We start from the raw sequence: 54,886 nt of genomic DNA, 5'->3' as shown, positions 1-54,886 counted from the left end.
CGTGGCCGGCGACCTGGGGAGGTACCCGTGAAGTTCGGCGTGCCGCTCGGGCTGCTGCACCCGGCCGCGTGGAAGGACGTGGCGGTGGCCGCCGACGAGCTGGGGTTCGAGTCGGTGTGGTTGCCCGAGCACCTCGTCTTCACCACCGACCTGTCCCTCGCCCATTACCCGGGGACGTCGAAGCCGGCGATCAAGCCGGAGACGCCGCTGTTCGACGCGCCCGCGTACCTGTGCTGGCTGGCCGCCCTCACCTCCCGCGTCCGGCTCGGCACGGCGGTGCAGCTGCTCGCCCTGCGCCACCCCTTCGTGTCGGCACGCGCCTTCGCCACCCTGGACGTGGTGTCAGGGGGACGGGCCATCTGCGGGGTCGGCGCCGGCTGGTATCGGGGGGAGTGGGAGGCGGCCGGGATCCCCTTCGAGTCGCGGGGGGCTCGCCTGGACGAGGCGATCGAGGTGGTCAGGCGGCTCTGGAGCGAGCCGGTGGTCTCCCATTCCGGGAGGTTCTACTCCTTCCCCGAGGTCGCCTTCGAGCCGAAGCCGGTGCAGCGGCGGCTGCCGGTGCTCGCGGGCGGAGAGTCACCGGCCGCGCTGCGCCGGGCCGCCCGGCTCTGCGACGGGTGGATCAGCATGCCGCACACGCTCGAGTCGATCAAGCCGCAGCTCGACCGGCTGGGGGCGGGCGTGCCCGTGACGGCGCACGCGTACGCGCTGGCCTCGCCCGACGAGGTGCCCGCGTGGGCGACGCTGGGCGTGGAACGGCTGATCGTCCGGCCCTGGGCGCGCAGCCGCGACGCCGTGTCCCGGCTGACCGCCTTCGCCGCCGAGTACGGCGTCGGGAGCGGCGGAGGGTCGTGATCTTGCAGCCCTCCGCCGCGGTGCTTCATCGGCGGCCGGCCCGGGTCCGGCCCGGTGTCTTCCTGTGGTGGAAATCGGGGTCGGAGTCGAAATCGGTGTCGTCGAAAGTGGAGTCGGTGTCCGTGTCATCGGTCACGGTGGAATCCACGTCCTCGTCGTCCGGGTCGAACGCGACCTTGCGCCCCTTGCCGCCGCCGGGGCGCGCCCGGTACGTCGTGGAATAGTCGGACGCGCGGAATGAGCCGTTCATGGCTTTCTTTCCCACTCCGGGAATCTGGCGGGAAAGCAGCAGGTAATACCAGGCGTAGCCGTCGTCCTCGTCGTCGCAGCGGGCGTCCGAGACCCGGAGCCGCGTGCGTTTCTTCACGCAGATCTCGATGAGGTCCTGGTCACGGAGCGTCATGACGGCTTTGCCCTTGCCGCCCTTTCTCGGGGCTCGATAGTCGGCCTCGGAGGGCTCTCGTCGAACGTGCCGGCACGGGCCTTCTTCCCGATGGCGGGGACCTTCGCGGTCATGGGGACGAAGTACCAGGCGTAGCCCTTCACCTCGTCGTCACAGGGCTGGTATTCGGCCCTGACCAGGGTGGTTTTCCTGACGCAGATCTCGACGTATTCGCTTTCGTCGACGTCTTCTTCGTCGCTCGTCGTTCCGGAGTAGTCCAGTGACTGCTGGGACGGGGTCGGCATTTCTTCAGGGGGTGTGGCGGCGCATCCGGTTGCGACGAGGAGTGCCGCCAGGCTGAAGCAGGCGACGCGTAAGACGGTCGGCGACAATGGGGCCCACTTTCCACTTGTGTCGGCATATCGCTGGACGGTCCAACGAGACCAGTGGAATTGGAGTTCCCGATTTTCAGGCCCGGTGACGGCCTTTTCCTCGATCGGTCCTGCTGCCTGCGCCGACCAGTTCGCGATGGCGGCGGCCGCGTAGCGGGACGTCGGTCTGGAAGGCGGAGAAACGTTCCTCTGCGGGGTTTTCGCCGCGGCGACGGCGGCGGCCCCGGTAGGTGCGCGCGCCGGGCTCGGCCGAATCCAGGACGTCGCCGCCGGCGGCGGTGGCACCGGCCGGGGCGAAGGCGTCGAACGTGCTGGTCGCCCCCGGGATGACGACGCGCTGGAAGGGGCCGGTGTCGACGACGAGCGCGCCGGTGGCGTCGGCGGGCTCGAACAGGCCAGGATCGAAGGTGCTCGGCGGCGGGTCGGTGTCGCGGATGCGTTGCATCGGGCCGGTTTCCCAGCACGGCTCGAAGGGGCCGGTGTCGAGCGGGCCCTCGAAGAAGTCCGTGTCGGCGGGGTCGCGATCCCAGGTGTGGTGGTCGTATGCGCGGTCACCGGCGTGGCGGTCCAGCGGGCGGTCGACGCGCGCCCGGCTCGGTGCGGCGTCCGCGAAGGGGTCGAACGGCCTGGTGTCGAGCAGTCGCCGCACCTGGTCGGAGCCCGAGGCGGCGACCGGCTGTTCGGCGCGGAGCCGTCGCCCGCCGAAGCCGGCGGCGATGCCCTCATCGGCGCCGGAGAAGGCACTGCGCCGTCCCCTGCCGACGGGCTCGTCCCCGGCGCGTGCGGTGCCGATGCGGCGGGCGTCCGCGGCGGTGCGGGGCACGGCGTCCGCGGTCCAGTCCGGTCCCGCGGAGGTGGCGAGCTGCGCGCCCGCCGTGGCGACGAGTTCGCTGCCCGTCGTGGCGATGAGCTCGGGGTCCGTCGTGGTGATGAGCTCGGGGTCCGTTGTGGCGATGAGCTCGGCGGGGGCGAGCTCCGTGCCCGTGGTGGCCGTGAGGTCGGCGGCGGTGGTGACGAGCTCCGCGGCGGTGTTCGGGCCGGCGACGTGGCGGCCGGGGGCGGGGGTGAGGGACTCCCGAAGCTGGCGGGTCCACGCGGGCGTGGAGGCGGGCGCGGTGGCGTCGCGGCGCTTGCGGCGGCGCCGGCGGTGGGCCGGGGCGGAGCGGGTGGGAGGCGTGGCCGCGGCGGCCACGCGGAGGCGGTGCTGGCGGGTCTTGGCGACGGCGAGCAGTGCCAGCGCGGCCACCAGGGCCGAGCCGATCAGCGTCGGGGACTCGATGGCGGGCAGCGGGCCCGTGGCGGAGGCGTCGACGTGGGTCGGGAGCGGCTCGGCGGTCGCCGCAGTCGTGTCCGCAGTCGTGGGCTTGGCGTGCTTGCCCTTCTTGAGTCCCTGGCCCGCGGCGGCCGAGGAGGAGGCGGGGGACGGGGCGGCGGCGCCGGCGTGGTCCGTCTTCTCCGCGGTGGTCCGGCTGGGCTCGGGCCGGGCGGCGGACGGGGGCTGGGCGGCGGCCTCTTCGCGCTCGTTCTGGGGGATCAGAGAGGCGAGCGATTCCCGCGGCATCTGCAGCACGCCCACGTCGGTGCCGGGCCCGGGCGGCACCTGGGCCTGCTCCTCGGCCTTCTTCTTGGCCTCCTCGGCCTGCCGGGCCGCCTCCTCGTCCAGGCGGGCCTTGATCTGCTCCGGATAGCCGTACCCGACGACCTTGCTGGTGTCGCGTTCCTTGCGTTTGGCGACGCCGCCGTCGATGTTGCCCTCGATGGTGTGGATCGTGTCGCCCTCGACCCTGGTCACGACGCCCACGTGGTCGATGCGGTCGATGCTGTTGGACCCGCTCCAGTCGTAGTAGACGAAGGCCCCCGGCTTGGGCTTCTTCCCCCAGGCCCCCTGCTCCTTGAACCACTTGGCGTGCGCCACCGTCCACGCGAACTGCCCGATCCACTCCTCGTAGCCGAGCTTGTGCGCGGCCCACGAGAGGTACATCTCGCACCAGGGTGCGGCGGTGTAGTCGGCGTCGAACTCGACGTTCTTGCCGTACCACTCACCGAACTTGGTGTATCCGCTCGCCCTCTCGGCGTAGCCGAGGTGGCTTTCGAGCAGCTCGATGAACTTCTGCATCTCTGGCGTCATGGAAGCGTGGAGCACCTTCCGGGCAAGGCCGGTTTATCCACGCAGCCCTGGGTAGGGAGAGGAACCCGGGGTAGGTGTGACAAATCCGGCGGCTTGTCGTCTACCGTGATGACCGAGGCTACCGTGCCGTATCCGCAGGTAAAGCACGCCCCAAGAGCGGGTCACGCATCCGGCGGCACGGAAAGCCCAGGTCAGGATCCTGCCAGAAATGTCCAAAGTCGGCCGGTTTAACGTAAAAAGATCTACCTTGAGGGTATAGGTCAGTATCCGGCGCCCGTCAGCAGCCCGCCGTCCACGGTGAACTCGCTCCCCGTGCAGTAACTCGCCCGGTCGGAGGCCAGGAACGCCACCACGTGGGACACCTCCACCGGCTTGGCGAAGCGCTTGATGACCATGGACTTCACGAACGCCTCCGCGTCGACCTCCTTCGCCATCTCCGGATCCATGGCCATCGCGGTGTTGATCGCCCCCGGGTGCACCGAGTTGACCCTGATCTTGAACCGGGCCAGCTCGCGGGCGGCCGACTTGGTGACGCCGCGGATCGCGAACTTCGAGGCCGCGTACGCGGACAGCCCCTCCGCGCCGACGAAGCCCTCGATCGAGGAGATGTTGACGATCGCGCCGCGCCCGGCCGCCTTCATGGGCTCGATCACCGACTTGATCCCCAGCCAGGCCCCCTTGAGGTTGACGTCGATCACCCGGTCGAACTCCTCAAGCGACATCTCGGCGATACGGCGAAATTTCAGGATCCCGGCGTTGTTGACCAGCACGTCCAGCTTGCCGTGCATGTCTACGGCGGTCGTCACCGCCCGCTCCCATTCCTGCACGCTCCGCACGTCGTGGTGGACGTACGTGGCGCCGGTCTCCTCCGCCAGCGCCTTGCCCTCCTCGTCCAGCACGTCGCCGAACACCACCCGCGCGCCCTCCTCCAGGAACAAACGCACGTGCGCCGCCCCCATGCCCCGCGCCCCGCCGGTGATCAGCGCGACCTTCCCGTCAAGCAGTCCCATAGCGTCCTCCTGCCGCGACGGCCCCGGCAATGGCTACTGAGGCCGCCTCCATGGTGCGGTAGACGGGGATCCCCGCCGCCGCCGCGATCCGTCTCACCTCGTCCTCGACTCCCGGGGGCGCGCACTCGCCGTTCCTGGTGACGAGCGTGACCCTGGTACGCGGCAACGCCTCCTGGGCCCCGGCGAGCGCCCGCGCATAGGCGTACAGGGGCTCGGCCGCGTCCCCGTACGTGAAGAAGGCCTGGACGTTCACGTGCGCCACCACGTCGCGGAAGGGCCGCCGCCGGACGATCATGTCGATCACCTCGGGCACCAGTCCGGGCTGCCCGCGCGGCCCCACGGGCACCTCCAGGGGGTTGCCGGCCGCGGTCACCCCGAGCCCGCGCAACTCCTCGAGCGCGTCGCCGGGCAGCGGATCGAGCCGGACCCCGGCCAGGTCGAACGCGTCCGCCGCCAGCACGCTCGCGCCCCCGCTCGGCCCCACCACCAGCACCCCGTCCCCGTCCGTGGCGCGGGAGCCGTGCGCCTGGAGGAACGCCAGCACCCCGATCAGGTCGTCCTGGCTGGACACCAGCGTCGCCCCGGCCTGCTCGGCCACCGTCTCCCAGATCCGCCGGTCGCTCACCATGCCGCCGGTGTGCGAGGCGGCCGCCTCCTGGCCCTGTGCGCTGCGCCCGCCCACCAGCAGCACCACCGGCAGGTCCGCCGCCCGCAGCGCGTCGTACAGCTCGCGTCCGTCGCGCGGATCCTCCAGATAGAGCCCGACGACCCGGGTCTCCGGATCGCGGACGAGCCAGCGCAGCAGCTCGGCAGGGGTCACGTCGGCCGCGTTCCCCACGGTGACGACCCGGCTGAACGCCAGCCCGCGCCGCTCCCCGACCTTGATCACCTCACCGGCGAGCCCGCCGCTCTGCGAGATCAGCGCCACAGGCCCCGGCGGCCCCAGCCCGCCGCCCACGAAGGTCTGCCGCCCGCGCGGGCAGTAGACGCCCATGCAGTTGGGCCCGAGCAGCCGCGTGCCGGCCGCCCTGGCCGCCTCGACCAGCTCGGCCTCCAGGTCCGCGCGGCCCGACTCGCCGAAGCCGCCGCTCATCACCTGGACGAACGGCACACCGGCGGCCTGCCGCACCACCTCCGGGCAGCGCGCGGCGGGCACGGCGACCAGCGCGTAGTCGACGTCCGCGGCCGTCAGCGCGGGCACCGCCCGGACCCCGGCCACCTCGCGGGCCTCAGGGTGCACCGCCACGATCGGGATGCCGGCGGCCTTGTAGAAGTCGAGGAACATGTTCCCGAAGTTCGGCCTGCTCGTGGAGGCCCCGACGACGGCCACCGACCTCGGCTCGAAGAGCGGCAGGAAGTCCGCCGTCCGCACCGGCGTTTCTTCGGGGAGGCTTTGCTCGGCGGGCAGGTAGCGGGCGTCGACCGCCGTCACGCCCGCCGGGCCCGCGATGACCGGGTTCAGCTCGAACTCGCCCAGTTCCAGCCGCTCCCACAGCCCGCCGGGCCCGCCGATCGTCATGAGCAGCTTGACCGCGGCGTCCACGTCCACGGGCGGCGTGCCGCGATGGCCGTACAGGAGCCGGGACCCGCGCAGCGAGGCCAGCATGCCGCGCGCGTCCGCCTCCGAGACCGGGCAGAGCCGCAGCGCCGTGTCCCGCAGCGTCTCCGTCCACACGCCGCCCAGCCCGGCCAGCAACACCGGGCCGAACGCGGCGTCGCGCACCACGCCCACGATGAGCTCCACCCCGGCCGCCGCCTGTTCCTCGACGAGGAACCCCGCGACGTCCGGCACCCTGGAACGCATCTCCGCGGCCGCCGCGGGCAGGTCCGCCGCCCGCAGCCCGAGCACCACCGCCCCGGCGTCCGACTTGTGCACCAGTCCGGGACCGAACGCCTTCAGCACCAGCGGCTCGGCCAGTTCCCCGGCCGCCGCGAAGTTCAGGTCACGCACGCTGTCCCCGCGTGACACCGGCACGACGACGCCGCGCGGCACCGGCACGCCCGCCTCGCTCAGAAGCGCCTTGACCTCGTGTTCGTAGACGCTCACGCGAGCAGGTGCCCGTACTGCTCGCGGATCTGCCTGCGCAGCAGCTTGCCGGGCCCGCCCGAGGCGTCCTGGGAGTGCGGCAGCTCGTCGGCCACCACGATGTGGTCAGGACGCTGATGGGCCGGGAGGGCGTCGGCCAGGGCGAGGGCCAGCTTGGACGCGTCCAGCGAGTGCCCGGGCCGCGGCGCGACCGCCAGCAGGATCCGCTGGTCGGAGGCCCCCTCGGGCACCCCCACCGCGCCTGCCTCGGCCACCCCGTCCAGCGCCGACGCGGCCTCCTCGATCGCGACCGGCTGCGTCCACACGCCGCCCTTGAGTATCGAGTCCTCACGCCGGCCGAGTACGCGCAGCACGCCGTCGGGGGAGAGCGTGCCGAGGTCGCCGCCCACGTACCACTCGCCGCGCAGCACCTCCGCCGTCTTGTCCGGAAGGCCGTCGTACCCGGCCATGCGGTGCGGGCCCGCCAGGTTGATCTCGCCGACCTCGTCGATCACCCGGTTGCCCCGCGGGTCCGTGATCTTGACCGCGTTGCCCGTACGGGCCCGCCCGGAGGAGCCCAGCGGCGTCGAGCCGTCGTCGACGCGCCCCATGCACGTGTACGGGGCCTCGGTCTGGCCGTAGTACGAGAACACGCCCGCCTGCGGGAGCCTGGCCTTGATCCGGTCCAGCATGGTCTTGGTCAACGGCTCGCCGCCCAGCATGATCACCTCAATCGACGACAGGTCCACGTCCTCGTGATCCGGCGAGCCCAGCAGGGCCGCGTAGAACGAGGGGATCTGTGACACATGGGTGACCCGCTCGCGGGGGACGACGCGCAGGAAGTTCGCCGGACCCCAGTCCTGCTCCAGCACCAGCCGCATCCCCGCGTACAGCGCGGGCCCGACGATGGCGGGGAACCCGATGCCCCAGATGATCGCGCCGGTGCCGAACACCGAGTCGGGGCCGCGCGGCACGTCCAGCCAGATCTGCGCGGTGGCCAGCGAGGACGCGTGCGTGTGCACGACGGCCTTCGGCAGCCCGGTCGTGCCGGAGGTGTAGTAGAGGGCCAGCGGATCGTCGTGGAAGCCGGCCAGTGGCGGCTCGTCGTCGGACGCCCCCGTCAGCTCACGCGCGTCGATCCACGTCGTGACGCCCGGCAGCGACGCCTTGATCTGCTCGACCGTCTGCTCCACCGTCGCGTCGTACACGAACGCCGTGCACCCCGAGGCCGCCACCACGTCACGCAGCGTCTCCACCGGCCAGTACGGGTTCAGCGCCGCCGTGACCGCCCCGATCTTGGCCTGCGCCAGGTAGACCTCGGCCACCAGCAGCGTCTCATTGAGCAGCGCCGCCACCCGCTGTCCTGGCGCGATGCCCTTGGCAAGGAGGGCGTTCGCACGGCGGTTGACGTTCGCGTTCAGCTCCTCGTAGGTGAAGCTCTGCTCGCCGCAGTACGTCAGCGCCACCCGGTCGGGCGTGCGCATCGCGCCGGCGGTCAGGATCGCGTGGGCGTAGTTGCCGTAGGGTGATCGCGCCATGGGGGGTGCCTCCAGATCAGAGGGGCAGGTCAGAGGGGCGAAAAGAGCACGAAGACGTTTCCTGAGGGATCACGCAGCACGGCCCGCCTCTCGTGCGGCCCGTCCTCGGGCCCGCGCACCACCTCGGCGCCGCGCGCCGACATCTCGCTCACGGTCCGGGCCACGTCCTCCACCTTGTACGACGGCGCCGCCGACGCGGTGACGTGCTCGGCGGGCCCGGCCAGCGCCACGGTCACCCCGCCCCCGTCCAGCGCCGCGAACCTGTCGCCGTCGCGGAACTTCACCGGCAGCCCGTAGAAGGCGATCGCCGCGTCCAGGTCGGCGACGGGGATCAGCACGTTGCCCAGCTTCACGCCGGCCTCCAATGTGGCAGCTCGTCTGCGAACGTCACCCGCACCGGCATGCCGATGCGTACCTCCTCCGGCGCGCACCCCACTACGTGCCCGAACGCGCGGGCGCCCTCCGGCAGGTCCACCCAGGCCATCACGTACGGCTCCCGTCCCCGGTAGCCGGGGGCGAACGAGCGGTGCACGATCGTGAACGTGTGCACCACGCCCTCGCCGGAGACCGGCTCGAACACGAGCTCGTCGCCGCCGCACCACGGGCAGGTCGCATCGGGGAGGTGGACGCGCCGGTCGCAGGCCGTACAGCGCTGGATGACCAGCTCGCCGCGCCCGCAGGCGGCCCAGTAGGCGGAGGTGTCGGCGCTCATCGCTTGCCAAGCTAGCGCACGCTTGGTTCCCCGGCAAGGCCCCGCTCGCCGCCCGACCTGCCGTCCGCGTCCGCCGTCTCAGCCTGCCGTTCGCGTCGTCCCGGGTGGGTGCGGGTGATCATGCGGGCTGCTGTTCGCCCGGCTCGGAGGGGGTCTCGTCGGTCGGGGGTGTGAGAGGTTCGATCGTGGGCTCGTCGGTCGGGCGGGACAGAGGGCCGTCCGTCGGTTCCGTGGTGGGTTGGGTCGGGGTGCCGATGGCGGAGGTGGTGCGGTCCGCGGTCGGCGCCGGCGTCGGCGTCGGCGACGGCGGGGGCGGGGGCGGGGCGGAGCCGGTGGGGGCGGAGGTGGGACAGGCGGGGCCGTCCACGGCGACCTCGCTCACCTGCGGCCCATTTGCCGACGCGGGCTCCGTCATCACCAGGATCCCGAAATAGGCTCTCTTGCCGCACGCCACGTCCCCCGGATCATGCGAGACCGCGCTCGTGTAGACCGTGCTGCCGCGTAAGGTGCGCGTCTCCTGGCGGAGCGTTCTGGCGGGGGCGTCGTCGCCGTCCCGGCGCGTGTACGTGATCCGCAGCCGCACCGGCCCCGTGCCGTTGGCCGAGACCCGGATCGAGCCGCTCGTGCCGCTCCACTGCGCGATGCCGGCGGCCTGCACGGCCGGGCGCGCGGGCTCCGGCGCGCTGGTCCCGCCCTGTCCGGCGGTGGTCGTCGGCGGTGGCGGGGGCGTGCTCGTGGGCGGCGGTGGCGCCTGGGTCGCCGACGGGGGAGCGGCGGTCGTGCGCCGCGGGGCGGCCGGGGTGGTCCTCGTCGAGGCGGGGCTCGTGGCGTCGGCCGGCGAGGAGGCGGGCTCGCTCGTCTCCTCGGGCGGTGGCATCAGGATCGCGCCGGGGCCCGGCGGCAGCCGTCCGCCCGACAGGACGAGCGCGATCGCCACGGCGACGACCGTCGCGCCCGCCACCCACAGATGCGGCGGCAGCTGCGGCATGCTCATGATCCGCTCGCGCAGGGTGACGGGTGCGCTCCCGGACTCGCTCTCCGTCCTGGCCAGGGGGAAACGGAGGGCCAGCAACGTGGCCAGCTCGGCCAGGTGGCGGCGGCCGCGTTTCTCCCAGTCGGGGCCGTATCCGGCGGCCGCGTCCTCCTCCAGTTCGGCGGCGAACTGGCGGGCGGAGGCGTACCTGGCGGCCGGGTCCTTGGCCAGGCCCCGTCTGAGCAGGTCGCGCAGCGCGTCCGGGACCACTTCCAGCGGCACCGGCTCCACCAGGTGCTTGTCCCGGGTCGCGGGGACGTCCAGCTCCGTCTCCTGGCCCTCCTTCACGGCGCGGAACGGCGGCCGGCCCTTGACGGCCTCGAAGAGCAGGCAGGCGGCCGCGTACAGGTCGGCGGGCGGCCCGGCCTTGTGCTGCGTCCACAGCTCGGGCGACATGTACTCGGGGCTGCCCGCGGGCACGCCGGGCTCCTCGGCGTGCACGACGACGCCGAAGTCCGCCAGCTTGCTCGTGCCGTCCGCCTGGACCACGACGTTCTCCGGCTTGACGTCGCGGTGCGGCACGCCTCTCTCGTGCGCCGCGGCCAGGGCCAGCAACGTGCTCTTGAGCACCGCGAGCGCGGCCTCGGGGGTGGTCCTGCGGTGCTCGGTCAGCAACGTCCGCAGCGACACGCCGTCCACCAGTTCCATGACGACGGCCGCCCGGGTCGGGGTCTCGACGTACTCGTAGAAGCGCACCACGTTCGGGTCGTCGATCTCGACCAGGTGATGGGTGTCCGACCGGAAGCGGTCCATGAACTCGGCGTCCCTGCGCAGGGTGGCGTTCAGGTACTTGATCGCCACGTAGGCGCCGGTCGATTGGTAGGTGGCGAGGAACACGCGGCCGGTGTGGCCGGCGCCGAGCTGGCGTACTTCACGGTAACCAGGGACCAAGTGAACCCCCATTGGGCAGCCGTCTTCGATTCGACGGTCTCACCCGGGGTTCCGGTTGTCACGAGTGGACATATTTCGCCCTGCGTTAGGGATGAATGACCGACTGTGGTGGGTGATATGCTCGCCTGACCAAGCAAGCGCTCGGCTAAAAGGGGTGGAGGTGCGCCGGTGGAGGGCGTGGCCGTGCTCGTGATGGAGATGCAGCGGGGCGTCGTCGGTGATCTCACGAAATTTCCGGATCTAGTGGCCGCGTGCGAGCGGCACCATGTCGTCGGCAACACCGCGCGCCTCCTCCACGCCGCCAGGACGGCCGGGATCCCGGTGATCCACTGCACCGCCGCCTTCCGGCCCGACCGCGCGGGCTCCCACACCGCCAACAGTCCGTTCATCGTCTCCCTGCTCAAGGACCCGCTGCACATGCTGGAGGGCACCCCCGCCGTCGAGGTCCTCCCCGAGCTGCGCGATCCAGGAGACCTGGAGAGCCGGCGCCATCACGGCTTCTCCCCGTTCACCGGCACCTCGCTCGACATGACGCTGCGCTCGCTGGGCGTCTCCACGGTGATCGCCGCCGGGGTCTCGCTCAACCTGGGCATCCCGGGGCTGGCGCTGGAGGCGGTCAACCTCGGCTACCGGGTCACGGTGGTCACGGACGCGGTGGCGGGCATCCCCGAGGACTACGCGCAGGCCGTGCTCAAGCACACCATCAGCCTGCTCGCCGCCCGCGCCACCGCCGCTGACCTGATCGAGGCCTGGAAATGATGGACGGGCTGCGCCTGGACGGGCGCGTGGCCGTGGTCACCGGGGGAGCGGGCGCGATCGGCGCGGCCATCGCCGCCGATCTGGCCGCGCTCGGCGCCCGGGTCGTGGTCGCCGACGTCGACCTGCCGAACGCCGAGAAGGTCGCCGCGGGCCTGCCGGGCGCGCGGGCGGCCGGCGTGGACCTGGCCTCGCCGGCGTCCGTGGCGGAGTTCGGCGGCGCGGTGGGTGACGTGGACGTGCTGGTGCACAACGCCGGGGTGGCGGTCGTGGAGCCGTTCACCGAGAGCGACCCGGCGGCCTGGGACCTCATGTGGCAGGTCAACCTGCGCGGGCCGATGCTGCTGACCAAGCTGCTGCTGCCCGGCATGATGGCCAGGCGGTGGGGACGGCTGGTGTTCATCTCCTCCGACGGCGCCAGGGCCGGGTCCGGCGGCGAGGGCGCGTACGCGGCCACCAAGGCAGGGCTGTTCGGGCTGGCCAAGACGCTCGCCCGCGAGGCCGCCAAGTCCCAGGTCACCTCGAACGTGGTCTGTCCCGGCCCGACCGACACGCCCATGCTGCGGCGGGTCTCCGCGGCCGAGCCGGGGCTGGTCGACAAGATCGCGCGGGGCATCCCCCTGCGCCGCCTCGGCACACCCGCCGACGTGGCGGGGCTGGTCACGTACCTGTGCACGGACCGCGCCGCCTACATCACCGGCCAGACGCTGTCGGTGAGCGGCGGCGTCACCATGCAGTGATGATCGTCTCAGAGGGAGTCGTAGACGGCCCGCACCAGGCGCATGCCGCGGAGATTGCCGGACACGGCGTTGGCCATCTTGTTCATGACGTACGCCATCGCCAGACCGCGCTCCTGGTCTCCCAGGCCGATGGAGCCGCCCAGACCCGAGTGGCCGAACGCGCTCCGCGACGGCATCAGGAACGTGATCGACGGCCGCATGTAGCCGAGGCCGAACGCGGTGTCCAGGTAGAGGACGCGGTCGGGGCCGTCGACCCGGGTACGCATGGCGTCCCGCAGCGTGGCGGGGCTGAGGATGTCACCGGCGATCAGCGCGCGGTAGAAGCCCGCCAGGTCCCTGGCCGTGGTGACCATCCCGGCCGCGGGCCAGCCGGCGCGCAGGATCGTCGGGTGGTTCGCGCCGCCTTTGAGCAGGTGCATGCCGGGGTTGCCGAGCGCCCGGTTCATCAGGCTCTGCGGATCGAGCGCCGCCTTGGCCATCTCGGCCAGGAGGTCCCCGGACTGCCCACCGCCCGCCGGCCGTCCTCCGCGCGCCCCTGCCGGCGCCGCCGTCTCACCGTCCGCCGTCACGCCCCCGCTGTCGGAAGTCGCGCTGTCGGGGGTCGCGCTGTGGCCGACCTGCGCTGCCTCGTCGCCCGTGCCCGCAGCCCCTTCCGCCCGGGCGGTCCCGCCGGTCGCCGGGGTACCAGGCGTGGTGGCGGGCCCTGGAACGGGAGCGCTCTGCGCGGCGGCGGTCGTGAGATCGGCCGAGGCCGGTGCGGTGGCAGGGGCCTCGGTGACCGTGAGAGGTTGGGGGCGTTCGCCGGCCTTGAGCCGGGCGGTGCGGGCGATCACGTCGTCCGGCGCCCCCACCCACAGTTCCAGGCCCAGCGGCCCGGCGATCTCAGCGGCCACCAGCTCACCGACCGACTTGCCGGTCACCCGCCTGATCACCTCGCCGAGCAGGAACCCGTACGTCAGCGCGTGATACCCGTGCGCCGCCCCCGGCTCCCAGATCGGCGCCTGCCCGGCGAGCCGGGCCGCGATCGCCGCCTGGTCCTCGAACTCCTCCACCGGCACCGGATCCTCGATCACCGGCAGCCCGCACTGGTGGGTCAGCACCTGCTCCACCGTGATCGCCCCCTTGCCGCGCGCCGCGAACTCCGGCCACACCTCCGCGACCGGCGCCGACACGTCCACCAGCCCGCGCTCGGCCAGCTGCAGCAGGACGGTGGCGGTGATCGCCTTGGTGCAGGAGTAGGCGAAGGCCGGTGTGTCCCGTTCCCAGCGCCGCCCGGTGTGCCGGTCGGCGACCCCGCCCCACAGGTCCACGACCAGCTCGCCGTTCAGGTAGACGGCGAAGGCCGCGCCGAGCTCCTCGCCGTCGGCGAAGTGCCGCTCGAAGACCTCGCGTACGCGGGAGAACCGAGGATCGCAGTGCATCAGACCTCCGCAGTTCCGCAGTGAAACAGTGAAAGGAAGCGCTTACTTGGTTCACGAGCCTAACAACTGGGGACGATTCGGCCCAGACGATCAGCGCGGCACCCTGAACCTCCTCACCCCGGCCGTGGTCCTCGACGCCCTCCGCGCCGCCACCACCGGAGAGGTGCTCAGCCTGGCCATGCCGATCAGGGGCGCCACCTCCTCGCCCGCCCCCACGACCGTGCCGCACCTGCGCGGCCGCCCGCTGCCGCAGCACTTCATGTCCGTGGACGGCGGCGACTACGCGGCCGGCGCCCGGCCCATCGGCGAGGGCCTGTGCGTGGCCGACGACGCGCTGGTCGTCACCCCGCACGGCACCACGACCCACATGGACGCGCTGTGTCACATGTGGTCCGGCGACCAGGTCTACAACGGCCATCCGGCGGCCCGGGTCCGCTCGTACGGGGCCACCAGGTGCGGCATCGAGCAGGTGGGCGGCGTGGTGGCCAGGGGAGTGCTGTTCGACGTGCCGCGCCGGCTCGGCCTCGACCACCTGCCCGCCGGCCACCGCATCTCGGCGGACGAACTGGCGGAGATCGCCACGCCGCGCCCGGGGGACGTGGCGGTGATCCGTACCGGATGGCCGCTGGTGTGGGAGCGGTCGAAGGAGGAGTACTGGTCAGGTCAGCCCGGCCTGTCGGCGCACGCGGGCCGGTGGCTGGCGGAGCGCGACGTGTCCGTGGTGGCCTGTGACAACGCCGCGATCGGCGGGCTCAACGCCCGGGGCCTCGCCGACGAGACGCTCGCCGACGACCTGCACCTCGTCCTCCTGCACCGGCACGGCATCCACCTCATCGAGATGCTCTGGCTGGAGGAGCTGGGGGCGGCAGGGCGTACGGAGTTCGTGTTCGTGGCGGCGCCGCTCAGGATCGAGGGAGGAACGGGAAGCCCGGTCACGCCGCTGGCGATCCTGTGAGATTCGCGCATATTTCGCGACTTGTTCGGCTATTTCATGATCGGGCGTTAACCCCTGACTCCGAAGGTCGCTCCCGGTAAGCCCCCGTGCTAGGAGACCCATGCGCAGCCTCGCCCTCATCGCCGCCACCGCCGCCGTGGCCGCGCTCGCGGCCGTACCCGCCGCCGACGCCGCCACCGCGGCCGGACGCGGAACCCTGCGGATCAACCACGTCCAGACCATGGCCACCCACAACAGCTACCACCGCGAGCTGACCGACGCCGAGAAGGACGTCCAGCGCAGGACCGACGCCAACTGGTGGAACCTGCAGTACTCCTACCCGGCGCTGCCCCACCAGTTCGGCGCCCAGCGCGTACGCGGCATCGAGCTGGACGTCTTCCCCGACCCCAAGGGCGGCCTGTACACCAGCCCGCTGGTCCGCCGCGACGCCGGGCTGCCCCCGCTCGACGACCCGGCGCTCGCCCAGCCCGGCTTCAAGGTGCTGCACTGGGCCGACCACGACTACGGCACCAACTGCTCGACCCTGGTGTCCTGCCTGCGCCAGGTACGCGAGTGGTCCGACGCCCACCCCGGGCACGTGCCGCTGACCGTGCTCACCGAGCTCAAGAGCACCGACCCGAAGAAGGAGGCCTTGGGCGGCGCCAAGAGCCCGGCCTGGGACACGGCCCTCATGGACGCCCTGGACGCGGATATCCGCTCCGTGTTCCCCGACGAGCGGCTCATCACGCCCGACGACGTCCGCAAGCCCGGGCTCACCCTCGAACAGTCGGTGCTCAAGCACGGCTGGCCCGAGCTGAACGCGTCCCGGGGCAAGGTCCTGTTCTTCATGGACAACCAGGCGAGCGCCATCCAGCAGCCCTACCTGGCGGGCCGGCCGAGCCTGGAGGGGCGCGTGCTGTTCACGAACTCCCGTCCCGGCCGGGCCGACGCCGCCTTCGTCGGCTGGAACGAGCCCCAGGGGGCCAACCTGGCGCAGATCCAGGATCTCGTGCGGAAGGGGTACTACGTACGCACCCGGTCGGACGTGCCGTTCACCGAGGCCAGGTCGGGTGACACGGGCCGGCTGAAGGCGGCGCTGGACAGCGGCGCACAGATGATCAGCACCGACTTCCCGGTGATCGGCCTGTCGGCCCGCCACGGCAGCGACTACACCGCCGAGCTGCCAGGGGGCGCGACCGTCCGGTGCAATCCCGTGAACCCGCCGTCCGGGTGCCGCGACCACACGCTGGAGCGGATCAGGACCAGGTGACCGGCAGCCGCTGGACCCCGTAGGCCAAGGCGCCCTCCCTCAGCGGCACCTCCGTCACAGGGACGGCCGGCCGCAGGCCGGGGAAGCGCTCGAACAGTCTGCGGTAGCCGATCCGCAGCTCGAGCCGTGCGAGCTGTTGACCCAGACACTGGTGCACGCCGTGCCCGAAGGCCAGGTGCCGCCTGGCCTCCGGGCGGTCGGGCAGGAGCGCGTCAGGGTCGTCGAACACGGCCGGATCCCGGTTGACCATGGGCAGGGACAGCGCGACCGTCTCGCCCTTCCCGACCAGCACGCCCTCCACCTCCACGTCCTCCAGCGCGGCCCGGCTCGGCGCGCCCAGGTGCACGATCGACAGCCAGCGCAGCAGCTCCTCCTCCAGACCTTCGTCGTACTTCCGTCCGTGCGCGAGCAGCGCGAACACGCCGAGCGCCAGCTGGTTCGCGGTCGTCTCGTGACCCGCGACGAGCAGCGACATCCCGATGGTGGCCAGCTCGTCGTCGGTCAGATCGCCGGTCAGCCCGCTGAGCAGGTCGTCCGCCGGCTCTGCCCGCTTGCGGAGCACCAGCTCGCCCATGTACGCGGCCAGTTCCTGGGCCGCCTGCTCGCCTCCGGCGCCCGGCGTGACGATGCGTGTGCTGCGTTCCTGGAAGAAGTCGTGGTCCTCGTACGGGACGCCGAGCAGTTCGCAGATCACCAGCGAGGGGATCGGCAGCGCGTACGCCGACACGAGGTCGGCGGGCGGGCCCGCCGCCTCCATGGCGTCCAGGTGATCGGCGGTGATCCGCTCGATGCGCGGCTCCAGCAGGCGCATCCCGCGCAGCGTGAATTGGCCGGTCAGCAGGCGGCGGTACCGGGTGTGCTCCGGCGGGTCGGTGGCGACGAAGAAGCCCGGCGGGGCCGGGCTGCCCGAGCCGCCGGGGCGCACCGAGTGATAGGCGATGTGCTTGAGCTCCTGCCGCGCGCTGAACCTCGGGTCGCTCAGCACGGTGCGGGCGGCGGCGTAGGTGGTGGCCAGCCATCCCAGGTGGCCGTCGGCGAACTCCAGGCGCGTCATGGGCGGCAGGCCGCGCAGTGCGGCGGGGGGATCGAAGGGACGTTCCGGCATGCGTTCGGTGGGGAGTTTCATAATTATGAGAGTAGACTCTCAAAATGGAGTCGTCTAGCAAAAGATTGCCCTCTCCTGAAAGTGGACGTGCACCGCCTTCAGCCCGCAGAATGCGTAGGCATGAGCGATCGACCGGCGCAGGGCCTGCGGGAGCGGAAGAAGGCCAAGACCAGGGCGCTGATCCAGAGGGAGGCGCTGCGGCTGTTCCGTGAGCAGGGGTATGCGGCGACGACGGTCGAGCAGATCGCGGAGGCGGCGGAGGTCGCGCCCAGCACCGTCTTCCGCTATTTCCCGACGAAAGAGGATCTGGTGCTGGTCGACCAGTTCCCGCCCTTCGTCGAGGCACTGAGGGCGGCGCCGCGCGAGCTCAACCCCGTGCAGGCCGTACGCGTCACCATGCGACAGGTACTGGACGCGCAGACGCCCGAGGAGCGCGCCGATAGCGTGGAGCGCGAGAAGCTCATGCTCACGGTGCCCGAGCTGTGGGCGGCGAGCCTCGACAACATCCGTGGCGTCATGGCCACCGTGCGGGACGAGCTGGCGGCACGCGAGGGCCGCGACCCCGGCGATCCGGAGATCCGCAACGTCACCGGGGCGATCATGGGCGTGATGTGGGCACTTTGGTTCGACTGGGCGAAGGATCCGTCGATGGAGGTCGTCGAAGCGTTCGACCAGGCCCTCGCCCACCTGGACGCGGGTCTGCCGATCAGCCGGGGCGATCAGAGCCCGGGGTAGTTGCCGCCGCCGTGGGCGGCGTCCAGGGCGTCATAGTCGGGCGTGAAACCGCGTTTGGGGATCGCGTCCACGAACGCGACCTCCCTGGGCTTCTTGTACGACGCCACCTGCGTCTTGACGTGCTCGATCAGCTCGTCGGCCGTGGCGACGGCGTCCGGCTTGAGCGCCACCACGGCCTTGACCGCCTGGTGCCAGGTCGGGTCCGGCACACCGATCACCGCGGCGTCGGCCACGGCGGGGTGGGACTTGAGCGCGCGCTCGACCTCGGCCGGGTAGACGTTCTCGGCGCCGGACTTGATCATGCGAAGCTTGGGGCCGATGAACGTGATCGTGCCGTCGGGCTCGCGGCGGCCGAGGTCGCCGGTGTGATGCCAGCCATTCCGCGACTTCGCCGCATTTAAGTCGGGCCGGGCGAAATATCCGGAAAAGAGGGATTTGCCTCGTGCGCAGATCTCGCCCACCTCGCCCGGCGGCAGCTCGGCGTCGTCGGGGCCGAGGATGCGTACCTGCACCAGCGGCGACGGCCGCCCCGCGAACCCGGCCCCGCCCTCGGCGAGCCCCAGGAACGTGAGCATGCCGCCCACCTCCGTCTGCCCGTACCCGCCCATCTTCGACCGGCACCACGGCGAGTCGTCCACCGTGATCATCTCGTCCCACTCGGCCGAGTGGGAGACGAACCTGAGCGAGGACAGGTCGTACTTGCCGCCCGCGTTCGCCTTCACCACCGCGTCGATCATCTGGCCGAACAGGAACGCCTGTGTCACCCGCTCGGCGTCGATCAGCCGGCACACCTCCTCCGCGTCGAAGGCGGGGGTGAAGACGTTGGTGCCGCCGATCTGGAGGGTGGCCAGGCAGAACATCATCGTGCCGACGTGGAACAGCGGCCCGTTGTTGAGGAAGGTGAAGCCCGGCTCCATCTGCCGGACGACGAGCAGCGACGTGCTGTGGGCGATGAGCGCGGCGCTGCTGAGCAGTGCCGCGTTGGGGCGGCCCTCGAAGGCGGCGGTGTAGAGGGCGAGGGTCGGCTCGGTGTCGGCGACCTGCGGGAACTCCCTGACCGAACCGCCGGCCACCAACTGCTCGTAGTCGTCACCCGCCCGCACCCAGACCGCCGCCGTCGTCTCCTTCGACCCCGCCTGGAGGGAGGTGGTGGTGTCGGAGGGCTCCCAGACGACCACGGCGGGGGTCAGGTCGGACAGCACGAAGCGCAGCTCGTCCTCCGACTGCCGCCAGTTGGCCGGGCAGAAGATCGCCCCCAGGCGGGAGCAGGCCAGCAGCAGCTCCAGCACCGCGTACGCGTTCTGGCCGAGCCACAGCACCCGGTCACCGGCTCCGACGCCCTGTCCGGCGAGCGCGTCGGCGAGCCGGGACACGCGGGCGTCCAGCTCCAGATACGTGAACCGCACCTCCCCGTCCACGACGGCCGTCACCTGGGGGCGGCTGCGGGCGTGCTCGGCGAGGACGTCTGAGAGGGACAGGCTGTGGATCATCTTCACCCTCCAGAGGGATCGTCAGCGAGGTCGTCGGCGGGATTGTGGGCGGGGCGGTCAGCGGGGCCGTCAGCTGGGCGGTCAGCTGGGCGGTCAGCGGGGCGGTCAGCGGAAAGCCGGCATGACTTCTGTCGCGAAGAAGCGCATGACCTGCTTCATGTCCTCCAGCGGCATCGGCCGAGTGCTGCCGAAATCGCACAGGAGGTTCGTGAAGCCGGCGTCCCGGAGCAGCGAGATCTGCTCGACGACGCGGGCCGGGTCCCCGATGACCTCCAGTTGCTCCCACCGGAAGTCGGCCGACACCGTGCCGCCCTTGAGGTAGCGGTCCTGGTAGTACTCGAAGCCCTGGGCGGCCTTGCCGGTCTTGGGATCGATGGGGGCGCTCTTCTCGTTGAAGATGCGCGAGCGGTCGAACGACGCCTCGAACCTCGCCTGGTCCTCGCGGGCCTGCTCAAGGGTCGGGGCCACGTACACGCTACGCGCCACCACCAGCTCGGCCCCCGGTGGGTGCCCGGCCTGCGCGGACGTCTCCCGCCAGGTCTCGGCCGCCTTGACGACCTTGCGGAACGTGGCCGCCGGGTCGGCCAGGATGGGCAGGCCACGCTCGGCGTACATGGTCACGGTCTCGGGGGAGACGGCCGCCACGTGCAGCGGCGGGTACGGGCTCTGCAGCGGCCTGGGCACGAGCGAGACCTCGGTGCCGGTCTTGTAGAACTTCCCCTCGTGCTGGTACGCCTCCTGCGTCCAGAGCCCGACGATCACCTCCAGCGCCTCGTTGAAGCGGTCACGCGCCTCGGCCAGATCGATCCCGAACCCCTCGAACTCGAAACTCTGGTATCCCCGCCCGATCCCGAGATCCAGCCGCCCACCGGACAGCACGTCGACCTGGGCGGCCTCCTCGGCCACGTGAATGGGATTGTGCAGGGGGAGCACGACGATGCCGGTGCCGAGCCTGATGCGGGAGGTGCGGGCGGCGGCGTGGGCGAGCATGGTGAACAGGTTCGGAACGACGCCGTAGTCGCGGAAGTGGTGCTCGGCCAGCCGTACCCCGTCGAACCCCAGCTCCTCGGCCAGCTCGATGAGCTCCAGGTGGTAGTCGTAGACGTCCTTGAAGCTCTGGCCGTCGAAACGGTGGTAGAGGTGGAAGGTCGAGAACTTCATGCGGCGGCCCCTCAGAGGTAAACCAAGCGCTCGCTTGGGAGCGTACCACGCCCACGGGGCGAGCCCCCACCCCAAATGCAAGGCCTTCCACGATGGACGCTACGCGCAACGGGATTCCAGACAGCGCCCCCCAAGGGGGCAAGCCCCCTTTCGAACCCCCGAAAACCCCGCTCGCTCCGCTCGCGAGCCCGCCCCAATCCCGATTACCGGGTGGGCTGGCGGGAGCCCACCCTGAGGCGCCCTCGCTGACGCTCGGGCTTGTGTGGATGGGGGCTTCGCCCTCATCCTCGGCGAGGTGGCCTGCCGGCCCTCTCGAACTTCCCCCGGCCATGGCCGCGCTGTGCAGCGATGTGTCGTTGGCCGTGGGTCAAAGGCCCAGTCGCTAAGTGCCTACCCGCCCGCCAACCTGGGCAAGGACCCGTTGGCAGACCATCCGGCCAACGCTTGACGCATCCGCCGGGACCGCTCTGGGCTGCTGCGTCTACTGTGGCCGGGCAGGCAACTCCGCATACACGCCGACCCGAGGCAGTCGCGCGAGAATCGCGGTGTTGCTGCGCCCGAAAACTTCCATCAGGTCTTGGACGTTCGCTCCGGGCGCGGCGGCCAACTCTCGTAGCAGCTGGTCGTCTTCGGGCCGTCCGTGGCTGGTGGGAGTTCCGGTGCTTGGCGCGTCTCTGCTCCAGCATGGGAGAGACCGGCCCGTCCGCAGTCTTCAACATCGTGGCGGCCGTGGCCAGCCGCCGTCAGATCAGCCTCAGGTCTGCCCCCGGCAGCGAGCCCTCCAGTTCGCCGATTTGCTCACCGTTGGCATTGACGCCGATCACCTCCACCTGGAGGTTGCCATCCTCGCCGACAGCCGCCGTCAGGTCGTAGTAGCGATCACCGCTGGTCATCTGCAGTTGTAGTCGGGGCATCGCCAAGAAACCTCCTTGATCCAGGCGGCGGAGTGTCGCCTGCATCCTGCACCCGATCGGTGACATTTTCATCACTCTTCGTGCCGACCGGAGCAGCAGCGCAAGCCCAACGTCTCGGTCTTCAGCACCCTATTTCGTTACATGTGAGCGGCCTCGCTGGTGCCGGCGCGTCCATCGGGTTGGACTTCGCCCTCATCCCCGGCGAGGCGGCCAGCCGACCCTCTCCCGCTCCCTGGCTCCTCGCCGTGGCGAATGGATGTCGCGTTGACCTACAGTCGAGGTTTGTCGCTTGGCGAAGCACCACCGGCCGGCGCGGCATCCACGGTGACGATCGACAGGTCGTATGGGCGTGGCTCGCGGAGTGCTCACTATTCGCCGACGACCTGATCATACGAGAGCTCGTAGAGGTGGCCGCCTTTTATGAGAATCGAAACCTCTACCGGCCGCTGAAAGTCGCTGTAGACCACACGGAATTGTCTGAATACCGGTACGTCGGCCGGCAGGTCCAAGCCCTCCACCTCTTTCGTGGTGGGTTGCCGGACGGAGACGCGGTCTTCGAAACGCCGCTCCGGGAACCCGAGCTGGGCCAGCACTTGCGGTGCACCGCCGCGGATCTTCTTGCGACCGGCCAAAGGGCTTCCGGCGGCGATGGCCAGCGGATAGTACGACCAGGACAGCTCTACCGGGTCGCCGTCGTGCAACAGCAATCGATGACGCATGACCACGCGGTCACCGTCAGAGAGGGCGAGCGCAGTGGCAACGTCATTTGGCGGCTTCACCTCGGCTACGTCGAGCAATTCGTAACCATAGCCGCGCGGGCCCGGGGCCTTGTAGGTGGCGGCCTGGACGACAAATTGCCGCTTCTCGCGTACGAACACGCCTTTACCCGCGTGACCACGGAGGAAGGCTTCATCCTTCAGGGATTGGAGAGCTCGTTGGATCGTCGCGTTGGCTGCGTCGAATCGTGCAACCAGATGTGGTGTCGAAGGAAGTTGCTCGCCTGGCCTCAGCGCGCCAGACATGATCTCCGCCCGCAGTTGCGCGGCGATCTGCTGATGACGAGGACGTGGGTCCGGCCGCCTTGCCAAAATCGTCAGGTCTCGTGCACGTGTCAGGGGCCGAGGACAGGAAGGCCGATGACCGCGGAGGTACACGGCCCGGTTCAGGCGGCCGGTCAGAACGTGCGACAGGTCGTCGCAATGGCGGTGATCCAGCAGGGCTTGGCGGGCCGTCAGCTGTCGACGCTGCGCAACACCTACCCGGCGTGGGACATCGACCGAGAGCAGGATGCGTCCGGTCAGGTGTGGTGGATCGCCAGGCTGTGTCGGCCGGTCACCGCCGACATGGCGGCGGCCGGAGTCCAGCCGACCGTCCGGCAGCCGGACGCCATTGCGCTCGCCGCGACGCTGGCGTTCCAGTCAGCCCTGCTGTACAACGCGCGGTCCCGTACAGGGCCGCTATGAGCCCCCTGGGCTCCACGTGGTGCCCGTGACCCGCAGTGGGTCTGGGATCCAAGCCCCCAGGCGCCCAGGTCCTGCCTGGGAATCCGGCCCTGCGACCCCAGGGCACCGAACGAGAGGAGATCCATGAGAGACCTGTACGGCCAGCCGCTCGGCGACCTGCCGTTCACGCGCATGTGCGGCGGCAACCAACAGGAGCAGGACATGGAGTCCTGCGTGGAGATCGCCCCGATCCCAGGTGTCGAGGACGCTTATGCGCTGCGTGACTCGAAGAACCCGGACGCCGGGACACTCCGGTTCACCGGTGCCGAGCTACGCGCGGTCGGCATGACCACCATCTAGCACGACCAAGGACAGCGGCCCCTGCCTGATCGAAGCAAGCAGGGGCCGCCCCCAGCACTCTACGGGGAGCGATCTGACCATGCACTGGCACGCCTACCAGTGGATCGGCGCCGGAGAAGACCGTGGCAAGGAGGCCGAGCGGCGGCCGGGCTCTCCCGACTTCGCGACGTCGGCGTTGCCGCCGATGCGGACCGGTGACTGGCTGGTCAAGCCCGCCTCCCGGATGGCGGCCACGTTCGCTGAGGTAGAGGGGGCCGTGGAGTGGCTCGCGGCTGAGTACGGCGAGGTTCGTGGCACTCTCCTCCTGCCGGAGCGCATCCTCCCCGAGGACTACGCGCGTGACGCGCTGTCGCACGGGGTGGATTGCAGTGGGGCGAATGGCTCAAGGGCGGCCGGTTCGTCACCATCGGCCTGATCTGTTGCCCGAACAAGCACGTTGACCACCTCTGCCCACTGGGTCGGCGCGCGGAGGCAAGGGTGCCATGAGCAGGCGCGGCGGCGACTCCACGGTCAGTGCCTGCCGCCGCGACGCCACGATGCTCGGTGCCTCCCCGGCCACGCGAGGTTGTGGCCCGCCTCCCGGCGCCGCCGCCCCGCCACGGAAGTGACCTGTCATGCACCGCTGGCATTCCTACAACCCACGGAGTCCGCGTCTGCGGGTACAGGCACGTCGTGTTGCGGCGCGTTCGAGCTGGCTGCCGAGGGCGGTCAGTACTTCGTCCTGCGCCCAACCGGCGACGGCGGATACGAGGAGACGGCCAGAGGGTTGTACGCGCACGCCGCAGCGGTGTTCGCCGACCTGGCCTTGCGGCACCGGTGCACCAGACGGACGTCGTGACCGCCGCCGGCTATCTGCTCACCGCCCTCGTCCGGCTCGGCGGGAGTCATCGAGGCGGGCTGCCGTGAAGGCATTCCAACGACGGGGCGTTACGCGTGACCGGACTCCAGACAGCGGCGGATGGAGCGGCGGGCGGGTTCGGGCAGCTTGGGTTGTTCGCCCTTGAGCTTGCCGTTCTTCTTGGCCAGCGCCATGCCCTCGCGGGTGCGCTGGTGGCCGATGTTGGCCTCGAACTCGCCGGCCGGACAGGTCGGTGAGGAGGTCGTTGGCCTCAGCCATGTTGCGGGCGAACCGGTCGAACTTGGTGACGGTGAAGACCGTGCCGTCCCAGACGGCGGCCAGGGCCTGGTCGAGGCCGGCGCGGTTGCGGCGGGTGCTGCCGGAGAAGCCGCGGTCGATGTAGATGCGGTTATCGGGGGACGCCGGGTGCGAGGAGCTGCTCGGTCTGGATCACGACGTCTTGTTCATCGGCGCTGCAGCGCGCGTAACCGACCCTGGTCCCGTTCACGCGCTCAAGTGTTCCGGATAGGGGCCCTTCGTGGCCGGTCCACTTGGCGTGCCGGCGATCTGGGTGACGAGGAAGTCGAGCCGCTCCGTTTGGCCGTTCGGGGGATGCGACCCTGCCCGACAGGGCGGCTATACGTGCAACGCGCTCCGGGTGACTTCGGCGAACAGTTCGCGTCGCAGGTCGCCGCCGTGTGGAACGACTGACCGTACGTGGCTGGGTCAGCGGGTGGCGCTGAACTGGTCGAGCAGCAGCCTCAGGCGGGCCTCGCGGCCCGAGGCGGGCAGTCGGCCGCCGCGGGACAGGACGATCAGCCCGTGCAGGGCGCTCCAGACGACCTCCGTCAGGATCGCCGGGTCGCGGCCGTCGGCGAACTGCGCGACTCCGGACAAAAGCGCCTGGAAGCCGTCCCGGAGCGGCTCCGGGGTGTCGTCCTGGCCGAACGGCAGGTCCACGGCCATCGTGAACATGGCGTCGTACAGCGCGGGGTTCTCCTCGGCGAACGCCATGTAGGCCCTGGCCAGGCCCTCCAGCGCGGTCCGCGGCTCGCCCGTCCGGGTCGCGGCGCGCAGGCGTACGGCCAGTTCCGTGAAGCCCTCCAGCGCCACCGCCGCGACGATGGCGTCCTTGCCGGCGAAGTGGCTGTACAGGACCGGCTGGCTGTATTCGATCTCGTCGGCCAGGCGGCGGGTGGTCACGGCGTCCCAGCCCTCGGACTCGGCCAGTTTGCGGGCGGTCTTGACGATCAGGTCGTGGCGCTGGGCGCGTTCGCGTTCTCTGCGCTGCTGTGTGGACACCCTCCAGATTCTAGCATCGCTAGACGGATGAGCGCCGATAGGCTAGCGTCGATAACAGTTCTAGCAACGAACGAAGGAGACGGCATGGTCACCATCGCCACCTGGCTCGCCGGACTGATCGCCATCGGGATCATCCTCATCGGCATCCGCTTCCTGCTGCAGCCGGTCGCGTCGGCGGCGGGCTACGGGGTTCCCGTGTCCATGAACGCGTACCTGACCGTCAAGGGCGTACGGGACATCACGGCCGGGCTCGTCATACTCCCGGCCCTCGTGACGGGAAACCAGCACATGCTCGGCTGGCTGATTCTCGCCAGTGTGTTCGCCCCGCTGGGCGACATGGTCGTCGTGCTCAGGAACGGGGGTCCGCGGGCGGTGGCGTTCGGCGTCCACGGCCTCACCGCCGCGGTGATGGTGGTGATCGCGGCCATTCTCATCCTGATGTGATCGAGGTTTCGGGCGTAATCCTTGTCCGGGCTGGTCAGGGCGCCGTCCTTTCCGTAGTGCAGCACGGTATTCGTTCGCATTTCTGAGAACTCGAAAAGGGAGACGATGACGATCAACGATCTGCGCAGTGTCCTCAAGGGGCGCGTGCTCCTGCCCGATGACGACGGCTTTGAACAAGCGGCCACCGCGTGGAATCTGACCGTCAGGCAGCCGGTGGCGGCCGTGGCGGAGGCCGCGGATGCCGATGACGTGGCGGCGCTCGTACGTTACGCGCGGCGGGCGGGTATGACGGTGACCGCGCAGCCGAGCGGGCATGGCGCCTCGGGTGATGTGGAAGGCTTGATCCTGTTACGTACCGGCCTGCTGAACGAGGTGGAGATACGCGCGGAGGAGCGCGTGGTCCGGGTGGGCGCGGCTGTGAAGTGGGGGCAGGTGCTGGCGGCGGCCGGTCCCCTGGGTCTGACCGGCCTGTCCGGCAGCGCGCCGGGGGTCAGCGTGACCGGCTACACCCTGGGCGGTGGGGTCGGTTGGTTCAGCCGCAAGTACGGCTTCGCCTCCGACAGCGTGCGGGCTATCGACATCGTGGACGCCGATGGCGAGCCGGGCCGGGTGACCGCCGAGTCCGATCCCGAGCTGTTCTGGGCGCTGCGCGGCGGTGGCGGGGACTTCGCGGTGGTGACCGCCCTCGAACTCGATCTGTATCCCGCGCCAGTCCTGTACGGCGGGCGCGTGATCTGGCCGGAGCACCGGACCAGGGAGGTGTACGACGCGTTCCTGGAGATCACCGCCGAGGCGCCGCGTGAACTCAGTGTCTGGATCAACCGGCTCCAGCCGCCCGGCGCGCCGCCGATGGTGACGCTGGATCTGGCCTACCTGGGTGAGGCGGCTCAGGGGGAGGACCTGCTGGCGCGCATCGACAAGATCGAGGGCGCGATCTCCGACAGCCGCGGCGTTGTCCCGGTTGCCGACCTGGGTGACATCACCGCCGAGCCCACCGATCCGGCCCCATCCATCGCTCGTGCGGAGCTGCTCACCGGCCTGGACGCGGACGCGGTGGAGCTTCTGCTGGCCAAGCCGGTCGAACCGCTCATCAACGTGCAGATCAGACACCTGGGCGGGGCGCTCGCCGAGCCGGGCGGCGGGGCCGGTGCGAGCGGCACGGTGGCTGAGCCGTACCTGCTCGGCCTGCTGGGTCTCGGCCTGCCGCACGCGGCCGATGCGACGCGCGCCAAGCAGGCCGAGGTCGTGGCCGGCCTGGAGGCCTACATCAGCGGCCGCAAGCCGTACACCCTGCTGTCCCCCGGTGACACGGCGGCGAAGTCCTTCTCCGGCAGCGCGCTCGCGCGGCTGCGGGAGATCAAGCGGGCCCGTGACCCGCACAACGTGTTCCGCGCGAACTACCCGGTGCTCGGATAGATCGGTTCCCAGCAGATCACAGCCCCTCCGCCCACCGGTGCGGCGGGGCCGCACCGAACCCGCGTGGCAGATGTCGCCGCGAGCGCTGTGAAGGGCACACCCTGTCCGGAGACATCGCCTGGTCAGAGGAACCAGACCGGGTGATCGAAGCCCGCCCGCCAGGGCGATGGTCAGATCTCGTCGTCTTCGGCGCCGTCCGGATCGCGCAGGTCGCGGATGGTGCCGGAGGCCAGATCGGGAAGCAGGAAGTTGTAGGCGCCGTGCAAGTTCTTCCCCGGGGCGCTACAACTTCACCCTGCCGGAGATCATCCGCGGCGGCGCCCTGCGCCCGCTGCGCACACCCGCCACCAGCCGCGTCCGCTCCGGGTTCCTCGGCCGCGACCGGGTCGGCTCAGCGATGAGCCGCGCCGACATCGCCGCCTTCCTAGAGGGCCACCTCACCGACACCCGCTACCGGCGGGCCGTGCCCGCCATCAGCAACTGAGCCCTGCGACAACGCCGCCTTCAAAGGTCGCAGCCGCCCGGCACTGACAGGCCAAACACCACAAGATCAACACGCTTTGGGGCTCATGATGCGATTCTTACCGACACCCCTCGAAGCGCCACTGAGCAGCCCTGAAGACGGCTCCCAGCATCAGGCTGATATACGGGTCTGGCCCGCCACAGTAGCTCCACGTCGGCAACAGCCACACTGTGCAGCCTCACATAACACCCCGCACCCATGAGCAGCAATCAGGCAACCGGACCACGGGACAGCTATAGCTCGTATCGGATGCGAGGTCGACGAAGTCCCCTGTGCCTACCACTCCGGACTCCGTGCAGACGCCCGCCAGCGGAGGCTGCGGGCATCGACGCGGTGGGACCGATACCGCCAATACCTGAGAGCTACATCCAGAAGTGGGCTCCACAGCGGGACGCTGATTACCTGCGCCTCTTCGTAACTTCCTGACCAGGTCAAAACCTCTGGAAGGGAAGGTGCGACATGTGGATCCCAGGCCGCGGTACCCGGCTGTGGCGCGGTGCGCTGGCCGGGCTGGTGATCGCCGCGCTGTCCGCACCGGTTTCGGCCGCGGCCCGGGCGGACGTCCCGGCCCCCGACCCGGCGATGCTGCCCGTCCTGTCGACCGGCACCCTCGAGACCCGGTACGCGGCCAACCGGGCCAACATCATCCAGGCCGCGCGCATGGCCGAGAAGGGCGGGGACCACCGGCGGGCAGAGGCCCTGCGGGCCATGGCCGGCTCCGCCCGGACGTTCCTGTCCTTCGACGCCCGCGGCGAGGGCCGGGCCGTCGAGGTCCTGGGCGACCTGGCGACCGCCCGGCGGATATCGGTCCTGGTGCCCGGTTCGGACACCACCCTCGACACCTACGACGCCCGTACCCCGAAGCCGCACGCCAGGCTCGGCTGGGCGGCCCGCTCGCTGGAGGAGCAGATCCGCCGCCTGGACCCGGCCGCCGAGGTCGCCGTCGTGGCCTGGCTCGGCTACACACCACCCCGGCTGATCAGCACCGACGCGGTCACGACGGGCCGGGCAGAAGACGGCGCGCGTGCGCTGCGTGCGTTCGTCGTCTCGGTGCGCCGGGCGAATCCGGCCGCGCAGGTCTCGCTGCTGTGCCACTCCTACGGCTCGGTGGTGTGCGGCCGCGCCGCCGCCGGCCTGGCCGTCGCCGACATCGCCATGTTCGGCAGCCCCGGCACCGGTGCGGACACAGCGGCGGGATTGGGCACCGCCGCGCGGGTGTGGGCGGGACGGGGAGCGCGGGACTGGATCGGCGGCGTGCCGCACCTGAGCCTGCCCGTTCTCGGCACGACCATCGGCTTCGGCGCCGATCCGGTCTCGGGCGGCTTCGGCGCCCGGCTGTTCGCCGCGGGCGACGGCGGCCACGGCGACTATCTCGCGCCCGGCTCGGCATCGGTGGCGAACCTGGCGCGTATCGCCCTGGGACACGACCGGGAGGTGACCCGGTGACCGCCCAGTCGTATCGTCCCGTCCGGGCCGGTCACCGCCCGACGCCGGGGTTGCGGGAACTGGCGCGGCGCGTCGACGCCCGGACCCCGCCTGATCGCGACCGGGCCGTCGATGCTCTGCGAGCCCTGGCGATCCTCGGCGTGATATTCGGCCACTGGCTGGTCAGCGCCGTGGTCGAGGCCGGTCGGGGCCCGCTGCAGGGGGCGAGCCCGCTGCAGTACATGCCCTGGCTCGCCCCGCTCTCCTGGATCTTCCAGACCCTCGCCGTGTTCTTCCTGGTCGGCGGGCACGTCGCTGCGAAGGGTTACCAGGCCGCCCGTCGGCGCGGTGTGGGGTACGGCCGGTGGCTCGGCGGGCGGCTGGCCCGGTTGTTCCGGCCTGTCGTCGTGATCCTCGGTGTGTGGGCGGTGACGGCCGTCGTCATGCTCTTGTCCGGCACACCCCTTGAGACGGTGCGCACGCTGCTGACCCTGGTCCTGTCGCCCCTGTGGTTCCTGCTGGTGTTCGCGCTGCTCACGGCTTTGACCCCGATGGTCTTACGGGTCGGCCCGCTGTGGCCGCTCGCCGTGGTGGCCGCTGTTGACCTGGTCCGCTTCGGTCTTGGGGGTCCGGCCTGGCTCGGCTGGGTGAACGTGGTGGCCGGCTGGCTGGTGCCGTACGCGCTGGGCGCGGCGTGGGCGTGGGGCCGGCTCGACACCCGCCGCTCGGGTCCGCTGCTGATCATCGGCGGGGTCGCCGCCGCAGGCCTCGTCATCTGGGGCGGATACCCGGCGTCCATGGTCGGGGTGCCCGGCGCGCCGGTCTCCAATCTCAACCCGCCCACCCTGGCGGCCGTCGCCTTCGGTCTGGCCCAATGCGGACTGGCTCTGCTGCTGCGCGAGCCGTTGCGCCGGATGATGACCCGGCCGATGGTCTGGGCGGCGGTGGCCGCGGCCAACCTCTCCGCCATGACGATCTTCCTCTGGCACCAGACGGCGATGCTCGCGGTCACCGCCATGGGCCTGTTGTCCGGCCCGCTGCCGGGCCTGCACACCAGGCCGGACGATCTCGGCTGGGTCCTGGCCCGGCTCTGCTGGCTGCCGGTCTTCGCGATCGCGCTGGCCGTGTGCTGGGCCGCGTTCGGCGCGGTCGAGCGCGGCCGGGCCGGCCGTCCCTCGAAGGGCGGAGCGCGAAACGCCTGCGAGGAGCCGCCCCGTGTCTAGGATCGTCCACGTGGACAGGGCCGACGCGATGGGTGCCGTGCTGCGGGGCGTACGAGCGGATCTGCTCACGTCGGCCCGGCAGCCGCTGCCGCCCATGGCTGGGGCGCGGCCGCTGAAATGGCTGCCACACGTGCTGATCGTGCTGGCCGCCGTCCTCCTCGCCGCGACAGCCGAGGGCACCGAGGCCGCACCGTTCGCGATCGCCCACGCGGTGATCCTGGTGTCGGCACTGCGCTGGCCGGTGCCGGCGTGGTGGCTGTCGATGGCGTTCCTGGCCGGCACCGCCGCGACGAGCTACTCGCCCACGTTCATCGGCGAGCCGTGGCCATGGTTCGTCCATGCCGGGGTGCTGTTCCTGGTGGCGCTGCGCAACCGGCCCCGGGTCGCCGTCGAGACGCTGCTGCTCAGCAGCTTGCTGGCCGGCGGCATGCAATGGCCGGGCGAAGACCTGCTCTGGGAAAACCCGCTGACTCCCGCGGTGATTTTCGCGGTCGCCGTGTTCCTCGGCGCCTCGGCACGCAGCCTCCGGGAGACACGCAAGCGGCTCCAGGAGCAGCAGGCGGCCACCATCGCGGAGAGGGGGCGCCGGGCCCTGCTGGAGGAGCGTGCCCGGATCGCGCGCGAACTGCATGATGTGGTCGCCCACCACATGTCCGTGATCTCCATCCAGGCCGACGCCGCGCCCTACCGCGTCGAGGATCCGCCCGAAGAACTGGTCACCGCCTTCGCCGTCATCCGCCAGAACGCCCTCGAAGCCCTCACCGAGCTGCGCCACGTCCTGGGGGTCCTGCGCGCGGAAGCCACCGATGACTCCCCGGCGCCCGGCGGCCCCCAGCCCACCCTGGACCAGCTCGGCAACGTCGTCGCCAACGTGCGCTCCGCCGGCCTGCGCGTTGAGCTGGACGTCTCGGGTACGGCCCGCCCGCTGCCACCGGCTGTGGAACTGTCGGCCTTCCGCATCGTCCAGGAGGCTCTGAGCAATGCGCTGCGCCACGCGCCCGGCTCCACGGTCCGCGTCGAGATCGTCTACGCGCTCTCCACGCTGCGGCTGCGGGTGCTCAACGGCCCCTCGCGTGACAAGACCAAGCCCTCGCCCGGCGCCGGTCACGGCATCATAGGCATGCGTGAACGTGCCGCGATGCTCGGCGGCGAACTGGCCGCCGGTCCCACGCCCGGCGATGGCTATGAGGTCTCCGTCCTGCTCCCGGTGCCCGTGGACACCGCCACGACCGCGAAGGAAGGCCACACGTGACGATCCGCGTGCTCATCGCCGATGACCAGGCCATGGTCCGCGAGGGTTTCTCCGTCCTTCTCAACGCCCAGCCCGGCATCCAGGTCGTGGGCCTGGCCGAGGACGGCGCCGACGCCGTCGCCAAGGCCGCCGACCTGCACCCCGACGTGATCGTGATGGACATCCGGATGCCCGGGCTGAACGGCATCGAGGCCGCTCGCCGCATCACCGCGGATCCCGGCCTCGCCACCAAGGTCCTCATCCTGACGACGTTCGACCTCGACGAATACGTGTACGAGGCGCTGCGGGCGGGCGCCAGCGGATTCCTGCTCAAGGACGCCTCGGGTGTCCAGCTCGCCGAGGCCGTACGCGTCGTGGCCGCGGGCGAGGCCCTGCTCTCCCCGAACATCACCAGGCGACTCATCGCGGAGTTCTCCCGGCTGGGCGGCACCCCGCGGCCCCCGGCCCAGGCCCGCGTCGGCGACCTCACCGAACGCGAGACCGAGGTGGTCGCCCTCATCGCCCACGGCCTGTCGAACGCGGAGATCGCGGGCCGGCTCGTCCTCGCGGAACAGACCGTCAAGACTCACGTGGGCCGCATCCTGAACAAGCTCCAGCTGCGCGACCGCACCCAAGTCGCCGTCTTCGCCTACGAGACGGGCCTGGTCAGACCTGGACACGCAAACGCGTGATCCCAGAGCCGTGTGCGCCGGGTGCATGGAAGAAGCCCGGCCCGCCCCGGCCGGGCGGGCCGAGCGCTAGTTCGGTATGACGATGTCGTGTGCGGTGACGGCGGCCGGGGTGCCGTTGCACGGCACCCCCTGGCCGGATGCGGACCCTGACACCCTAGCTGACCTGCAACTCCGCAGGCAGGAGGGGCGGAGCTCCACACCTCTTATGTACTCGCCGCCAATACGCCCGTCCTTGGTTCACAACCTTGATCCTGGCGGCCCTGGTTCGCCACGCAAGGGCCGCGACGGCGTAGCTGAGCTCACATTGCCCTTCTTCTCGGTGGAATCCGTTGCCCAGCAGCGTCCAAGGCGACCCTTGCTTGTGCCTGTCGGCTGTTCGTCGTCCGTGTTCCGGCGGATCGGCTTGACGGACGCACGCCGTAGGGTTTTCCCATGGCTGACGATCTCTTCGAGCATCCGCGGTTGGCCGCGGTCTACGATCCGCTCGATCCCGACCGCAGCGACCTGGAGGTGTACGCCGCCATCGTCGCTGAGCTCGGGGTCCGCAGCGTGCTGGACGTCGGTTGCGGCACCGGAACGTTCGCGCTGCTCCTGGCCGGCCGCGGGATCGAGGTGACCGGGGTGGACCCGGCCGCCGCTTCGCTCGACGTGGCCCGGGCCAAGCCGGGCGGCGAGCGGGTGCGCTGGATCCACGGCGACGCGACGCGTCTTCCGCCGATGCGGGTCGACCTGGCGACCATGACCGCGAACGTCGCCCAGGCGATCGTCGAGCCGGACGACTGGGACAGGACGCTGCGCGGGATCCACGAGGCGCTGCGGCCCGGCGGGCACCTGGTGTTCGAGACCCGCGTACCGGCGCGGCGGGCCTGGCTGGAGTGGAACCGCGCGGAGTCGTACCGGGTCGTCGAGATCGACGGGGTCGGCACGGTGGAGAACTGGTTCGAGGTGACGGACGTCAGCGGGCCGCTGGTGACTTTCCGCGGCACCTGGGTCTTCGCGGCGGACGGGGCGGTGCTGACGTCGGACTCGACGCTGCGTTTCCGGGAGCGGGAGGAGGTCGAGGCGGCGCTGGTGGCGCACGGGTACGCGGTGGAGGAGGTCCGCGACGCGCCCGACCGGCCGGGCAAGGAGTACGTGTTCCTGGCCCGGCGGGCGGGGGAGTGACCCGCGAGCCGCCGCGCCACGGCCCGCCGCGCCACGGCCCGCCGCGCCACCGCCCGCCGCGCCACGGCCCGGCGGGGCGCGGCGCCTCCATGCAACTCCCGGCGGAGATCGGATATCAGAGGCGCCAGCCGCTCTCGACCGACCGGCGGCATTGGCCGGGGTCGTCGCCTGCGCTCGTGAACAGAGCCGTCAGCAGGGGCACGCCGTGAGCGAGCGCTTGCCGGGGCAGGGGCCCGGTGGCGACCAGTGATGCGAGGCCGTGACCGATGGTCCAGCTCTGCGTGGCCAGCTCCAGCGGGTCGAGGTCGTCGCGGAAGCGGCCGGCGGCCTGAGCCCGTTCGACGGCCCGGACCAGGCAGTGCAAGGTCTCGTCGGCGGCTGCGGCGTCCTCGAGCTCGAACCCGGCGTCGAACATGACCCGGTAGAGGTCGGGGCCGGCCAGGGCGTTGGACAGGTAGGCGGCGCCGAGTGCGGCCAGGTCCCGCACCGGATCCGCGGACGGCGACACGGCGTCGAGCCGGGCGGCCAGGCGCGTGAAGCCTTCCTGCCGCATCGCTTTCCACAGCCGGTCCATGCCGCCGAAGTAGGTGTAGACCGCCATCGTCGAGACGCCGGTGCCCGCGACCAGTGAGCGGAGGGTGACCGGCTCGCGAGCGGCGAGCATCTGCGCGGCCCGGTCGATCAGCAGAGAGCGGATCGCCGGGTCCTTCGTCCTCACCACGGCACAACAATACATAACACTGCTATGGTTTGAGGCGTTGCCGAACTAGCCTGCGCTGATGCCAAGGAGCGGACATGGCCGTGACGTTGATCAACCCCGACGGACTGCCGAAACCCGAGGTCTACCGTCAGTTGTCGATCGCCACCGGGACGAGACTGGTGTTCCTGGCGGGCCAGGTCGCCCGCGATGCCGAGGGCCGGCGGGTCGGGGAGGGAGACCTGGCGGCTCAAGTCGAGCAGGCATACCTCAATGTCGCCACCGCCCTGGCCGAGATCGGCGGCTCCTTCGCTGACGTTGCCAAGCTGACCATCTACGTCGTCGACTGGACGCCCGACAAGATGCCGCTGCTGGGCGAGGGGGTCGCCCGGGCGGCCGCGAAGCTGGGGATCGACCCGGTCAAACCGATCACGCTGCTGGGCGTCGCGGCACTGGGCGAGCCTGATCTTCTGGTCGAGGTCGAAGCCACCGCCGTTCTCGACTGATCAGCGCCGCCTCGGACGCGCTGTCCCGCCTATCTCGCCTGTCGGCGGCCACGAAGGCATGGCTTTGGCAAGATGGTGGCCGATGAGAACACAGGTGACATTCGACTGCGTCGACCCGCACGCTCAGGCCGCGTTCTGGGTGCAGGTGTTCGGCTCCCCGAGGGCAAGGTCGCGAAGAACCGGGTGCATCTTGACATCCATGTCGACGCCGACCGGAAGGCGGCCGAGGTCGAACGCTCGGTGCGCAACTGATCGAGACGCACAGCGATCGCGGGCCGATGACGTACGTCATGCGCGACCCGGAGGGCAACGAGTTCTGCCTGCACTGAGGGACAGTCCTGACCTGACTTTCGTCAGGTGTACTGGTTGACGATCGATGGATGATCCACCCGGGTCACCTTCGCCAGGCTCGCCCCGTGAACACATCCTTCCCCGGACGGTGGATCGGCGGCGTGTCGCTCGTCGTGGGGCCGGTCGTGCTGTGCGCCGGATACCTGCTGCGTTACCTGACCACGATCATCGCCCTCACCCCTCAGCAGCAGGCGTGGGCCGAGACGAAGCCGTTCGCCGCCTACGGCCAGCTTCTCGCCTACACCTCAGAGCCCGCCCTGCTCACCCTCTCCTACGCGGTCTTCGCACTGGGGGCGATGCTGCTCTTCCCCGCGTTCGTCACCCTGGCTCAGCACGTGGGCGGCGGCCTCGCCTTCTGGGGCGCCACCCTGCTGGTCGCCGGGCTCTTCGCCCGCCTGTACTTCGCCGGCGCCGACCAGACCGCCTTCCAGCTCACGGAGATCCTCGGGCTGGACCAGGCGACGAACGCGATCATGAAGGAGTACGTGGACATCTCCTACGGACCATGGCGAGTACCGGTATGGGCCTCGGTCGGCCAGTACGCGGGCTCTCTCCTGCTGGCCATCGCCGCTTGGCGCTCGGGCCTGTTCGGTACCGCCCGTGCCGTGATGCTCCTGCTGGCGGGAGGCACCTGGATGGGCGTGCTGAAGGGCGCCTCGATCCCGGATGTGCTGGTCACCGGCCTGCTCTGCGTGGCCCTGGTCCCGCTGGGCGTGCGGGTGCTGCGTGAGCGGCTGCCGGCTCGGGCCGGGCGGCCGAAGGTGCTGAGCTGGTGAGCGGACCTGCCGAAGGCTTGTCGCATCCGCCGAGTGCACTGTCAGCTTCCTCATGTCTCCCATGGATGCGTGCCGGGTGCACGGATGTGTCCGGGGAGGGGCGGAGGGCGGGAGCGAGGAGTGGCAGGAGGACGACCACGGCGGTGATCAGTGCGAATGCCGTGGGGTAGTTGAGGGCGCCCGCGACCCATCCCGTCACGGCCGGGGCGATCAGGCCCGACAGGTATGTGATCGTGGCCACGCCCGCCACACCCTCGCCCGGAGTGGCCCCGGCCCTGCCGGCCGCCGCGAACACGAGCGGCACTGTCACCGCAATGCCCAGCCCGACCAGGGCGAATCCGGCGATGGCCGGGGCCGGGGTGCGGGACGTGACCACGATGACGCCGCCGACGGCCGCCACGATCCCGCCCGTCCTGACGGCCGCCACGGGGCCGAACCACCGGACGGCCCGATCGCCCACCAGACGCATGCCGGCCATGCAGAGCATGAAGACGGTGTATCCGGCGGCGGCCAGGCCGGGACCGGCGTCGGCGACCTTGGTGAGGTAGGCGGCCCAGTTGGAACTGGCGCCCTCGGCGAACGTCGCGCAGAAGCCCACCAGGCCGATGGTCAGGATGGCGCGCGTGGGCAATGCGAAACGCCGGGGCGGGGGTGCGTCGGCGGGCACGCCTCCGGCCTGCGGCTCCTCCCCGGTCATTGTGCCGTCGGGGAGCAGGCTCCGGCCGGCCACCGCGCTCGCGGCCACGAGGGTGACCGAGACCGCTCCCAGGTGGATGCGTGCGTCGAGGCCGGACTGGGCGGCCAGGGCGCCGAGGGCGGCTGCCGCCAGGCTGCCGACGGACCACATGCCGTGCAGGCCGGACATGATCGGCCGGCCGAGGCGGCGTTCGACCTCGACCGCGTGGGCGTTCATGACCACGTCGGACATGCCGGCCGCGCTGCCGAAGAGCAGGAACACCGCGAACAGCCCGGCCGGTGACGGCGCGAGCGCGGGCAGGGCCAGGCCGGCGCACCACAGGGCGATCAGGGCGCGGGTGGCGGTGCGGCTGCCGAAGCGGTACGCGAGGCGGCTGGCTAAGGGCATGCCGATGAAGGCGCCGATCGACGGGAACAGCAGCCCCAGGCCGAGCGTGCCCGGCGTGAGGTCGAGATGGCCCTGGATCCAGGGGATGCGCGTGGACAGGCTGCCGGCCACGGCGCCGTGCGCGGCGAAGACGGCCGCGATGGCACGATGAGGGCTCATGCCTCAGAAAATTAACAGGCAGGCTTCCTGATGAAAAGAGGTTTTAGGCAGGCTCCCTGATTATTATGAGAGTCGTGAAGACCGCGACTCCCGCCATGGCCCGCGCCATCAACGACCGGCTGGCCCTCGACCTGCTGCTCGAACGCGGACCTCTCACCGCGCCCCAGCTTCGCGCGCTGACGGGGCTGTCCAGGCCCACTGTGTCCGACCTGATCGAGCGGTTGCGGGGAGGCGGGCTCATCGAGGTCATGGGGGAGTGCGGGGAGGATCGGAGAGGGCCGAACGCGCGGTTGTACGGCCTGGTGGCGGATCGGGCCCACGTGGCGGGCGTCGATGTGCGGCGTGATGCCGTCAATGTGACGGTCGCCGACATCACGGGGCAGGTCGTCGGCTCGGCGACGGGACGGGTTACCGGGTCCGCGAACGACGGGAATGCGAACGACGGGAATGCGAACGGGGGGCAGCCTGACGGGACCGCGGGCGGGCAGGTCGCCGGCGCATCAGGTGCTCCGGGGGAGGGCGGCGGCGCGCTGGACGAGCTGATCGCGGACGTGGTCCGGGAAGCGGCCGGGGGGCGGGTCCTGGACACGGTCGTGATCGGCGCACCTGGGCTCGTGGATCCGCGCGCCGGCGATCTGGTGTCGGAGAACGGGGACGTGCCGGGGTGGCGGCGCGGTGTGGTGGGGGCCGTACGTCAGCGACTCGATGTGCCCGTCGTCCTGGAGAACGAGGTGAACCTCGCGGCCATCGCCGAGCTACGTACGGGGGCGGCGCGAGGAAGCGAGGACTTCGTGCTGCTCTGGCTGGACGACGGGGTGGGGGCGGCCGTCGTGCTCGGCGGACGGCTGCGCCGGGGGGCGTCCGGTGGCGCGGGGGAGGTCGGGTTCCTCGAGGTGGGCGGTGTGCCGTACTGCGAGCAGGTGGAGGCCCGGGTCGCCCGCGAGCTGGGGCGGGAGGAACTGGCCGAGCGGGTCGCCAAGGGGGCCTTCGCCTTCGTTGCGCTGCTTGATCCGGGGCTGGTGGTGCTCGGCGGCAAGATCGGGCATGAGGGCGGGGACGAGCTTGCCGCACTGGTGTCCGAGCGTCTGCGGGCGGGGGCGCCGGCGCCGACGGAGATCCGTGCGAGCACGGTCGAGGGCAACGCGGTCCTCCAGGGTGCCGTCCTGACGGCCCTCGACCTGACCCGCGACCGCGTCTTCGGCTGACCGGCCGCTCGACCCGCGTGCCGGTTCTCTGCGGCACTCCTCCCACACCGGCGCGAAGGGCTGAGACGGGCGTGGTGATCAGGGGCTCGGGTGGCCGCCGTCGCCGGGGAGGGATCGGGCGAGGGCGTCGAGGATCAGGTTGAGCCCGTAGTCGAACTCGTTCGCGAAGTCGTAGCCGGGCCGGAGGATGTGCTCCGTCGCCACCTCCATGAGGCGCGGGAAACGGTCGGCCGGATACGCCGTCCTCCTGGCCGGCACGATCGCCGAGATCCTCGGTTACAGCGCCGGCCTGGTCCCGTCGATCCCCGGCGGCCTCTTCGAGATCGCCCTGGGGATACTGCTCCTCGTGAAAAGATTTCCCGCCGTGCGAACGCCGGACGGTGACGGACCGGGCCGGCCGTCCGTCGCATCCGGCAACGGCTGAAGACCCATCGGCTGACAACGATGACCCGTCCGGTGCCACGTCCGGGATCGGCTCCTACGCGAGCGCCGTCACCAGGCCGATCGTCAGCGCCGTGCGCTCCGGGATGTGGTCGACCAGGACGTGCTCGTGACGGGCGTGGGCCCCGTCGCCCACCGCCCCCATGCCGTCCAGCACCGCCCGCCCCAGCGCCGAGATGAAGTTCCCGTCGCTGGCGCCTCCCACCGCCGCCTCGTCCAGCAGCCAGCCGAACCCGGCGGCCACCTCCTGCGCCTCCTTGAACAACCGCTGCGAGGGCAGGTTCGGCGTCATCGGGGGCCGGTTCCACTCGCCGGTGACCGAGATCGTGACACGCGGATCCGCGGCCCGCAGGTCGGCGAAGACGTCGTCGATGCGTCCCATCTCCGCCGGATCGGTGACGCGTACGTCGACGCCGCAGCTGGCGTGCCCGGCCGCCACGTTGCGCCCGGTGCCGCCGCTGATCAGCCCGACGTTCACGGTGGTGCCGCGCTCCCGGGACGCGGCCCCCACCAGGGTGGTGACGATCTCGGCGAGCGCGTGGATGGCGTTGGCGCCCGCGTACGGATCCAGCCCCGCGTGCGCCTCCACCCCGGTCACCCGCACGTTGAACAGCCCCACCCCCTTGCGCGCCGTCTTCAGCGCCCCGTCCATCGACGCCTCGAACACCAGGCTGGCCAGCGCGTCGGAGCTGGCCGCCTCGATGTGCTCGCGCGAGGCCGGGCTGCCGATCTCCTCGTCCCCGTTGAACAGGAACCGCACGCTCGGATGCGGCAACCCCAGCTCCCGCAGCCCGCGCAGCGCCCAGATCGACTGCACCAGCCCCGCCTTCATGTCGAACACACCGGGTCCCGTCGCCTTGCCCTCCACCACCGCGAACGGCCATCCCGCCAGCGTCCCCGTCGGCCACACCGTGTCGTAGTGGCTCAGCATGAGCACGATCCCCGGCGCCGTGCCCCGGTAGGTCAGCTCCAGGGCGTCACCGTACTGGCCGCAGTCATGCAGGACCTCCTCGTCCGGCGTGCCGAGCAGCTCGACGGCCCGGCCGCGGATCGCGCGCAGCCCCTTGACCAGCATGGCCTTGTCGTAGCTGTGGGTCTCCAGCTCCACGACGGCCTTGAGGTCGGCGAGCATGGCCGGGAGGGCCTGCCGGGTCCAGTCGGTGATCAACACGAGAATCCTTCCACGGGACTAGGGAACGGGGGCTCCAGGGCCGAGCGGGATGCCGAGCCACCAGAACGCGAAGAACAGCAGCGTCCAGACGACGAGCAGGGTGAACGCGATGGGGATGGTCATCGAGGCGAGCGTGCCGATCCCCGCTTCGCGGCGGTAGCGCTGCAGGAAGCCCAGCGCCATCACGAAGTACGGGCTCATCGGCGTGATGGCGTTGGTGCAGGAGTCGGCGATGCGGTAGAGGGCCTGGGTGTACTCGGGCGGGATGTTCAGCAGCATCAGCATGGGCACGAACACCGGCCCCACCAGCGCCCACTGGGCCGAGCCGCTGGTCACGACCAGGTTGATCAAGGTGACCACGAGCAGGATGCCGAGGAACACGATGGGCCCGCTCACCCCGGCCGACTTGAGCAGCCCGGCCCCGTTGATCGCCATGATCTCGCCGATGCCCGTCCACCTGAAAAAGGCCAGGAACTGCGAGATCGCGAAGAACAGCACGAGGATCGGCGCCATCTCGCGCAGCCCATGGGCCATGAAGCCGGGAATGTCCCCGCTGCTGGTGACCGTGCCGGCGACCCGCCCGTACGCCCAGCCGACGACCAGGAACGCCAGCCCGAGGAAGACCGCGATCGAGGTGAGCAGCGGCGACTGCACGAGGCTGCCGTCCTCGCCGCGCAGCGGCGACCCCGCCGGCAGCACCGCCGCCACCAGCGCGAGCACGAGCGCCGCGAGCGCGATCAGCGCCGCCCGCAGGCCGCGGCGCTCCTTGGCGTCGAGCGCCAGCGGCCCGAAATCGGACTCGTCGGCGTCCGGATCGACGGGCATCGACTCGACCCGCCGCGCCAGCACCCGTTCGGTCACCAGCGTGATGGCCGCGGCCAGCACCAGGGACGAGGCGATGGAGAAGAAGTAGTTGGCCAGCGGCGTCACCACGTAGGCCGGGTCGACGGTGTGCGCGGCGGCCGTGGTCAGCCCCGACAGGATGGCGTCGGTGGGGGTGATCAGCGGGCTGGCGTCGTAGCCGGCCGAGATCGACACGAACGCCACCACGATGCCGAGGATCGGGCTGCGCCCCACCGCACGGAAGGCCAGCGCGCCGAGCGGGATGAGCACGACGTACGCGGCGTCGGAGGCCACATGCGCCACCATGCCGGTGAACGCCAGAGCGAACGTCACCCACTTCGGCGACACCTTCGCGACCCCCGAGCGCAGCACGGCGGCCAGCAGCCCGGACCGCTCGGCCACCGCGACGCCCAGCATGACGACCAGGATCGTGCCGAGCGGCGGGAACGACGTGTAGTTCTCGATCGCGTCGCCGACCATCGTCCGCACGCCCTCGGCGGACAGCAGGTTCTTCACCACGACGGTCTTGCCCGTCGCCGGATTGACCGCCGACACCCCGGCCGCGGCTAAGCCCCAGCTCAGCAGGGCGAGCAACGCGCTCAGGAGGACGAAGAGCCAGAACGGATGAGGGAGTTTGTTGCCGAGACGCTCGATCCCGCCCAGCAGCCGGAGCAGAGTGTTCAGAGCACGTGAGCCCGTAGCGGACGGGGTCGTCGTCACCGGCCCGCCTCCTTTCCGCATTACGGTCACCCATTACATGCGGTTGCCAAGCCTCCTGACAAGTCGGCGTCATCCGACAAAGCCGGACAAGCTGCACAAACTGGCTGGTCAGCGGGCTCTCGAACAGGCTGCTCGATGTGACGATCGCAGGCCGGCTCACCAGGCTCGCCTGCTGGGCGCACGTCGCCCCCGGCCCGTCCCTGGAGACGGCCGGGGCGCGTCGGCACCGTACGCCCGGCCTCAGGGGGCCGGAGTGGGCTCGCGGAGCGGGAGGCGGACCTCGAACCAGGTGTCGCCGGGCACCGACCGGACCTTGATCTCGCCACCGTGCCGGCCGGCCACGATCCGGTAGGAGATGTCGAGGCCGAGCCCCGTGCCCTCGCCCACGCTCTTGGTGGTGAAGAACGGCTCGAAGATCCGCTCCTTGATCGCCTCCGGCACGCCGGGCCCGGTGTCGCCGATCTCGACGATCGCCTCGTCCTCGTCGTGCGCCGTGCGGATCGTCAGGGTGCCCGTCTCGCCCATGGCGTCCAGGGCGTTGTGGATGAGGTTCGTCCACACCTGGTTGAGCTCGCCCGCGTAGCAGGGGATGGGCGGCAGCGTGCGGTCGTAGTCGGTGACCACGCTGATGCCCGGCGGGATCTTGCCGCGGAAGATCGTGACCGTGCTGTCGAGCAGGTCGTGCACGTCGACCTGCTGGAACGGGGCGCGGTCCATCTGGGAGTACTGCTTGGCGGAGCGGATGAGCGTGGTGATGCGCTCGGTCGCCTCGGTCACCTCGTTGAGCATCTGCGAGATCTCGATGGCCTCGGCCAGCCAGCGCAGCGCCGCCGGGGCGTGCTCCTCGCCCACCTTGGTGCGGATCTTCTCCAGGTCCTGGCCCGAGAACCCGGCGTTGACCAGCGCGGGAGCCAGGTCCCACGCGTCCTCCACGCCCAGCTCGTCCAGCGCCTCGCCCAGCTCGTCCTCGGCGTCGGAGATCTCCAGCGGCGAGCGCTGTGGCAGCGTGCCCAGCTTGCTGGTGCACGCCTCCTGAGCCTCGATCATCGTGCGCAGCTTCTCCGGCGGGATGCCGTCCTCGGCCAGCTGGGCGAGCTGGAGGCGGGAGGTCTTGATCAGCGACCGCAGCTCGCCCACCGCCCGTACGGCCGCCGCGGCCGGGTTGTTCAGCTCGTGCGTGAGCCCCGCGGTGATCGTGCCGAGCGCGGTCAGCCGCTGGCGCCGGTCGATGATCTCCCGCTGCATGCGGCCGCCCGACAGCAGGCCGTCGAGCAGGTGCATCGCCATCGGGAACCACTCGGCCACGATGTAGGCGAACTTCTTCGCCGGCAGCAGGAAGATCCGCGACGGCGCGGTCGCGCGCAGGGTGTGCTGGTAGGTCTGCGGCGCGCGGTCGCCGAGGTAGGCCGAGGTGGCGCCGCCGTACACGCCGGGCTGGGAGGTGCGGGGCATCGCGACGGTGCCGGCGCTCACCGTCTGGCTGATCATCTGCACCTCGCCCTCGATCAGCACCGCGAAGCACTCGGCCGGCTCGCCCTGGCAGACGATGTCCTCGCCCGTCGCGAACGTCCGCACCCGGCCGCTGGCGGCCAGCTTGGTGAGCTGCTCGTCGGTCAGCCGCTCGAACAGGAAGAGTTTGCGCAGCTCGTCGATGTCGATGCCGGTCTCGATGTCGGTCATTGCTTCTCCAGGTAACGGTGCACGAGCGCGACGGCCATCGCGCCCTCCCCGACGGCGGAGGCCACCCTCTTGATCGATTCCGCGCGCACGTCGCCCGCGGCCATCACCCCGGGCACGTTGGTCTCCAGGTAGTACGGCTCCCGCCGCAGCGGCCAGTTACGCGGCCGCCGACCGCCCTGGACCAGGTCGGGGCCCGTCAGGACGAACCCCTTCGCGTCCCGTTCGATCGTCTCGCCCAGCCAGGAGGTGTACGGCTCGGCCCCGATGAACACGAACAGCCACTGCGCGTCGACCGTGCGCTCCTCGCCCTTGGTCGACAGCGTCAGCGACTCCAGGTGATCGGTGCCGCCACCGCCGACGACCTCCGTCTGGAGGTGCACCTCGACGTTGGGGAGCGCGGCGATCTGCTCGATGAGGTAGTGAGACATGGACTTCTCCAAACCATCACCCCTCACCAACAAGTGGACCTTGCTCGCGAATCCCGACAGGTAAACCGCCGCCTGCCCCGCCGAGTTGGCCGCGCCGACGATGTGGACCTCGGTGTCCTTGCACGCGGGCGCCTCGGTCAGGGCGGCGCCGTAGAAGACGCCCCGGCCGACGAACTCGTCCAGGCCCGGCGCCTGCAGGCGGCGGTAGGTGACGCCGGTGGCCAGGATCACGGCGTGCGCCGCGATCTCCCCGCCGTCCTTGAACCCGACCACGCGCGCCTGCCCGCGCGGCTCCAGCATGGTCACCTTGCGCGCCGTCAGCAGCTCGGCCCCGAACTTCAGTGCCTGCCTGCGGGCCCGGTCGGCCAGCTGCTGCCCGGAGACGCCGTCGGGGAAGCCGAGGTAGTTCTCGATCCTGGAGCTCTGGCCCGCCTGGCCGCCCGACGAGTACGCCTCGACCAGCACCGTCTTGAGCCCTTCCGAGGCGCCGTAGACGGCCGCGCCGAGCCCGGCCGGGCCGCCGCCGACCACGATCAGGTCGTAGAAGTCGGTGGCCGGGGTCGTCGACAGGCCCACCGCCGTGGCCAGCGTGGCCTGGTCGGGCGACTCCAGCGTGGTGCCGTCGGCGGTCACCACCAGCGGCAGGTGGCAGTCGTCACCCGCCGCCTTCACCAGCTGCGCGCCGTCCGGGTCTTCCGACAGCATCCACCGGTACGGCACGTGGTTGCGGGCCAGGAAGTCGCGGATCTTGTACGACTGCGCCGACCACCGGTCGCCCACCACCCGCAGCTCCGACCGCTCGATCCGCTCGGTCCGCAGCCACGCGTCCAGCTGCCCGTCGATCACGGGATAGAACTTCTCCTCCGGCGGATCCCACGGCTTCAGCAGATAGTGGTCGAGATCCACCACGTTGATCGCCTGGATCGCCGCCTCCGTGTCGGCGTAGGCGGTCAGCAGCACGCGCCGCGCGTACGGATACATGTCCATGGCGGCCTCGAGGAACTGCACCCCGTTCATCTGCGGCATGCGGTAGTCGGCCAGGATGGCCGCCACGTCGTCGCCGCGCAGCCGCATCTCCCTGACCGCCTCGATGCCGTCCCTGGCCGTCTCGGCGCGAACAATCCGGTATTCCTGGCCATAGCGGCGTCGCAGGTCACGGGCGACCGCCCGCGAGACGCCCGGGTCGTCGTCCACCGTCACGATGACCGGCTTGTCCATGCCCCTACCTTCTCCCAGTGGTCTCTATTGGAAGCATGTCATGCGCGGGAGGGCAGCGAGCATCCGCTCATATCATGAGCGGATGGGCACCCGTGATCGCATCATCGACGCCGCTGAGCAGGCCCTTCAAGAGTTCGGCCTGGTGGGCGCGACGACGAAGCGGATCGCCCGTCAGGCCGGCTGCTCCGAGGCCCTGCTGTACAAACACTTCCCCGGCAAGGAGGCGCTCCTGCTCGCCGTGCTGCTGGAGCGGCTGCCCGCGCTCGGCCCCGCGCTGGTCCGGCTGCGGAAGAACGTGGGGCACGGCGACGTTGCGGCCGGCCTCACCGACTTCACGGTCACGGCCGTCGAGTTCTACACCAGGGTGGCGGGCATCGCCTCGGGCGTGCTGGCCGACCCCTCGCTCATGGCCGGCTTCAGGCGCATGCTCGCCGAGATCGGCACGGGCCCGCACACCCCGATCCGGGTGCTGGCCGAGATCCTCGCGGAGGAGCAGCGCGCCGGCCGGATCGACGCGGGCCTGGACGCGGACGCCGCCGCCGCGATGCTGATGGGCGCCTGCTTCCACCGGGCCAACCTGTCCTTCTTCGCCGAGCCTTCCGACGACACCAGGGCGTGGGCGGCCGCGATCGTCGGCACCCTCCTCAGGCGATGACGCGGCTCTCCCCGCCGTCCACCAGCATCGAGATCCCGTTCACGAACGACGCCCGCTCGCTGGCCAGGAACGCCACCACGTCGCCCACCTCCTCCGGGCGTCCGATGCGGCCGACCGGCACCGCCTTGCCCCGCTTGGCCAGCATCTCCTCGCTGCCGGCCAGCTCGCGCAGGCGCTCGGTGTCGATGGGGCCCGGCATCACGTTGTTGACCAGCACGCCGTCGGCCGCGACCTCCCTGGCCAGCGTGCGGACGACGCCGGCCACGGCCGAGCGGGTGGCGTTGGACAGGGCCAGGCCGTCCAGCGCCTCGCGGGCCGACCTGCTGGTGATCGTGACGATCCGGCCCCAGCCGCGCGAGCGCATCTCGGGCAGGACCGCGTGGATCAGGCGCACGGTGCCGAGCAGGTTGCGCTGGATCGCGACCTCCCAGTCGCCCAGGCTCGCCTCGTCGAAGCGCCCGGCCGGCGGGCCGCCCGCGTTGGCCACCAGGATGTCGACCGGGCCGAGCACGCCGCGCGTCTCCTCGACGACGCGCCGCGCCGCGTTCGGGTCCTCCACGTCGGCCAGCACCGCGTGCACGACCTTGCCGAACTCCTGCAGCTCCACCACCGCGTCCGCGAGCCGCTCCGGATTGCGGGCGACGAGGCACACGTCGCAGCCCTCCCGCGCCAGGCTCTTGGCCGCGGCCAGTCCGATGCCCGCGCTGCCTCCGGTGACCAGGGCGACCTTGCCCGAGATGCCGAGATCCATGAGGGGACTATAGCGGCGGCCGCACCCGCTCCAGCTTGTCCGGGTTGAGCACCGTGTAGATCCCCCTGACGAGTCCGTCGCGGATGTCGACCACGACGAGCTGGTTTCCGTCGCCGACCCGCGTCCAGACCGCCGGCCCGCCGTTGACGTCGACCACCCGCGCCTCCGTGAAGTCGTAGCGCGACAGGAGCCCCTCCAGGAACGCCAGGACCTTGTGCCGGCCGACGATCGGCCGCAGCGCCGCCCGGACCTTGCCGCCGCCGTCGTTCCAGGCCACGACGTCCTCGTGGAACAGGTCGGTGAGCGCGCCCAGGTCCCCGCCCGCGGCCGCCTCCATGAACTTCGCCAGCAGCTTCGCGTGGTCCTCGGCGGACGGCTGGAACCGGTCGCGCCCCTCGGCCAGCCGCACGGAGGCGCGGCGGTGCATCTGCCGGGCGTTGGCCACCGAGGAGCCGACGATCTCGGCGATCTGGTCGTAGGGCAGCTCGAACGCCTCCCGCAGCACGAACACCGCCCGCTCCGGCGGCGACAGCTTCTCCATCATGTGGAGCGTCGCGTACGAGACGGTGTCGCGCAGCTCGGCCGTGTCCAGCGGCCCCGCCTCCGCCGTCGTCACCGGCTCCGGCAGCCACGGCCCGGTGTACGCCTCGCGCTTCACCCGGGCCGAGCGGAGCTGGTCGAGCGCCAGCCGCGAGACCACCGTCACCAGGAAGGCCCGCGGCTCCCTGATCTGGCCCCGGTCGGTGCCCTGCCAGCGCAGCCAGGCCTCCTGCACGACGTCCTCCGCGTCCCACATGCTGCCGAGCAGACGGTAGGCGAGCCCGAGCAGCATCGGGCGATAGTCCTCGAAGTCCACGGCAGGCATCATCCCGCGTCACCGAAGAACGAGGCGTGCCGAGGCCGCCAGTTGAGCCGCAGCCGCGCGCGGCAGTTGTCGGCGCCCCGCAGCCGGGTCATGTACGCCACCCCGAAGGGGCCCACCGCCATCCTGGCCAGGAACGCCGGCACCCGCTTCGGCTTCGGCGCGCCGAGCCTGGCCGCGTACTGCGGCAGCCATTCGCCGAACTTGACCGGCGTGTCGTCCACGACGTTGAGCGCCCCGGTGACGTCCCGGTCCAGCGCGGCCACCACGGCGGTGGCGGCGTCGTGCGCGTGGGTGAACGACATCACCGACCCGCCGTCGCCCACGATCGGCAGCTTGCCCGCCCTGACGGCCTCGGTGGTCGAGCCGTCCTTGTCGTACACCGACCCGGGCCCCGTGAGGTGCCCGAACCGCAGCACCAGCCCGCCGGCCGCGACGGTCCGGCGTTCCAGCTCCGCGAGCGCCGCCACCACGGGCGCGTACGCCTTCGGCGCGTCATGCCACAGCGGCGCGTCCTCGTCGGCCAGCCCCGGCGCCGGCGCGTAGGCGTACGCCAGCCCCTGTGCGATGAACCTGGCGCCCGGGGCCGCCTCGATGAGGTTGCGCGTGCCCTCGGTCCGCAGCCGGTTCGTCAACGCGAACTGCTCGCCGATCTTCCGCGGATCGATGGCCTTCGGGATGGCCGTGAGCAGGTTCACCACCACATCCGGTGCGGTCTTCCGCACCGCCCGCGCGGTCGCCTCCCGATCGAGCGCGTCCACGACCAGATCGGCCCCTGGCGACCTGGACAGTGTGACCGCCTCATGCCCCACCGCCTTCAGCAGCGGCACGAGCTGCCGGCCGATCACTCCCGTGGCTCCCGCGACCAGAACCTTCATGATCCCTCCCTGTTCCGTTACGTCGACAGGACGGGACAACAGGGCCAGATGTGACAGCTCATGGGTAGAAATGCCGCGACAACCATGATGAGCTGGGCAAGTGGCGAGAAATCTGATCCTGTCAGGAGGCCTTTTCCACGACTTCGCCGCCACATCGGCCGCGCTCGCGGAGGCGCTCGCCGAGGTGGGGGTCGAGTCCGAGATCACCGAGGACATCGCGGGCGCGCTCAGCGAGCCGTCGGAGGTCCAGCTCATCACCGTCAACGCGCTGCGCTGGCAGATGACCCAGGACCGCTTCGCCGATCTGCGCCCCGAATGGCGCTTCGCCTTACCGGCCGAGGCCCGTACGACGCTCCTCGACCACCTCGACCGGGGCGGCGGGCTGCTGTGCATGCACTCGGCGTCGATCTGCTTCGACGACTGGCAGGGCTGGCCGCGCGTCCTGGGCGGCTGCTGGACCTGGCCCAAGTCCCACCACCCGCCGCTCGGCTGGACGGGCGTGCGGATCCACGGCAGGCACCCGGTGGTGGACGGGCTGCGGGACTTCGACGTGGTGGACGAGGTCTACAGCGACCTCCACATCCTGCCGGACGTCGAGCCGCTGGCGTCCTCGAACGGCCAGCCGCTCGTCTGGGCACGGCCGGTGCGCCGGGGCCGGGTCTTCTACGACGCGCTCGGCCACGACACCAGGTCGTACGACAACGAGGTCCATCGGACGATGCTCCAGCGGGCCGCGCTCTGGCTCCTGAAGCGGCCGGTCACGATCAGGGAATGACAGATGACGCACCGGGGCGTCACGGTTTGACCGCTTGTCCCCTCTACCTTTTCGACCGCCCCGGCCGTCATGCCCGTGCCCCCGCCTTCCGCTTGTCGGCGGGACGTCGGGGGTGCCAGTCATACGAGTGGGCATTCACCGCTCGGCGGACGGGTCGGGTCCAGGTCGCGAACTCGCGGGATCGCTCGTCGAGAAGCGCGGTTCGATGGCCTGTGCGGTCGCAAGGGCAGCACGTTGCGCGTCGTCGAGCCGCCCCTACCCGGAGGACAAGCCAGCACTCGTTGAAGACGTGCCACGCGCCCAGCAGCGGATCGTCGGCCCGTTCGGCTGCCGTGACCCCCTCCGCCTCCTCCTGAGGGCAGACCGGCTCGGGGGAGGGGCCGGAACAGACCGCAGGAGCGCGCGGGCCTCACGCCCGAGTGCGCGCCAGGTTCTCGCCGAGGGCCGGTTCTCTCGACATGATCCAGCACCTCGAGGGGGGACGACCTGGGCTCAGGGTAGCCCGCTGCTTGCGGCCGTCTCCGGAGATCGGGGATCCCCTCGAGGAGCTGATTTCCCTCAGGTGGCGGACCAGCCGGTCCAGCGGGTCACGTCGACGACGATCACAGGGCCGGCGGGGCGGCGGTCGCGGTAGTGAGGGTATTTCGCCGCCAGCGCGTCCAGCGCCGACTCCCGGTCCGTTCCGGACTCGACCACCCGGGCCGGCCCGTCGGCGCGCACCCACCACAACCGCGACCAGTCCTCGTCGTAATGATCGACCAGCAGGCTGACCTCGGGGTTTTCCGCGATGTTCCGGAGTCTGCGCAGGTTGGCGGTGGTCTTGGGCTTGTGGTCGATCGCCGTCACCACGCGGTCGCCGGTCAGTGCGAACACGACCGGCACCAGGTGCGGGGCGCCGTCGCCGCTCACCGTGGCGAGCCGGGCCACCCGTTCGCCGCCGAACCTCTCGCGCGCCAGGTCGTCATCCATGCTCCCAGTGTGTCCGGAACGTACAAGACTGCATGTCAGGGCCCTGGGCACGATGGGCTCATGAACGTGAACCTCGACCTGATCCCCGGTTTCCTGGCCACCCACGGCCGCGTTCTCGACCGCCGCCGTTACGACCACCTTATGGGCGACGGCGACCCGGCCTGCGTGCTGGCGGCCCTCGACGCCTACCGCAACCCGGACGGAGGGTACGGCTGGGGCCTCGAGCCCGACCTCCGCTCTCCCGAAAGCCAGCCGGGTTCGGCGCTGCACGCCTTCGAAGTGTTCGAGGACGTCGCCCCGCACACCTCCCAGCGCGCGGTGGAGCTGTGCGACTGGCTGGAGGGCATCACGCTGCCCGACGGCGGGCTGCCGTTCGCGCTGCCGCTCACGATCACGGACGGCACCGCGCCCTGGTGGGGCGGCGCCGATCGGAACGTCTCGTCCCTCCAGATCACCGCCGTGACCGCGGCGGCCGCGCACCGCGTCGCCGCCCATGACGCGGCGGTCGCCGCGCATCCGTGGCTGGCGAAGGCCACGCGCTACTGCCTCGACGCGATCCAGGCGCTGGAGGAGCAGCCGCACGCGTACGTGCTGTCGTTCGCCGTGCGCTTCCTCGACTCCGTGTACGACACCCAGCCCCGGGCCGCCGACCTGCTCAAGCGGCTCGGCGCCTTCATCCCGGCGGACGGCCGGGTGCCCGTCGAGGGCGGCACCGAGGACGAGGCGCTGCGGCCGCTGGACTTCGCGCCGCATCCCGGCCGGCCCGTCCGCGACCTTTTCGCCCCCGAGGTGGTCGGAGCCGAGCTGACGCGGCTGGCCGCAGGGCAGCGGGACGACGGCGGGTGGACCGTGGAGTACGCGCGGATCTCGCCCGCCGGGTCGCTCGACTGGCGCGGCGCCATCACCGTCCACGCCGTCCAGGTGCTGCGTGCCAACGGCGTCATCTGAGCCGGCGCCGTTCAGGTGCTGCGCGCCAGCGGCGTCATCAGAGCAGGCGTCCGGACGGGGTCATCGCAGGCGGCGGGCCGACTCCGACTCCTGGGCCATGCGGCGCAGCGCGTCGAACGCCTTGCCGTACAGGACCGAGCCCAGCACCAGCGCCTCCACGGCGGCGTCGCGCGGCCCGTTGAAGGGGACCTTGTTCATCTCGACCTCGCACACCAGCCTCTGCGCCGCCTCCACGTACGGCCGCAGGTCGATCGGCACGCCCAGCTGGCGCATCCTGACCAGGGTCTGGGCCAGCTCGTCACGGGTCGGGGCCTCGGGATGGATGGCCCAGCCGAGGTCCTCGATGAGGCGGTCCACCTCGGCGCGGGCGGCCTGCCAGTCCTCGCCCGGCTCCGGCTCGACGGTGGGGCCGAGGGCGTAGTGAGCCGTGCCGAGCATCTCGTGCATGGGCAGGGTCTCGTCGTCGACGGCGGCGATGACCTGCTTGATGGCGGCCACCGGGAGCTTGCCCACCTCGAGCAGGGCGCGGATCAGGCGGAGTCTGCGCAGATGCGTCTCGTCGTACTCGGCCCGGGTCGCGGCTATCTGCTCGCCCTGGTGCAGCAGGCCCTCGCGCAGGTAGTACTTGATCGTCGGGATGGCCACCCCGGACCGGGCGCTGAGTTCGGAAACGCGCATCGTTAGATAATAGCGCTATCCAGAGCGGGCGACATGGCGGGCGGCGCTGACCAACCCGGGCACGTCGGCCTGGCGGTTCCAGAGGAACACTACCTCCAAAGGCGGAATGTCCTCCTTTATCGGGATGAATGTGAGCTTATCCGGCACCGAGGTGCCCTCGTGGACGCTGAGCGCATAGCCGGCGCCCCGCTCCACAAGGTCGATCGCCAGGTCGTGCGTGGCCGCCGCCGGGCCGAGGCGCGGGTGGAGGCGGTGGCGTACGAAGCCCTCCAGGAAGCGGCGGGCGCCCGCCACCGCGTCGGACTCCGGCATGACCAGCGGCTCGGCGGCCAGGTCCGACAGCGAGACCGCCTCGGACGCCGCCAGATGGTGATCGCGATGGACCAGTGCGCGCACGGGGAAGCGATGGACGAGCATCCTCGCCACGCCCCTCGGCAGCGAGCCGGGCGCGTAGCCGATCCCGGCCTGCAAGGTGCCGTCCACGATGGAGACGATCTGCTCGGCCGTGCCCATGGGGACCACCCGCAGGCGCAGGTCCTGGCTCTGCGAGAGAAGCCGGGCGACCACGTCGGCCAGCCCGTCGGCCACGCCCAGGCGGGCGCTCCGGTCCGTGCTCCTGGCCGCTGCCACGGCCCGCTCGAAGGCGTCGACCGCGACCGTGGCCTGGGCCAGGAACGCCTCGCCGGCCTCGGTGAGCTGCACGCCGCTGGACGAGCGGCTGAACAGTTCGACCCCGATCTCCTTCTCCAGCGCTCTGAGTTGCTCGGACAGCGTGGGCTGAGCGATGTGGAGCGCTGTCGCGGCCCGGCGGAGGCTGCCGGCCCGGGCGATCGCCATCGCGTACCGGACGTAGCGTAGATCCATCGCTCACCTCGGGGTCAGATGATGAGCTATCGGTAGATCGCACCTCCGTATTACAAGACGGGACAGCTCCCGTGAAGACGCTCTGTCATCACGGTGACGGCCCGTCCGGCCGGACGGCCTCGACGGGCTGGTCGGGGGCGCCATCCGGGATCGCCGGCAGTCGGCCGGCCCGCGGCTTTGGGACGGGAAGACGCCGCCATCGGGACCGCCCGGAACCACGACACCTAGCAAGCGCTTGGCCGTGTGCTACCGTGGCGGCGATCGGAGGAGGGAGAGCGGCATGCAGCCCTTCGGCGGGCGGGCGGCCGTGGCCGGGATCGGGATGACGGAGCTCACCAGGCGGTCCGGGCGCACGGAGCTGGAGCTGGCGGTCGAGGCGTGCCGGGCGGCGTGCGCCGACGCGGGGATAGGGCCGCGCGAGGTGGACGCGGTGCTCAGCTACCACATGAACGACTCCGCGCCCGTCGTGCAGGTGGCCCGCGCCCTGGGGATCGAGCGTCTGGGGTGGCACAACGACATCGCCGGGGGCGGCACGCAGGCGGCGTCGATCCTGGGGGACGCGGCGATGCTGATCCACGCGGGATTGGCACAAAATATCGTGATATATCGTGCGCTCAATGGCCGCTCGGGCACGCGCATGAACACCGTCTCCACGGGTCCGCAGGAACGCTTCACGTACGGGCTGGCCGGCCCCATCCCCCTGTTCGCCCTGGCCGCCACCCGCTACCTGCACGACACCGGGCTGACCGAGGAGCACCTGCACGCCGTCGTCGCCCAGTCCAGGGACAACGCCAAGACCAACCCCCGCGCCCTGCGCCGCGAGCCGCTGGAGCTCGCCGACTACCTCGCCAGGCCGTACGTCTGCACCCCGCTGCGCACAGTGGACTGCTGCCAGGAGACCGACGGGGCGTGCGCGCTCGTGGTCAGCGGCGTGCTCGACGGGCCGCGCGTGCGGGCGGTCGTACGCGGAGGAGGGCCCGGCTGCTCGTCGATGGACCGCTCGCCCGACGTGACGGCGATCTTCTCCGCGTACGTGGCGCCCATGCTCTGGGAGGCCTCCGGCGTGCGGCCGGCCGACGTGGACGTGGCGTTGCCGTACGACGCCTACTCGTGGCTCGTGCCCCGGCAACTGGAGGACTTCGGGCTGGTGGAGCGCGGGGATCTGGGGGCGTATCTGCTGGAGCGCCGCCACGCCTGGGTCAACCCGCACGGCGGGCTGCTCTCGGAGGGCTACGTACACGGCCTCAACAACGTGGCCCAGGCCGTACGGGAGCTGCGCATGGGCCGTCACGAGGTCGCGCTGGTCACCGGGTTCGGCGGCAGCTACGGCAGCGCCGCCCTGCTGACGCGGTGACAAGTCACCTGAAATGCTGATGAGGCCTCCGACATGTACGGGGTGACCTGACCCCCGACACCCGAGGAGGCCGACCATGGGGACCGCCCGTGGATGACGACCGGAGAGACCGGTTCGAGGCCGTCTACACACAGACGTACGAACGGATTCTCGGCTATGCGATGCGCCGCTGCGACTCGCCCGAGGACGCGGCCGACGTGGTCGCCGAGACGTTCGCCATCGCCTGGCGCCGCATGGACGCGATGCCGGCGGGCGACGAGGCCCGGTTGTGGCTGTACGGGGTGGCCAGGAACGTCCTGGCCAACCACCGGCGCGGTCAGGACCGGCGGCGCACCCGGCACGTGGCGCTCGACGCCGACCTGGCCGACCTGTACGCCCGCTCGTCCGCCGGCGGTGACGAGCTTGGCGTGATCGCCCGGGCGCTCCGCGAGCTGCCGGAGGCCGACCGGGAGCTGATCTCGCTGGTCGCCTGGGAGGGCCTGGACCACGGCCAGCTCGCCACGGTGCTCGGCTGCTCGCGCAACGCCGTGCGCATCCGGCTCCACCGCGCGCGCAAACGTCTCTCCAAGGCGCTGGCCGCCGCCGGCGTCTCCGTCGGCACCTTCGTGATGGAGTCCGCATGAACGAGCTGAAGAACCTCGCCCGGGTCCACGACGAGGACCTGGCCGGCCAGGCGTCCGGCGCGGGGGCGCGGGCGCTCCTCGCCTCGATCACCGCCGAGGAGCCCGCGGCGGAGCCCGCCCCGTGGTTCGTCCGGGTGGCCCGGCGCCGCCCCGCCAGGCGCCGGCTCGCCCTCGCCGCCGCGGCCGTGGCGGGCCTGGTGACGGCGGCCGTGGTCGGGCCCACCGTCCTCGGCGAGCGGGGCCCCGCCACGTCCTACGCCAGCGCGGCCATCGACATCGAGCTGCGCGGCGACACGTACGTCGCGACCATCAAGGATCCGTTCGCCGACCACGCCAAATACACCGAGGGCTTCAAGGCGGTGGGCCTGAACGTGAACCTGGAGGTGATTCCCGCCTCCCCGAGCCGCGTCGGCAAGATCGCCGGGATGAGCCTGAGCGGGCCGCTGTCGGGCAACGGCAGGTCCATCGAGGCCGAGACGGCGCCGGAGGGCTGCGCGTTCGGCCAGGACGGTTGCGCGATGACCGTCAGGGTGCCTCACGACTGGGCCGGCTGGGCCCGAATCCAGGTGGGTCGCTCGGCCAAGCCCGGGGAGAAGTACCGCAACCTCCGTCCGGCCACGGTCGTGGGCGAGATGCTGGAGGGCTACCGGGCGGACGAGAAGACCGTGGGCGAGGTCGTCGCCGAGGTGCAGCGACG

The 54,886-nt window shown here is 71.1% G+C and carries 59 protein-coding genes and 1 pseudogene (2 of these 60 running past the window's edge); 29 read left to right on the top strand and 31 right to left on the bottom strand.

Annotated elements, in window-relative coordinates:
* Positions 1–31 carry the end of an acyl-CoA dehydrogenase family protein gene (locus ID574_RS41740; RefSeq protein ID WP_188194633.1) on the top strand. Its footprint begins 932 nt before the window's first position, so 31 of the gene's 963 nt are visible here — the last part of the coding sequence; its start codon lies beyond the left edge, outside the window; the stop codon is at positions 29–31.
* Positions 28–855, top strand: coding sequence for a TIGR03619 family F420-dependent LLM class oxidoreductase (locus ID574_RS41735; RefSeq protein WP_188194548.1), 828 nt, complete (start codon positions 28–30; stop codon positions 853–855). Before ID574_RS41740 ends, ID574_RS41735 begins: the two co-directional genes overlap by 4 nt.
* 25 nt (positions 856–880) lie before the next feature.
* Here ID574_RS41735 and ID574_RS41730 read toward each other — a convergent pair whose 3' ends face one another.
* The 9 genes from ID574_RS41730 to ID574_RS41690 all read right to left on the bottom strand — a co-directional run bounded on the left by ID574_RS41730 (position 881) and on the right by ID574_RS41690 (position 10,967).
* A complete protein-coding gene (locus ID574_RS41730; protein WP_188194547.1) occupies positions 881–1,258 on the bottom strand; it encodes a hypothetical protein in 378 nt (125 codons plus the stop codon).
* Positions 1,255–1,629: a hypothetical protein gene (locus ID574_RS41725; protein WP_188194546.1), complete on the bottom strand. Its 375-nt coding sequence runs from the start codon at positions 1,627–1,629 to the stop codon at positions 1,255–1,257. The genes ID574_RS41730 and ID574_RS41725 overlap by 4 nt, the downstream gene beginning before the upstream one ends.
* A 76-nt stretch (positions 1,630–1,705) precedes the next feature.
* A complete protein-coding gene (locus tag ID574_RS41720) occupies positions 1,706–3,757 on the bottom strand; it encodes a CHAP domain-containing protein (protein WP_188194545.1) in 2,052 nt (683 codons plus the stop codon).
* 260 nt (positions 3,758–4,017) lie between these two features.
* Entirely contained in the window at positions 4,018–4,767 is a 750-nt protein-coding gene (locus tag ID574_RS41715; protein WP_188194544.1) for a glucose 1-dehydrogenase, read from the bottom strand.
* Positions 4,754–6,814 (bottom strand): acetate--CoA ligase family protein, encoded by a 2,061-nt coding sequence (locus ID574_RS41710; protein ID WP_188194543.1) that lies wholly within the window; start codon positions 6,812–6,814, stop codon positions 4,754–4,756. The genes ID574_RS41715 and ID574_RS41710 overlap by 14 nt, the downstream gene beginning before the upstream one ends.
* A complete protein-coding gene (locus tag ID574_RS41705) occupies positions 6,811–8,331 on the bottom strand; it encodes a class I adenylate-forming enzyme family protein (protein WP_188194542.1) in 1,521 nt (506 codons plus the stop codon). Before ID574_RS41705 ends, ID574_RS41710 begins: the two co-directional genes overlap by 4 nt.
* Before the next feature lie 29 nt (positions 8,332–8,360).
* A complete protein-coding gene (locus ID574_RS41700) occupies positions 8,361–8,684 on the bottom strand; it encodes a VOC family protein (RefSeq protein WP_336245605.1) in 324 nt (107 codons plus the stop codon).
* On the bottom strand, positions 8,681–9,043 hold the full coding sequence (locus tag ID574_RS41695; protein WP_188194540.1) for a Zn-ribbon domain-containing OB-fold protein: 363 nt from the start codon (positions 9,041–9,043) through the stop codon (positions 8,681–8,683). Before ID574_RS41695 ends, ID574_RS41700 begins: the two co-directional genes overlap by 4 nt.
* Before the next feature lie 118 nt (positions 9,044–9,161).
* A complete protein-coding gene (locus ID574_RS41690) occupies positions 9,162–10,967 on the bottom strand; it encodes a serine/threonine-protein kinase (protein WP_188194539.1) in 1,806 nt (601 codons plus the stop codon).
* A 168-nt stretch (positions 10,968–11,135) separates the two neighbouring features.
* On the opposite strand from ID574_RS41690, the gene ID574_RS41685 reads away from it, so the two are divergent.
* Positions 11,136–11,726 carry a cysteine hydrolase family protein gene (locus tag ID574_RS41685; RefSeq protein ID WP_223167622.1) on the top strand — a complete coding sequence of 197 codons (591 nt, stop codon included), beginning with the start codon at positions 11,136–11,138 and terminating at the stop codon, positions 11,724–11,726.
* Positions 11,726–12,463, top strand: a complete 738-nt coding sequence (locus tag ID574_RS41680) for an SDR family NAD(P)-dependent oxidoreductase (RefSeq protein WP_188194631.1) — start codon at positions 11,726–11,728, stop codon at positions 12,461–12,463. Before ID574_RS41685 ends, ID574_RS41680 begins: the two co-directional genes overlap by 1 nt.
* Before the next feature lie 8 nt (positions 12,464–12,471).
* On the opposite strand, the gene ID574_RS41675 is transcribed toward ID574_RS41680, so the two are convergent.
* Positions 12,472–13,884, bottom strand: a complete 1,413-nt coding sequence (locus ID574_RS41675) for a serine hydrolase domain-containing protein (RefSeq protein WP_188194538.1) — start codon at positions 13,882–13,884, stop codon at positions 12,472–12,474.
* 46 nt (positions 13,885–13,930) lie between these two features.
* Between ID574_RS41675 and ID574_RS41670 the strand changes: the two genes are divergently transcribed.
* Complete coding sequence (locus ID574_RS41670; protein WP_188194537.1) at positions 13,931–14,839, top strand: cyclase family protein; 909 nt, start codon at positions 13,931–13,933, stop codon at positions 14,837–14,839.
* A gap of 100 nt (positions 14,840–14,939) precedes the next feature.
* Complete coding sequence (locus ID574_RS41665; RefSeq protein WP_188194536.1) at positions 14,940–16,088, top strand: phosphatidylinositol-specific phospholipase C1-like protein; 1,149 nt, start codon at positions 14,940–14,942, stop codon at positions 16,086–16,088.
* Here ID574_RS41665 and ID574_RS41660 read toward each other — a convergent pair.
* Positions 16,075–17,214: a cytochrome P450 gene (locus ID574_RS41660; RefSeq protein ID WP_188194535.1), complete on the bottom strand. Its 1,140-nt coding sequence runs from the start codon at positions 17,212–17,214 to the stop codon at positions 16,075–16,077. The two genes, ID574_RS41665 and ID574_RS41660, sit on opposite strands and share 14 nt — an antisense overlap.
* A gap of 99 nt (positions 17,215–17,313) precedes the next feature.
* On the opposite strand from ID574_RS41660, the gene ID574_RS41655 reads away from it, so the two are divergent.
* The gene (locus tag ID574_RS41655) at positions 17,314–17,928 is read left to right on the top strand and encodes a TetR/AcrR family transcriptional regulator (protein ID WP_188194534.1); all 615 of its coding nucleotides are present in this window, start codon (positions 17,314–17,316) and stop codon (positions 17,926–17,928) included.
* Here the strand turns inward: ID574_RS41655 and ID574_RS41650 are convergent.
* The 4 genes from ID574_RS41650 to ID574_RS41635 form a co-directional block, all read right to left on the bottom strand.
* Positions 17,913–19,418, bottom strand: coding sequence for an AMP-binding protein (locus tag ID574_RS41650; RefSeq protein ID WP_188194533.1), 1,506 nt, complete (start codon positions 19,416–19,418; stop codon positions 17,913–17,915). The two genes, ID574_RS41655 and ID574_RS41650, sit on opposite strands and share 16 nt — an antisense overlap.
* Before the next feature lie 105 nt (positions 19,419–19,523).
* Positions 19,524–20,579 carry an LLM class flavin-dependent oxidoreductase gene (locus ID574_RS41645; RefSeq protein ID WP_188194532.1) on the bottom strand — a complete coding sequence of 352 codons (1,056 nt, stop codon included), beginning with the start codon at positions 20,577–20,579 and terminating at the stop codon, positions 19,524–19,526.
* 743 nt (positions 20,580–21,322) lie between these two features.
* Positions 21,323–21,499: a hypothetical protein gene (locus ID574_RS41640; RefSeq protein ID WP_188194531.1), complete on the bottom strand. Its 177-nt coding sequence runs from the start codon at positions 21,497–21,499 to the stop codon at positions 21,323–21,325.
* 362 nt (positions 21,500–21,861) lie between these two features.
* Entirely contained in the window at positions 21,862–22,647 is a 786-nt protein-coding gene (locus tag ID574_RS41635; RefSeq protein WP_223167621.1) for a GntR family transcriptional regulator, read from the bottom strand.
* Between ID574_RS41635 and ID574_RS41630 the strand changes: the two genes are divergently transcribed.
* The 3 genes from ID574_RS41630 to ID574_RS41620 all read left to right on the top strand — a co-directional run bounded on the left by ID574_RS41630 (position 22,630) and on the right by ID574_RS41620 (position 23,710).
* The gene (locus tag ID574_RS41630) at positions 22,630–22,956 is read left to right on the top strand and encodes a hypothetical protein (RefSeq protein WP_188194529.1); all 327 of its coding nucleotides are present in this window, start codon (positions 22,630–22,632) and stop codon (positions 22,954–22,956) included. The two genes, ID574_RS41635 and ID574_RS41630, sit on opposite strands and share 18 nt — an antisense overlap.
* 123 nt (positions 22,957–23,079) lie before the next feature.
* On the top strand, positions 23,080–23,295 hold the full coding sequence (locus ID574_RS41625; protein ID WP_188194528.1) for a DUF397 domain-containing protein: 216 nt from the start codon (positions 23,080–23,082) through the stop codon (positions 23,293–23,295).
* 79 nt (positions 23,296–23,374) lie between these two features.
* Positions 23,375–23,710 (top strand): hypothetical protein, encoded by a 336-nt coding sequence (locus tag ID574_RS41620; protein ID WP_188194527.1) that lies wholly within the window; start codon positions 23,375–23,377, stop codon positions 23,708–23,710.
* Between the two features lie 293 nt (positions 23,711–24,003).
* On the opposite strand, the gene ID574_RS41615 is transcribed toward ID574_RS41620, so the two are convergent.
* The 3 genes and pseudogenes from ID574_RS41615 to ID574_RS41605 all read right to left on the bottom strand — a co-directional run bounded on the left by ID574_RS41615 (position 24,004) and on the right by ID574_RS41605 (position 25,435).
* A complete protein-coding gene (locus ID574_RS41615) occupies positions 24,004–24,183 on the bottom strand; it encodes a hypothetical protein (protein WP_188194526.1) in 180 nt (59 codons plus the stop codon).
* Between the two features lie 241 nt (positions 24,184–24,424).
* Positions 24,425–24,532: pseudogene (locus tag ID574_RS63080) on the bottom strand (recombinase family protein); the annotation flags it as partial.
* A gap of 327 nt (positions 24,533–24,859) precedes the next feature.
* Positions 24,860–25,435, bottom strand: coding sequence for a TetR/AcrR family transcriptional regulator (locus ID574_RS41605; RefSeq protein WP_188194525.1), 576 nt, complete (start codon positions 25,433–25,435; stop codon positions 24,860–24,862).
* 84 nt (positions 25,436–25,519) lie between these two features.
* Here ID574_RS41605 and ID574_RS41600 point away from each other — a divergent pair, with 84 nt between their 5' ends.
* The 7 genes from ID574_RS41600 to ID574_RS41570 all read left to right on the top strand — a co-directional run bounded on the left by ID574_RS41600 (position 25,520) and on the right by ID574_RS41570 (position 33,553).
* Positions 25,520–25,879 carry a DUF4267 domain-containing protein gene (locus ID574_RS41600; protein WP_188194524.1) on the top strand — a complete coding sequence of 120 codons (360 nt, stop codon included), beginning with the start codon at positions 25,520–25,522 and terminating at the stop codon, positions 25,877–25,879.
* 105 nt (positions 25,880–25,984) lie between these two features.
* Positions 25,985–27,295, top strand: coding sequence for an FAD-binding oxidoreductase (locus tag ID574_RS41595; protein WP_188194523.1), 1,311 nt, complete (start codon positions 25,985–25,987; stop codon positions 27,293–27,295).
* A gap of 982 nt (positions 27,296–28,277) precedes the next feature.
* A complete protein-coding gene (locus ID574_RS41590; protein WP_188194522.1) occupies positions 28,278–29,264 on the top strand; it encodes an alpha/beta hydrolase in 987 nt (328 codons plus the stop codon).
* Entirely contained in the window at positions 29,261–30,466 is a 1,206-nt protein-coding gene (locus ID574_RS41585) for an acyltransferase family protein (protein WP_223167620.1), read from the top strand. Before ID574_RS41590 ends, ID574_RS41585 begins: the two co-directional genes overlap by 4 nt.
* The gene (locus ID574_RS41580) at positions 30,459–31,718 is read left to right on the top strand and encodes a sensor histidine kinase (protein ID WP_223167619.1); all 1,260 of its coding nucleotides are present in this window, start codon (positions 30,459–30,461) and stop codon (positions 31,716–31,718) included. The genes ID574_RS41585 and ID574_RS41580 overlap by 8 nt, the downstream gene beginning before the upstream one ends.
* Positions 31,715–32,389, top strand: a complete 675-nt coding sequence (locus ID574_RS41575; protein ID WP_188194521.1) for a response regulator — start codon at positions 31,715–31,717, stop codon at positions 32,387–32,389. Before ID574_RS41580 ends, ID574_RS41575 begins: the two co-directional genes overlap by 4 nt.
* 432 nt (positions 32,390–32,821) lie before the next feature.
* Positions 32,822–33,553, top strand: a complete 732-nt coding sequence (locus ID574_RS41570; protein WP_188194520.1) for a class I SAM-dependent methyltransferase — start codon at positions 32,822–32,824, stop codon at positions 33,551–33,553.
* 115 nt (positions 33,554–33,668) lie between these two features.
* Here ID574_RS41570 and ID574_RS41565 read toward each other — a convergent pair whose 3' ends face one another.
* Positions 33,669–34,274, bottom strand: a complete 606-nt coding sequence (locus tag ID574_RS41565) for a TetR/AcrR family transcriptional regulator (RefSeq protein WP_188194519.1) — start codon at positions 34,272–34,274, stop codon at positions 33,669–33,671.
* A gap of 74 nt (positions 34,275–34,348) precedes the next feature.
* On the opposite strand from ID574_RS41565, the gene ID574_RS41560 reads away from it, so the two are divergent.
* From ID574_RS41560 to ID574_RS41550, 4 genes are all read left to right on the top strand, one after another.
* Positions 34,349–34,756, top strand: a complete 408-nt coding sequence (locus tag ID574_RS41560; protein WP_188194518.1) for a RidA family protein — start codon at positions 34,349–34,351, stop codon at positions 34,754–34,756.
* 72 nt (positions 34,757–34,828) lie between these two features.
* Positions 34,829–35,008: a VOC family protein gene (locus tag ID574_RS60650; protein WP_223167618.1), complete on the top strand. Its 180-nt coding sequence runs from the start codon at positions 34,829–34,831 to the stop codon at positions 35,006–35,008.
* A complete protein-coding gene (locus ID574_RS63075; RefSeq protein ID WP_223167634.1) occupies positions 35,005–35,085 on the top strand; it encodes a VOC family protein in 81 nt (26 codons plus the stop codon). Before ID574_RS60650 ends, ID574_RS63075 begins: the two co-directional genes overlap by 4 nt.
* Positions 35,086–35,172: 87 nt before the next feature.
* Positions 35,173–35,883, top strand: coding sequence for a hypothetical protein (locus ID574_RS41550; RefSeq protein WP_188194517.1), 711 nt, complete (start codon positions 35,173–35,175; stop codon positions 35,881–35,883).
* Here the strand turns inward: ID574_RS41550 and ID574_RS41545 are convergent.
* Positions 35,783–37,126, bottom strand: coding sequence for an MFS transporter (locus ID574_RS41545; protein ID WP_188194516.1), 1,344 nt, complete (start codon positions 37,124–37,126; stop codon positions 35,783–35,785). The two genes, ID574_RS41550 and ID574_RS41545, sit on opposite strands and share 101 nt — an antisense overlap.
* A gap of 74 nt (positions 37,127–37,200) precedes the next feature.
* Between ID574_RS41545 and ID574_RS41540 the strand changes: the two genes are divergently transcribed.
* On the top strand, positions 37,201–38,331 hold the full coding sequence (locus ID574_RS41540) for an ROK family transcriptional regulator (RefSeq protein WP_262496111.1): 1,131 nt from the start codon (positions 37,201–37,203) through the stop codon (positions 38,329–38,331).
* 78 nt (positions 38,332–38,409) lie between these two features.
* Here ID574_RS41540 and ID574_RS61990 read toward each other — a convergent pair whose 3' ends face one another.
* Positions 38,410–38,541: a hypothetical protein gene (locus ID574_RS61990; RefSeq protein WP_262496110.1), complete on the bottom strand. Its 132-nt coding sequence runs from the start codon at positions 38,539–38,541 to the stop codon at positions 38,410–38,412.
* On the opposite strand from ID574_RS61990, the gene ID574_RS41535 reads away from it, so the two are divergent.
* Entirely contained in the window at positions 38,540–38,755 is a 216-nt protein-coding gene (locus ID574_RS41535) for a hypothetical protein (protein WP_188194514.1), read from the top strand. The two genes, ID574_RS61990 and ID574_RS41535, sit on opposite strands and share 2 nt — an antisense overlap.
* Before the next feature lie 54 nt (positions 38,756–38,809).
* Here the strand turns inward: ID574_RS41535 and ID574_RS41530 are convergent, their stop codons facing one another.
* From ID574_RS41530 to ID574_RS41515, 4 genes are all read right to left on the bottom strand, one after another.
* A complete protein-coding gene (locus ID574_RS41530) occupies positions 38,810–39,943 on the bottom strand; it encodes a M20 family metallopeptidase (RefSeq protein ID WP_336245603.1) in 1,134 nt (377 codons plus the stop codon).
* 18 nt (positions 39,944–39,961) lie between these two features.
* Positions 39,962–41,527: an AbgT family transporter gene (locus ID574_RS41525; RefSeq protein WP_188194513.1), complete on the bottom strand. Its 1,566-nt coding sequence runs from the start codon at positions 41,525–41,527 to the stop codon at positions 39,962–39,964.
* A gap of 219 nt (positions 41,528–41,746) precedes the next feature.
* Positions 41,747–43,186, bottom strand: a complete 1,440-nt coding sequence (locus tag ID574_RS41520; RefSeq protein WP_188194512.1) for an ATP-binding protein — start codon at positions 43,184–43,186, stop codon at positions 41,747–41,749.
* The gene (locus ID574_RS41515) at positions 43,183–44,832 is read right to left on the bottom strand and encodes an NAD(P)/FAD-dependent oxidoreductase (protein WP_188194511.1); all 1,650 of its coding nucleotides are present in this window, start codon (positions 44,830–44,832) and stop codon (positions 43,183–43,185) included. The genes ID574_RS41520 and ID574_RS41515 overlap by 4 nt, the downstream gene beginning before the upstream one ends.
* Before the next feature lie 82 nt (positions 44,833–44,914).
* Between ID574_RS41515 and ID574_RS41510 the strand changes: the two genes are divergently transcribed.
* On the top strand, positions 44,915–45,487 hold the full coding sequence (locus tag ID574_RS41510) for a TetR/AcrR family transcriptional regulator (RefSeq protein WP_223167616.1): 573 nt from the start codon (positions 44,915–44,917) through the stop codon (positions 45,485–45,487).
* On the opposite strand, the gene ID574_RS41505 is transcribed toward ID574_RS41510, so the two are convergent.
* Genes ID574_RS41505 through ID574_RS41495 form a run of 3 tightly spaced genes read right to left on the bottom strand, consistent with a single transcriptional unit; the run spans position 45,477 to position 47,978 of the window.
* Entirely contained in the window at positions 45,477–46,238 is a 762-nt protein-coding gene (locus ID574_RS41505) for an SDR family oxidoreductase (protein WP_188194509.1), read from the bottom strand. The two genes, ID574_RS41510 and ID574_RS41505, sit on opposite strands and share 11 nt — an antisense overlap.
* 7 nt (positions 46,239–46,245) lie before the next feature.
* On the bottom strand, positions 46,246–47,103 hold the full coding sequence (locus ID574_RS41500; protein WP_223167633.1) for an RNA polymerase sigma-70 factor: 858 nt from the start codon (positions 47,101–47,103) through the stop codon (positions 46,246–46,248).
* On the bottom strand, positions 47,103–47,978 hold the full coding sequence (locus ID574_RS41495) for an NAD-dependent epimerase/dehydratase family protein (protein ID WP_188194507.1): 876 nt from the start codon (positions 47,976–47,978) through the stop codon (positions 47,103–47,105). Before ID574_RS41495 ends, ID574_RS41500 begins: the two co-directional genes overlap by 1 nt.
* 100 nt (positions 47,979–48,078) lie before the next feature.
* Here ID574_RS41495 and ID574_RS41490 point away from each other — a divergent pair, with 100 nt between their 5' ends.
* Positions 48,079–48,753, top strand: coding sequence for a ThuA domain-containing protein (locus ID574_RS41490; protein WP_188194506.1), 675 nt, complete (start codon positions 48,079–48,081; stop codon positions 48,751–48,753).
* 558 nt (positions 48,754–49,311) lie between these two features.
* Here the strand turns inward: ID574_RS41490 and ID574_RS41485 are convergent.
* Positions 49,312–49,722, bottom strand: a complete 411-nt coding sequence (locus ID574_RS41485; RefSeq protein WP_188194505.1) for a TIGR03668 family PPOX class F420-dependent oxidoreductase — start codon at positions 49,720–49,722, stop codon at positions 49,312–49,314.
* Positions 49,723–49,782: 60 nt separating this feature from the next.
* On the opposite strand from ID574_RS41485, the gene ID574_RS41480 reads away from it, so the two are divergent.
* Positions 49,783–50,670 carry a hypothetical protein gene (locus ID574_RS41480; RefSeq protein ID WP_188194504.1) on the top strand — a complete coding sequence of 296 codons (888 nt, stop codon included), beginning with the start codon at positions 49,783–49,785 and terminating at the stop codon, positions 50,668–50,670.
* Positions 50,671–50,730: 60 nt separating this feature from the next.
* Here the strand turns inward: ID574_RS41480 and ID574_RS41475 are convergent, their stop codons facing one another.
* Both ID574_RS41475 and ID574_RS41470 read right to left on the bottom strand, forming a co-directional pair.
* A complete protein-coding gene (locus ID574_RS41475; RefSeq protein ID WP_188194503.1) occupies positions 50,731–51,348 on the bottom strand; it encodes a MerR family transcriptional regulator in 618 nt (205 codons plus the stop codon).
* A 15-nt stretch (positions 51,349–51,363) separates the two neighbouring features.
* Positions 51,364–52,212, bottom strand: coding sequence for a LysR family transcriptional regulator (locus ID574_RS41470; RefSeq protein ID WP_188194502.1), 849 nt, complete (start codon positions 52,210–52,212; stop codon positions 51,364–51,366).
* A 280-nt stretch (positions 52,213–52,492) separates the two neighbouring features.
* On the opposite strand from ID574_RS41470, the gene ID574_RS41465 reads away from it, so the two are divergent.
* The 3 genes from ID574_RS41465 to ID574_RS41455 form a co-directional block, all read left to right on the top strand.
* Positions 52,493–53,566: a thiolase C-terminal domain-containing protein gene (locus ID574_RS41465; protein WP_188194501.1), complete on the top strand. Its 1,074-nt coding sequence runs from the start codon at positions 52,493–52,495 to the stop codon at positions 53,564–53,566.
* Positions 53,567–53,655: 89 nt separating this feature from the next.
* On the top strand, positions 53,656–54,189 hold the full coding sequence (locus ID574_RS41460; protein ID WP_188194500.1) for an RNA polymerase sigma factor: 534 nt from the start codon (positions 53,656–53,658) through the stop codon (positions 54,187–54,189).
* Positions 54,186–54,886: the 5' portion of a hypothetical protein gene (locus ID574_RS41455; RefSeq protein ID WP_188194499.1), read on the top strand. Its footprint extends 211 nt past the window's final position; 701 of the gene's 912 nt are visible here — the first part of the coding sequence; it begins with the start codon at positions 54,186–54,188; the stop codon falls past the right edge of the window. Before ID574_RS41460 ends, ID574_RS41455 begins: the two co-directional genes overlap by 4 nt.

This window comes from Nonomuraea sp. SYSU D8015, from assembly GCF_008065375.1.
Lineage (GTDB): Bacteria > Actinomycetota > Actinomycetes > Streptosporangiales > Streptosporangiaceae > Nonomuraea.
This window is presented reverse-complemented; position numbering and strand designations above follow the sequence as displayed.

What these genes read in the sequence shown, in the direction of transcription:
- ID574_RS41730 (WP_188194547.1), bottom strand. Translation starts at nt 1,258, where the DNA reads ATGACGCTCCGTGACCAGGACCTCATCGAGATCTGCGTGAAGAAACGC.
- ID574_RS41720 (WP_188194545.1), bottom strand. Translation starts at nt 3,757, where the DNA reads ATGACGCCAGAGATGCAGAAGTTCATCGAGCTGCTCGAAAGCCACCTC.
- ID574_RS41715 (WP_188194544.1), bottom strand. Translation starts at nt 4,767, where the DNA reads ATGGGACTGCTTGACGGGAAGGTCGCGCTGATCACCGGCGGGGCGCGG.
- ID574_RS41705 (WP_188194542.1), bottom strand. Translation starts at nt 8,331, where the DNA reads ATGGCGCGATCACCCTACGGCAACTACGCCCACGCGATCCTGACCGCC.
- ID574_RS41695 (WP_188194540.1), bottom strand. Translation starts at nt 9,043, where the DNA reads ATGAGCGCCGACACCTCCGCCTACTGGGCCGCCTGCGGGCGCGGCGAG.
- ID574_RS41680 (WP_188194631.1), top strand. Translation starts at nt 11,726, where the DNA reads ATGGACGGGCTGCGCCTGGACGGGCGCGTGGCCGTGGTCACCGGGGGA.
- ID574_RS41675 (WP_188194538.1), bottom strand. Translation starts at nt 13,884, where the DNA reads ATGCACTGCGATCCTCGGTTCTCCCGCGTACGCGAGGTCTTCGAGCGG.
- ID574_RS41665 (WP_188194536.1), top strand. Translation starts at nt 14,940, where the DNA reads ATGCGCAGCCTCGCCCTCATCGCCGCCACCGCCGCCGTGGCCGCGCTC.
- ID574_RS41660 (WP_188194535.1), bottom strand. Translation starts at nt 17,214, where the DNA reads ATGAAACTCCCCACCGAACGCATGCCGGAACGTCCCTTCGATCCCCCC.
- ID574_RS41655 (WP_188194534.1), top strand. Translation starts at nt 17,314, where the DNA reads ATGAGCGATCGACCGGCGCAGGGCCTGCGGGAGCGGAAGAAGGCCAAG.
- ID574_RS41650 (WP_188194533.1), bottom strand. Translation starts at nt 19,418, where the DNA reads ATGATCCACAGCCTGTCCCTCTCAGACGTCCTCGCCGAGCACGCCCGC.
- ID574_RS41645 (WP_188194532.1), bottom strand. Translation starts at nt 20,579, where the DNA reads ATGAAGTTCTCGACCTTCCACCTCTACCACCGTTTCGACGGCCAGAGC.
- ID574_RS41630 (WP_188194529.1), top strand. Translation starts at nt 22,630, where the DNA reads ATGACCGCGGAGGTACACGGCCCGGTTCAGGCGGCCGGTCAGAACGTG.
- ID574_RS41625 (WP_188194528.1), top strand. Translation starts at nt 23,080, where the DNA reads ATGAGAGACCTGTACGGCCAGCCGCTCGGCGACCTGCCGTTCACGCGC.
- ID574_RS41620 (WP_188194527.1), top strand. Translation starts at nt 23,375, where the DNA reads ATGCACTGGCACGCCTACCAGTGGATCGGCGCCGGAGAAGACCGTGGC.
- ID574_RS41615 (WP_188194526.1), bottom strand. Translation starts at nt 24,183, where the DNA reads ATGACTCCCGCCGAGCCGGACGAGGGCGGTGAGCAGATAGCCGGCGGC.
- ID574_RS41600 (WP_188194524.1), top strand. Translation starts at nt 25,520, where the DNA reads ATGGTCACCATCGCCACCTGGCTCGCCGGACTGATCGCCATCGGGATC.
- ID574_RS41595 (WP_188194523.1), top strand. Translation starts at nt 25,985, where the DNA reads ATGACGATCAACGATCTGCGCAGTGTCCTCAAGGGGCGCGTGCTCCTG.
- ID574_RS41590 (WP_188194522.1), top strand. Translation starts at nt 28,278, where the DNA reads ATGTGGATCCCAGGCCGCGGTACCCGGCTGTGGCGCGGTGCGCTGGCC.
- ID574_RS41570 (WP_188194520.1), top strand. Translation starts at nt 32,822, where the DNA reads ATGGCTGACGATCTCTTCGAGCATCCGCGGTTGGCCGCGGTCTACGAT.
- ID574_RS41560 (WP_188194518.1), top strand. Translation starts at nt 34,349, where the DNA reads ATGGCCGTGACGTTGATCAACCCCGACGGACTGCCGAAACCCGAGGTC.
- ID574_RS60650 (WP_223167618.1), top strand. Translation starts at nt 34,829, where the DNA reads ATGGTGGCCGATGAGAACACAGGTGACATTCGACTGCGTCGACCCGCA.
- ID574_RS41545 (WP_188194516.1), bottom strand. Translation starts at nt 37,126, where the DNA reads ATGAGCCCTCATCGTGCCATCGCGGCCGTCTTCGCCGCGCACGGCGCC.
- ID574_RS41535 (WP_188194514.1), top strand. Translation starts at nt 38,540, where the DNA reads ATGAGGCGCGGGAAACGGTCGGCCGGATACGCCGTCCTCCTGGCCGGC.
- ID574_RS61990 (WP_262496110.1), bottom strand. Translation starts at nt 38,541, where the DNA reads ATGGAGGTGGCGACGGAGCACATCCTCCGGCCCGGCTACGACTTCGCG.
- ID574_RS41525 (WP_188194513.1), bottom strand. Translation starts at nt 41,527, where the DNA reads ATGCGGAAAGGAGGCGGGCCGGTGACGACGACCCCGTCCGCTACGGGC.
- ID574_RS41520 (WP_188194512.1), bottom strand. Translation starts at nt 43,186, where the DNA reads ATGACCGACATCGAGACCGGCATCGACATCGACGAGCTGCGCAAACTC.
- ID574_RS41515 (WP_188194511.1), bottom strand. Translation starts at nt 44,832, where the DNA reads ATGGACAAGCCGGTCATCGTGACGGTGGACGACGACCCGGGCGTCTCG.
- ID574_RS41510 (WP_223167616.1), top strand. Translation starts at nt 44,915, where the DNA reads ATGGGCACCCGTGATCGCATCATCGACGCCGCTGAGCAGGCCCTTCAA.
- ID574_RS41505 (WP_188194509.1), bottom strand. Translation starts at nt 46,238, where the DNA reads ATGGATCTCGGCATCTCGGGCAAGGTCGCCCTGGTCACCGGAGGCAGC.
- ID574_RS41500 (WP_223167633.1), bottom strand. Translation starts at nt 47,103, where the DNA reads ATGCCTGCCGTGGACTTCGAGGACTATCGCCCGATGCTGCTCGGGCTC.
- ID574_RS41495 (WP_188194507.1), bottom strand. Translation starts at nt 47,978, where the DNA reads ATGAAGGTTCTGGTCGCGGGAGCCACGGGAGTGATCGGCCGGCAGCTC.
- ID574_RS41485 (WP_188194505.1), bottom strand. Translation starts at nt 49,722, where the DNA reads ATGGATGACGACCTGGCGCGCGAGAGGTTCGGCGGCGAACGGGTGGCC.
- ID574_RS41480 (WP_188194504.1), top strand. Translation starts at nt 49,783, where the DNA reads ATGAACGTGAACCTCGACCTGATCCCCGGTTTCCTGGCCACCCACGGC.
- ID574_RS41475 (WP_188194503.1), bottom strand. Translation starts at nt 51,348, where the DNA reads ATGCGCGTTTCCGAACTCAGCGCCCGGTCCGGGGTGGCCATCCCGACG.
- ID574_RS41470 (WP_188194502.1), bottom strand. Translation starts at nt 52,212, where the DNA reads ATGGATCTACGCTACGTCCGGTACGCGATGGCGATCGCCCGGGCCGGC.
- ID574_RS41465 (WP_188194501.1), top strand. Translation starts at nt 52,493, where the DNA reads ATGCAGCCCTTCGGCGGGCGGGCGGCCGTGGCCGGGATCGGGATGACG.